A 57,671-nucleotide genomic window follows, 5' to 3' on the forward strand; every position below is an offset into this window, starting at 1 on the left:
TTGCCAATTGGTTCATCACCAGTCTGGTCCCCATAATCCCCAAATTGACTGTAGAGAAAAGACTCAAACAAAAGCCCCATCATCAAATACTTTACGACCTGTTCTATGCTTAAGTTAACGGATATGGATATTCTATCGGGGCTATCGGGGCATCCCAGTTTGTGACGATTCCGTCATGCTTGGTTTCTGTACAGAATAATAGTGGATTAGGGTAATTCCGGGGGAGAATCCGGTTTTTCCCTCACCCCCGGCCCCTCTCCCAAACCGGAGAGGAGTGACAATATGGGAACGCTCGGTTTCACCTGCTTTATAATCTGTTTTTTATCGGTCATAACCTGTCCTGCATCAGGCCGGCATAGCCTGCCCGCAATTCCCGGGGCTATCGGGACATCCCAGTGTGGGTTCCGCACACTGTCGCCATAGCTTTAGCGTAAGCACCGAGCTGGCAGCTCATGCTCGGTTTCAGCAATGCTTTTCCATTATTTTTTGTTACGCTGGGGACAACACTGCCTCAAATAAAAATATAATTATTTAGTTATTATTATAATAATCTTAAAACAAACATAAAATAACCAATTTTTTCATTTTTACACACAAAAAAAATTTATTTGTATTTTATCGATTTAATGTTTTAAAAAAAAAAATAATTATATTGCATGAACCGAAACATAACCCAACGAACCAACTATAACTATGTATAAATACGACCTGCCCTTTAAACATGCGGATAGAACGGCCCTCTTCTATCTTAAAACCAGGCCTCCTGTTTAGATTCAGTTTCACTTACATATATATATATGTAAACTTTGTACTTGCTCTCTGTTTCAGATCCTTATAGAGGAGGGGATCATCAATCTGGTTTAGAAGGAATGCTTTTCCCTTATTTATAGATGCATGCCTATTGCCGTAAATAATGAAATCGGCCATGAATCTTAGGGATAAAAATGCTCCTAAAATTATTTATAAAATATTCGGCAATCTACGAACCAAGTTTAGATGGCATGAAAATGCTCCAGGGCATTCCATTCATAAAAACCAGCTTCGGAGAATGGAATGCAAGACAAGATTTGTTTTGGCTATTCCCTACTGTCATCACAAATAACATCTGTCACTATGAAAGAAATATTGATTATTGATAAAGAGAAGTCGAGTGCTTTGGCGTTGGAAAAACTGCTGGTTAACAATCATTATACGGTTACTATGACATCCACAGCAAAAGACGCACTCCGCTTGATTGAAAATAAGTTTTTCCACGTTATTCTTTGCGACACCCGGCTAAATGATATACCGGAACACGATCTACTGGAACAAACACTTCATATAAGACCGGGTTCGGTAGTGATTTTTATTTCCAGGTATGTCAATTTGAGATTGGCAGTTGATCTGGTTAAAAAAGGCGCTTATCAGTATATGGAAAAACCTCTGAACCCCAATGAACTGCTGGAAGTACTCAGCAAGTCTCTGATGGAAAAGGAGACGAAGCCTTCTGATTCCGCTCCCCGTCAGAAAAAATCCAACAACCGTTCCTTTCACTCGACCGATTACCTGACCGGAAACAGTGCGGAGGCAAAAAAAATGATGAGCCAGGTTAAAAAAGTCGGGTCAACTAACTTCACGGTGATTATTCAGGGGGAAACGGGCACGGGAAAAGAATCGCTGGCCAGAATGATCCACGATGAAAGCCCCAGGAGAAACAAGCCTTTTATGGCCATAGACTGTGGCTGTCTTTCCAAAGATTTGGCAGCGAGTGAACTATTTGGCCATGAAAAAGGAGCTTTTACGGGAGCATTCTCCAACAAAACAGGAGTGTTTGAAATGGCGGATGGCGGTACCGTTTTTCTCGATGAAATCGCTAATCTTTCCCTGGAAACACAAATGGCGCTGCTAAGGTCATTGCAGGAAAAAGTCATACGGAAAATAGGGGGTGTGAAAGAAATTCCTGTGGATGTGAGAATCATCACCGCCACCAACGAAGATTTATTTCTGAAATCAAACAAGGGCTATTTCCGGGAAGATCTTTATTTCAGGTTAAGCGAATTTATATTACCCGTTCCGCCCCTAAGAGAGCGCAAAGTAGACTTACCGCTCTTCATCAATTTCTTCCTTGAAAAAACAGCGGAGGAACTGGGGGTGGCTACGCCTACCCTTTCTGAAGAGGTAACCGCATATCTCCGGGATTATCCCTGGCCCGGCAATATCCGGGAATTAAAGAACGTTATCCGCAGAGCTTGTCTGTTCATTTCGGATGACAACTACATCTATATTAACGGTCTTCCGGAGAATGTCATTAAATACGTGGACAATACCTTACAGACAAGGGCTGCTGCAGTGGAAGAACTGCCCGAAGCCCCGGAAGAAGAAGCCCCGGACAATATGGCTCTTAAAACAGCAGCTCTGCAGGCCGAAACAAAAAAAATAATGGAAGTCCTGCAAGAAGTTCATTTCAATAAGACCAAAGCTGCCCAAAAATTAAAAATCAACAGAAAGACCCTGTACACCAAATTAAAAATGTTAAACATCCCTTATTAATCTCCCATATAGAAAATCGCCGGATCATCCTGGCGGTTTTTTTTACCTCAATGTTCTAAAACCAAATTTATCAGCAGCTGCCCGCCTTTTTAGGTTCCTTGGGGTAGGTTTTTTATAAAAGGGTTTGGCAACCCGTCCCTATTTATAACTTGTAACCTGAGTTTCTCATAATCAGCGAAGATTTTAAACACGGATAGAATTATTTTTATCCCATACATCATTTTCGATACCCACCCCCTCCCAACCCTCCGTGTCCTCTGTGGTGTTATTTGTAACCACAGAGGAATGGAGGGCACGGAGGAGGCGCGAAGTTTTTCCGGATCTTCCGGGAGTTTTTGCGATATGGTTTCCATTTTTATTCCGCCAATCACGCTCGACACCAAGCCCTTCCATTCCTCTGTATCCTCTGTGGTATACCCAAGGATGAAAATCCCCGGACCCTACGGAACAGATTTTACTGGATTTTGAGCAAGCTCAGATGAGGTCAAAGCTTTGATTTCCAACGCTGGATGTGAGGCAAACATGGTATCCGGAAATCTATAGGAATTCATCTTAGGATCACGCAACCGCCTGTACAACACAAAAGAGAACAAAAGCGGGTTTTTCCGGTATATTTCCCTTAAAGGCTTCACTTCCCCCCTATCCAGGTACTTTAATTTTTGAAGCAGATTCAAAGAGATAAGAGAGTTGATGGCCGGAAGAGGATAATCACTTCCGTATAAAAGCCGGTGATGGTGCTCTTTTTTATCAAATGTGGTTTGAAGAGGCTCCCCGCAACGGTTCACCTGGACCATGGCGGATACATCCCCGTACAAATGATGCTCATACCGGGGTTCATCCATCAACCTGTAAAAAAGTTTATAATTATCCACCGGTTTACCTTTGTCATCCAGATCCTTCCCTTTCCCTTTCCCGGCGCAATGCGCCAAAACAAGTTTGACACCGATCTCCAAGGGCAAGCGGAAAAGTAGCGGATTATTGAGTTCCTGAAATCGCCGGACCGGAATATTTTCCTCTTTCCCGGCATGTGAAAGTAAAACCATGTCCAGTTCCCTGATTCTTTGGTAAAAAGGTGCGCAACGGGGATGGGACGGATCCATGCCCATAGTGGCAGGTATCCATTTGATCATCTTCACACCCAGTTTGGCCCATTTATCCAGCTCTTGCAGGGCATCAGCCCTGTAGGGGTGAATGGAAACCACCGGAATCAGCTTGCCTGGCATCTGCATACAAACCCGGTAGACATATTCATTGGAAATATAAACTTTTGTGTCGGGATAGCTTACCTCGCCGTCGAGGTCATAACACTTATCCCAGGCAAACAAACAGTATTTGCCGGGGAAGGGGATGTCTTGGATAAATTTGATCAGTTGATCCAGGTATTGTTCATCCGCATTTTTTTTGGTTCTCACTCCTGAAGCGTTCAGAAAAATCTTTGCTTTGATCCAGTCCATCGGATGGGTCAGTGAAAATACAGAAGGGTTTACCCAGGTTTCAGGCCGGTTTTTTCCCAGCCCCAGTAAATGCATATGGTAATCATAGAACCCGTCCAAACCCCTGAACGCTTCGGTTACCAACGCTTCTGCCGCAGTTCCCAGGATGACTTTTGATGGATTCCTTTCATATTTTCCACCTATTTGTGTTAAAATTGGGTTTCTCATTGGAGTGAATTTTGTTTACAATGCCCTACCGAAGAAAGCCATCATAATCCAAGAAACAGTTCCCCGGAAGCACGAAGGCTCCAGGGGAACATATTCAAATAAACAATATAGGCTATTACTCTTTCAGTGCTTCTTCATTGATTTCGCTTTCGGCCAGTTCCGTCAGCAGCGCATCTGTTTTCTTTTCTTCTTCCAGAATGGAATGAAGCTGATCTGCGATTTCATCCTGGCCCATTTTTTTTGCCAAAGCCACCAGGCTTCCGTATGAAGCGATCTCATAGTGCTCCACCTTCTGACAGGCGATGATGATCCCTGCATCCCGGACCATTGTATCGGCTTTTGTGTCTTCCACCATTTCGGTTCCCTCTTCCAGTAATCCTTCTATTGCCTCACATTTCTTTCCACGTGCGGCCGTATCAATGGATGAAAACACCTTTTCCAATCTTTCTACATGCCCCTCTGTTTCCTGCAAATGCTTTTCGATAGCCGCTCCCAATTTTTCAGAAGTGGTGGCCTTTTTCATTTTTTGTAAACCTGACACCAAATGCTTTTCCGCATAATAGATGTCCTTTAATTGGTCTTGAAAGAGTTTGAAGAATTTGGATTTCTTAAACCCTTGCTGATTACTGCTTTGATTTGCCATGATAGTTGACTTTTTAGTGGTTGTAATTTGTTGAAATAAAAAACCTCTCTTATCCAAAAAGGATTACATCGTTGAGGATCAAATAATATTTAATCAATAATTATTCCTAAAATAGGTCTGGCACCTATCAATCGGCATCTTTAAAAAAAAGTTTAATAAAGCGCGCGGGTTTTTCCGCTTTGGGACTTTTAATATACAGTTTGTTACGTTCTTGCCAAGAATTGAGGGGATTCCTTTTGAAATCCTTTTTCTGCCGTGTTTCCGGCCGACAACCTCGACCACAGCCTGAGGTAAATGGGCAACACAATGTATACCGGCGGTTTATACCTGTAATTTTCCGCTGATCTCCGGAAAGCCCTCCCTCATATCAGAATAGCGGAAGCAGACCATGTTGCGTAAATGGTCTCCTTTTTCCCGGTGGAATAAAATTTGAGACATCTTGATAAATAGATCTGGCACCTAGATTCTCTATGCATTACTATAAACCAACTTATGATGAAAGACAAAAAACTCGATGGTGATTTTCTCACTACCAACCACGGTCAAAAGGTCAACCATACCGATGACAGTTTAAAAGCCGGTCCCAGAGGTCCCATCATTATGGACGACCACCACTTCAGGGAAAAAATGATGCATTTTGATCATGAAAGAATACCCGAAAGAGTGGTTCATGCCAGGGGGGCTGGAGCTTATGGTTATTTTCAGGTATATGAAAGCCTGCATGATTACACCAGTGCGACTTTTCTACAGGATCCTTCAAAAGTCACCAAAGTATTTGTCAGGTTTTCCACTGTGGTAGGATCCAGGGGATCTGCGGATACGGTCAGGGATGTGAGGGGGTTTGCAACCAAATTTTACACAGATGAGGGAAATTTTGACCTGGTGGGCAATAATATGCCGGTATTCTTTATTCAGGACGCGATAAAATTTCCCGATCTTGTCCATGCCATTAAACCCGAACCGGACAGGGAAATACCCCAGGCCTCCGCTGCTCATGATGCTTTTTGGGATTTTGTATCTTTGATGCCCGAATCCATGCATATGATCATGTGGGTGCTTTCCGACAGGGCCCTTCCACGCAGTTATTCCATGATGGAAGGCTTTGGTGTACACACCTTCCGTTTCGTAAACAGCAACGGAAAGAGTCATTTTGTCAAGTTTCATTGGAAACCTATAGCCGGAATAAGTTCCCTGGTATGGGATGAGTGTCAAAAAATTGCAGGAAAGGAGCCCGATTTCAACAGGAAAGATTTGTGGGAAGCCATTGAAATGGGAAGCTATCCGGAATTTGAATTAGGCGTTCAAATCTTACCGGAAGAAGACGAATTCAAATACGGGTTTGACATCCTGGACGCCACTAAGATTTGGCCGGAAGAACTTATTCCGGTCAGATTGATCGGCAAGATGACCCTGAACGAAAATCCCACTGATTTTTTTGCAGAAACCGAGCAGATTGCTTTCCATCCCGGCCACTTGGTCACTGGAATCGATTTCAGTAATGACCCGCTTTTGCAGGGAAGGCTTTTTTCATACTTGGATACGCAACTTACCAGATTGGGCGGGCCTAATTTTCAGGAAATCCCCATCAACAAGCCCATCGTAGAAGTCAATAATAATCAGAGAGATGGTTTTATGAGACAAAAGGTCGCTAAAAGACCTGTAAATTATTTTCCCAATTCCCGCGGAAACGGCTGTCCGATGATGGCGGGAAGGGAGGATATGGGATATATCCATTATCCCCAGGAGATTTCGGGAAATAAAGTAAGGGAGCGGGCAGAGGGATTTAAGGACCATTATTCCCAAGCCACCTTGTTTTGGAACAGCATGTCCGATATAGAAAAACAACATATCATAGAGGCGGCGTGGTTTGAATGGGGAAAAGTTGAGGATACCGGCATTAAGGAAAGATTGGTTTACCATTTTGCCCATATCAATGACTCCCTGGCCACAAAAGTCGCTGAGGGCATAGGGGTAAGGGTTCCGAATGATGGGGAAATGGAGGAGATCCGTACAAACCTGGACCGTATTGACAAAATATGGAAAGACAAAAGAAGGGTTGGGGAATCCCCCGCCCTAAGTATTGAAAACAATAAAAAAACGGATTCGATCAAGGGAAGGAAAATCGCCATCCTGGCAGAAGACGGCGCAGATATACAAACGGTCATCAAGATAAAAGATTGGTCGAAAAAACAGGCAGCAAAGGGAGAAGTATTGTCTTCCAAAGGAGGAAAACTCTCGGACAAATCGGAAGCTGTCAAAATCGACAAGACCTATCTGACGACGGCTTCCGTCGTTTATGACAGCATCATCGTGGTAAACGGCAAAGACAGCGTGGATAAGCAGCTGGAAAATGGAGACAGTCTGCACTTTCTAAATGAAGCCTACAAACACTGCAAGCCAATCGCACTGATTGGGGATGCTTTGGAACTTTTGGGTAAAACGCCTATGAGCGAATTGCCCTTTAAAAGGACCAACGGAGACCATCCGAGAATCCAGGAAATCAATGGGGTTGTGTTTTCCGAAGAGTCGGATCAGGATTTCTGGAATATCTATTTCGACGTTGTAGCCCAACACCGACATTGGACCAGGCAATTAAAAGAAAGAGTACCTGCTTAAGTGAAGCATTTTCGTGCCGAATTTTTTAGTATAAGGGGGATAATGAGGGCAAGTCGTCCCCCTTTTTCTTTGATTTTAAGTTGTTGAAAGTGTTTTTCAAAAAAATCAACCCCAATAAAAAATGGCAGACCTGGATGTCCACAAGCTTGCCACAATTTTTTTAAAAACAAAGTCATGCTTCGATAGTGGGAGATTAATTTATTTTGTACACCGGATGCTCTCTCTTTGGCAAACGCCGGATAATCAACCCCTTTTTCATTCAAAAGCCGGATTTCATCCCCAGCTAAATCGCAGGTAAGGTGAAGGCATCAATTTTTTTCATGAACCATATCCTCATCCAGCTTTCTTACTTCTCTGCGGATATCCGGATCAATTTCATCCATTCCCTCCTCTTCCTCTATTTCCCGCAGGTCTTCATCATATTCGATTTCTTCTTCATCCGGAAAATCCGTCGGCTCCTCCTCGGGAGGCCCTATTTCAGGATCGTCTTCAAGAGGAGGGTTCTGTAAGGTGGGATAATACCTTCCGGTCTGGAAACTGTAGAGGTGGATGATCTCATCGTCTACTTCATCATATTCATGCGTCGGGATTTGTTTGAGCAACAAATAACACCTTCCCAAATGGTCATACGCGAGACGTTTTATGGTCTCATCCTTCCCTTCGGAAACAGGCATGCCATGGGAATTATTAGGATAATTGAACAGTATCATGATTTTAAGTTTTGGGTGTGGTAAATTTTCTAAAGGTTAGTATTTTCCTGTAATTGATTTTTTTTTCGAGCATCCTTTAAACCTATCTAAAATATATGTCAATATATCGTTTGACGGTTAAGCTACGCGGTATATGGTTTTTGAAATTGAGATTCCCATAGCAATGAGACAATACAGCTGTTTTATTATTGACTGTTGCGTAATGGGATTATCATATAATAGGTATAAAAACCAGTCCAATTGGTCAAGACATCTTCACCAAAGACACCGTTTCCCCCAAAACCATCCGGTTATTTCCGGATTTAGGATTAAACATCGCTTGCGGAAGCAACAAATCGTGCCTGCAACCAAGAACAGCTAACGTAATTGAATGGGAAATAATGGTTTTACGGAAAAAACAACCCCAGCCACACGCCGGTACATTTACCACACTGTATCTTGAAAGCCCCACAATGTCTCCTCTTTTATACATTAAACAAAGATGACAAAGAAGAAGGCCTCTTCTTCCAGCCAAAAGTCTACTGGCGCATATTTTGGACAAGGAATTAAAAAGAGAATTCTATGAAAACGATAAACATGGCTGCCGGCATACTTCAATGGATGCTGTTTCTTTTGGTATTATTAAGCTGCAATCCCAGAAATGAAAAAATAATAAGCGATGACACTGAAGTTGATTCAGCCCGGGACCAAAGATTTGTAGAGCATGAGGTAGGTCCGGATGATTATACAAACCACACCACTGAAAATCATTTGGATGATGCCGTAATCTTGCGTGTGGACACCGTGTTCTCCAGTTCGGAGGAATTTGAAAACGTTTTAAAGGGGGTAGAGGATAAACTGATAGACGGCCAGGTCCACCCCAACGAATGGCTTTCTGAATATAAGAAACTGAACGCATTGTACTCCTACCAAATTTCCTACCGGTTAAAAGACAATGACCTATGGATACAAGCTTATTACATAGCAGACCCTGAAAAGGATGAAACCAGAGACAAGAAGCTGGTCACGCACGCTACTAAGGAGGATGCCGACTTTGCCAAGGTATGGCATGAAATGGAAACCAAAGCGTCAGAGATGGCCAAAACCCTTCAGCATTGATTGAAAAGCCGCCGCCTCATGTCCTTCCATAAAGTTCATTCAGTTTCTTTAACATCGGGGGAAATACGCTTAAAAACTGCTCTTCGGTCATTCTCCAGCGCCAGTAGTTGCCTGTAGAATTTGGCCTGTTCATAAGGTGGCCTTCACCCAGCCCGAGAATGTCCTGCATGGGAATGACCGCAATATCGGCCACAGACATCAGGGCCAGCCTGTGCATAACCTGGTGAACGTTTTTTGGATTTACTTTTTTACCCACATAGGCCGATAATCTCCTTTTCTCCTCTTTCCCGCTTGCGTTAAACCACCCAATCGTGGTATTGTTATCATGGGTACCGGTATACACCACGCCGTGGGAAACATGCAGGTGCGGGGAGTGGACATTAATGCCGACGTTTTCATCAAAAGCAAATTGCAAAACCCTCATGCCCGGAAATCCCGTGGCCGCGATCAAGGCATAAACATCCTCATCCAATGAACCAAGGTCCTCGGCTATGAGCGGTAAATCGCCGAGCTTCCTCTCCAACTCCTGAAACAAAGCCATATCCGGACCCGGCATCCAACTACCTTTTACCGCCGTTTCCTCTGCGGCATCTACTTCCCAAAATGCAGAAAATGCCCTGAAATGGTCCAACCTGAGTATATCGAACATGTTTAGATTATGCGCTATACGCCGGACCCACCAATCAAAATTATTTCTGGAGAGCGCTGCCCAATTGTAGGTGGGAAACCCCCATAACTGCCCTGTCTCACTGAAATAATCCGGGGGAACCCCGGCAATCTTACGGGGAAGCTTTTTCGAATTCAATTTAAAATAGCCCGGCGATGTCCAGCAGTCCGCGCTGTCATGATTAACATAAAAGGGAATATCCCCTATGATCTGAATCTGACGGGATGCCGCATAACGATGAAGTTTTTCAAACTGCCTGAAAAAAACATATTGGATGAATTTCTGCTTTTCAAGATGAACGGAATAGGTTTTAAGCAAAGAACGGAAGGTAGGCAAGTGCCTGTCCCTTATGTCTTTCGGCCAGGATGACCAGGAGGTTTTATACTTGCTTTTCAATACCACGTACAATGCATAATCCTCCAACCACAAAACATTCGCTTGGCAAAACAGTTCAAATTCCCCCTTGTCGGCCACACCGTGTCTAAACCGCCGAAAGGCTTTTTCCAGCGCAAAAGCCTTGTATTTGGATACAAATGAAAAATCGGCTCTGCCCTCGTTGTCCTTTTTGAAAGGCGCAACATCCTCCTCATCCAATAGGCCATCCCGGTAAAGCTCTTCCGTACTGATCAACATGGGATTTCCGGCAAAAGCAGAATAACAACTATAAGGAGAATAACCTTGTGAGGCATCTGTCGGGTTTAAAGGCAAGACCTGCCAGTAAGCATGTCCCGATTCAGCCAAAAAATCAATGAAGCCAAACGCTTCAGGTCCCAAATCCCCTACACCATAGTGAGAATGAAGCGAACTTATATGTAATAAAATACCACTGCCCCTTTTGAATCCCATAGGCTTAAAACGTTTGATTAAAAGACGATTTAAGCAGCGCCACAGGAAAAGCCATCAACAAATCATCCAGGTCAAGCCCACCAGCCGTCGTTATTTCCTTTCCGGTAAACACATTCAACCATTCAGTAGGTACACTTCCGTCTGGAAGGTCTACAAAGCATTTACCCAATTCAAGGTTTTGTAGAGGATAAGACAATGATCTTTTCACAATTCCAGCAGGAAGCAAAACGACAATGAGATACCAGATGTCATTTGACCGACGCAAAAAAGCCAATACTTTATTTTTTAATCTTTCAGCCATATTTATCGGTACATAATCACCCTGCGTAAATAGTGCTTGCTGCCATGCCCTTTCTCTCAAGGCACGCCATAGCGTAAACATCTTTATTTTACCATCCTGATAATTTTTCATCAACCGGAGTAGATATCCACCTTCATCTTTTTCCACGGCCTTCATTTCAGTAAGGTATTCTTGCCTCTGTTCATAATCCACCGCCCGTCTGTTATCCGGGTCCACATAGGAAAGGTCCCACAACTCCGTGCCCTGATAAATATCGGGGATACCGGGCGCGGTAACTTTTATCAAGGATTGTCCTAAAGACAATATGCTTCCGTAAAAACTGATCCTATGGCAAAACGGATCAAACGACTCCCGAAACCCCCTGTGATTCACAATGGCCGAAACAAAATCCATTACGGCTTGCTCATACTGGACATCTGGAGAAGACCAGCTTGAATGCAGCTTGGCTTCCCTTAATGATTTTTGAACGTAGGCCCGGCTTCTCTCCACAAAGGCTGCGTCCGCATTTAAATCAAACGGCATGCTCCCCAATAAAGCCTGATAAATAAAATATTCCTCGTTCTTGTCCGGGATGTCTTTGTCCTCCCTGATTTTTTGATTCAGGGAATGCCATTCGTCTACTTTTTGAAACCATTCGGAAGGCATTTCACTGAGTACATTGAGCCGTGCTCTTGCATCTTCTCCCCTTTTTGTGTCGTGGGTGGCCGTCGCATTCAACGAATGGGAAAGATACCTCATCCTTTCCTGCATACTTTTATGAAAAGTACTGTCCTCCGTTCCAAAACCACACGGCGAATCACCCACTTCATTGAGGGATAACAGCATGTTGTAATTGTAAAAGAGGGTGTCTTCCAGCCCTTTTGCCGCCAGAGGGCCTGTCAGTTGCTGGGCTCTCCTCACAAAATACACCATATGGGACGGGTGTAAATTTCCCTGCCCCTTAAATAAAGTCTGGAGAAAATCCAGTTCCCGCTTAAGTTCGGGCTCATACCGGAGCGCAGTCTCATAAGCAACACCAAGCTGATGCGACTGCTCAGAGGATAAGGGAAATGAATCAGGATAAATCCGGTATACTGGAAAAGCAGCCAGAAAGGATGTCAAAGCCTGTTTGACTTTTTGATCTTCAAACCAAGCGATGTGGTTGACGGTAAGCAGGTCATTAAGAATACTCCACAAATTCTCCAGTTCTCCTTTCATCCTGTAGTTGAGGATATACAGCTTTTTTTCATAAGCCTCCTTTTCACAGTCCACCGACCGGGAAATAAACTTCTGATACCCCTGTTTAAACACGTCACGGTGGTCAGGAGATACAAATAAATGATTGAGCAAGGCCATAAAATCGTACCCGGAAGTTCCTTGGACAGCCCATTTTTCAGGAAGGGTCTCTCCTAAATGTAAAATTTTCTCTACCAGGATATACATTTCCTCACCCACCGATTTCCGGAGCTCCTGAAGATATTGCGAAGGGTGAAACAATCCGTCTATGTGATCCACCCTCAGTCCCGAAAAAATCCCGGCAGCACATAATTCTCTAATGACTTTATGATAGGTTTCAAAAACATTCTGGTCCTCCATCCTCAATCCGATCAACTCATTGATGGTGAAAAACCGCCTGTAATTAATCCTGCTTTCAGTTTCTTTCCAATAGGCCGGGATATAATATTGGATATCAATCAGTTCTTTCAATTCATCAAAGGAAGAATTGATCCTCTTCAACGATTTTTCCACCTCCCCCAGCAAATTGTTTTCATGAATATACCGAATGAAAGCTGATTTTAACTGAACCCATTTAAGATATACTCCCGGATAGTTTTTGAACCTCAGCTTCCAGCTATCATCACTGAATCCGTTTTCCCTATACAGGATAAAGGCATAGGTTTCTGAGCTTACCATAAATTGCTGATCAAAATACCGGAGCACAAAACCCTTGTCTCCAAAATCAACCTTTAATTTATGTTGGCTGACCGCCTCATCCAATGGCTCGCCAAGCACCGGTAACAAAACTTTTCCATGTGCCCCCCTTCCCCAGTCAATGTCAAAAAAGTGATAATACTCTGACTGCCTGCCCCTTTCCCATACATCATTCAGCCAGGGATTATTGGTATCCAAAGCCATATGGTTGGGAACGATGTCCTGCAGCCACATCATCCCCCTCTGCGTCATTTCTTCCCTTACTTCCTTCAGCCAATACATTCCTCCCAATTCTTCATTGATCTGATGGGGATTTACGATGTCATAACCGTGGCTACTTCCCTGCCTTGCCTGAAACACAGGAGAAGCGTAAACGGTATCCGTATTGAATGCCTGAAGGTAGTCCAGTATGGCCGCAAGGTTTTTAAAATTAAACGCCGAGGAAAATTGGATCCGGTATGTCGAAGACGGTATTTTCATAAGCTAGACGCTGATATTAAGTTTTTGGGACAGTTCATCATATCGCCGCAGTAACCTGCTGTTCTGGGTCAGGTGTGGCTCTCCGGAAGTAGATGGCAATAACCCCTCATTCTTTAAACGGAAGGCAATGTTCTGTGCCTCCCAGTATTCCGGCTGGATGGGACTCTTTTCAATGATGGCTAAGAATTCCACGAGATTTTCCAATTTCTCTGTCTCAAACGGATGATCTGCGAGCTCCCTCATCAGCCGGGTGACTTTGGCCGCGGTGAGGTAATTCAGAGAAACCAAATCCAGATCCGCGGCCAACGCGGTGGCGGATTCCAGCAATTCTTTGATTCTAACCATATCCATATGTTCCTCCTTGATCAAATGGCCCAACTTGGTGTTGAGTGCCAGATCCACCGGCACTTTTAATTGATGGGGAATGGTCAGATGGAGGGACTTTAAAGCCTTAAGTATGGGAACGTTGTCTTCATACATCCGGTAAACAACGCCTTCTGTATTTTCCAGCACGTCCTGCATCACCGTTGAAAGTATGGCATTCTGCTCATCCTTGAAGAGATGCCAAAATGAATAGGTATGTGAGCCAAAATAATAATCCATCAAACTGAATATCTCAGGGATGTCATTTTTGCGGAAACATTCCTTTATTTTTCTATGTAGCTGGTCCAAGGCTTCCAACCCCGAAAACTCCCGGACTCCCCCATACAGATTGAGTTCTCCCAGATGCAGCATGGCAAAAGATATTTCCACCTGTTCGAGGGTTATGTTGGACTGAAAAGCGGTATGGCCGATCACCATTTTATGCTTGCCTTCTCTGATAAAATCCCGGAAACGCGTAACGGCTTTGAAATTGAACAATTTCATTTCGCTCGGAAAATTCTCAAACAATGAAGCAATGGCATAATGTGCCCCCACCCTTATCAAATCCACCATCATAGGCCGCACAAACTTTTTATACACCCGGGCTGAATTTCCTATTTCCGGAAGGTTGCTTGGCGCGCCTTCGAGGCGTTGGAGAAAATGCTGTTCCAGTCTGTTTTCCGGGAATTCCTCCGCCAATTGAATAGCCCGTGCCGCATATAATATATCCTGAACGGTCTCCAAGCCGCTTACTTCATCAAAAAACCATCCGCAACTCGTATACATCAACAAGCTGTGGTATTGCATCTCAAGAAGACTTAAAATTTTTACTTTATCCCTATCATCTAATTTCTTTTCAAACCATTTAGCCAAAAAAATTTCGTTATTTTCCTTTGACCGGTTGGTTATCACATGTATGTAGTCATTTCTCAGTTCCCAAGGATCCGAATCATATTCCCCCATTTCTCTCTCAAATAAAAGGATCAATTCATCCCGTAACCAATCAAACGCTTCTCTTAGCGGGCCCCTCCAATCCTGCTTCCAGCCGGGATGGCCCCCTGTATTACACCCACAGTTGCTTTTCCACCGCTCCACCCCATGGTCACAACTCCATGATGAGCCTTCAGCAATCATAACCTCATATTCGGGGGGAAACCTTTCCAGATATTCCCCATAAATTGTCAATTCGATATCAGGCTCCTCCTCCAGCATGTACAAGCAATAAGAAAGGGCCATTTCCCCATATTGATGATGGTGTCCATAGCTCTCACCATCAGTGGCAATATGGACGAGCTGGGGCTTGTCCTCATCGGTAAAATCAATTTTGAGCCGATTTGCAAATCTTTCTCCACTATTCAGTAAACCGTCAAACGCCACTTCCTGAGAAACTGCCCCATTATAAAAAAACAAATTAATAGATCTACCAGAGGGCAATTGACATTTATAGACCTTTTTTGGATCTATGGAACCTGCAACTGCATCTTCCCAATCTGCATCACCGATCTTCCTAAAATGGCTGGCCTGAAAGGGGGATAAAATGGTGAATTTTATATCGTGAAAAGCCAATGTTTCCAATGTAGCCGTATCAACCGCGGTTTCGCTTAACCACATGCCTTCCGGATACCGGCCAAACCTTTTAATAAAATCCTCTATTCCCCACCTGACCTGCGTTTCTTTATCACGGTCGTTGGCCAAGGGCATGATAATGTGATTGTATACCTGAGCCATGGCTGACCCATGCCCTGAAAACCTCCGCTGGCTTACTTTGTCCGCCTCAATTATCATTTCGTAAGTTTGAGGTGACTCAAGCTCCATCCAGGATAAAAGCGTAGGTCCAAAATTAAAACTCATATAGGAATAGTTATTAAGTATATCCACAATCTGGCCTTCGCCGTTAATGATTCTGGAAGCACCGTTCCTGGCATAGCATTCTGCATTGATCCTGTGATTCCAATCATGATAAGGATAAGCTGAATCCTGAAGTTCAACTTTATTTAGCCAGGGGTTTTCCCGGGGCGGTTGATAAAAATGGCCATGTATACACAAGTGTTTTCTCTGCATCTCCATTTATATTTATAACGTTTTTTCATACAGTATAAGTGAACATGGCGGGATAAACAGGTCTCCTTGTCCTTTTATAAAATCAGGTGCTTCATAGGCTCCCAGCCATAAGGGAGCCGCTGAGGTAAGAATTTTTGACCAGCCTCCGGGACTGGCAGGCGCATGGATTTCCTGTCCATCGGAAGAAAAATTAAAAGCCACAAACAGCCTCTCACTCTCCCCGCCACAGAAAATCAATACTTCTTCTTGGGAAATCCCCGGCCGGAGATTTATTGTTTTTTTTCTAAAACTTTCAAAAACACCGGCTTTCCTTAAAAAAATCAAAGTTTTATAATAGTGGAGCAACGCCTTCCGCTGAGGGAAATCCTGAATATTCCAACTCAGTTTGGAAATGCCATATGTCGCATATGCCTGAGGATCAGGTGCCTCTCCCTCCCATCCAAAATCCTCAAATTCACCTTTTCTTCCCCTTTGAACCGCCTTGATGAGCGCTTCATCGCCATGACTGACAAAATATTGAAAAGGATGGGTTTCGCCATACTCCTCTCCCATGAAAAGAAGGGGCGTAAACCGGGAAAGCAATAAAATACCCGCCATAAGTTTGACTTCCTCAAAAGAAACCAGACTGACAAGACGTTCGCCAAGCATTCTGTTTCCGATCTGATCATGATTCTGTATACATACCAACAGCTGTGACGGATGGACATCCGCGGGACTACTGCCCACGGTCTTTTTCCGGTAATTGGAGTATATCCCGTCATACACCAGCCCCTGCTGAAACGCTTTCTTCATCTGATCTACCTCTCCATAATCCTTTAAATAGCCGTTTTTTTCCCCCGTCACCAGCGTATGTACCGAATGGTGAAAATCATCCGCCCACACCCCATCCAATCCATAACCGCCGTGTGTGGGCGGCTTAATCATTTTCATGTCATTGAGGTCGCTCTCCGCGATCAGGGTATATTTTTTTCCCGACTGTTGCTCCAGGTCGCGGATACGCATGGCAAGGGATTTTAAGAAATGGTCCGGCCGCTGATCATATATGGCATGTACCGCATCCAGCCGAAGTCCGTCAAAATGATAATCCCTCAACCACATCAGCGCATTTTGAATAAAATATTCCCGGACTTCATCACTGTACCGGTCGTCAAAGTTTACGGCATCTCCCCAGGGCGTTTTATATTTTGAAGTGAAATAAGGACCATATTTAGAAAGATAATTTCCCTCCGGCCCTAAGTGGTTATATACTACATCCAATAAAACAGCGACCCCATTTCGATGACATTCGTTCACTAATTGTTTCAATTTGGTGACACCGCCGTACCCTTCATGAACTGCATAAGGATATACCGCATCATATCCCCAATTTCTTTCTCCCGGAAATGAACAAACCGGCATTAATTCGATAGCGTTGATCCCTAAATCCACCAGATAGTCCAATTTCTCTACTACGCCATCAAATGTCCCCGCCTCCGAAAAGGTGCCCACATGAAGCTCATAGATGATCATCTTTTTGAGATCTGCCGGGCGCCAATCTCCATCGGTCCATTGAAAAGCGCTGTGGTCAATCACTTGAGACCAAGAATGTACTCCCTCCGGTTGGGAAAGTGAAGCCGGATCCGGATACGCCTCCTTTTCGTCTATAATGAATTTGTAGCAGTCTCCCGGCAACAAATCTTCCAGATGTCCATACCAGTATCCCTTCCTCCGTTTTTCAAGTGCAGTCAAAGAGGGCTTATCTTTTATCTTAATCTGTATTTTATCTGCAAAAGGCGCCCAAACGCCTACCTGGCAGCCATTCGAGGTATATCTCACCCCAATGGGTGGAGGGGTTTCTTGTTTTTCCGTAACAGTCTTTTGCATCGTCAATTATTTTAGCAGTAAATAAGCCACTTTTCATGCCAATAACTTTCGGAGCGGAAGATGAAGTTCAGATGGTTCAATATTTGCAAAACCTAGGTGGTCATCAATCCAAATTCATCATGACAAAAAACGAAATACCGTATAAGCCTTTATGGCCATCATGGAAAGAGGCCACAACCTTTCCTTCCTTGTCCAAAAATTTGCGCGTGGACGTAGCCGTCATCGGAGCCGGAATTACCGGACTTACGGCAGCTTATCACCTGGCCAAAGCCGGAATGAAGGTCGCCGTACTGGAGCAAAGTCAGATAGGAGCAGGCACCACCGGCCATTCCACCGGAAACCTATACGCACCGGTAGATGAAAGCACCCATTCAATGGATGACAAACACAACTTCCATATCCGGCAACTGGTTACGTTGTCACGGATAAAGGCTATTGATGCCATAGAGCAAAACATCAAACTGTTCGGAATGGATTGTGGTTTTAAAAGAGTCCCTTTTTACCTTTTTTCCACCCAAGAGGATAAAAATCATCAAAAGAAAATAGAGAGGGAAACGCGTGCATTGGACCATGCCGGACTGAAAATCCAAAATGAAGCCCCCAACTTCCCCTATCAATATACCTCCATGCTCGCACTGGAAAACCAGGCACAATTCAACCCCTTGCAATACCTACAGCAGTTCGCCTCCATCATCACCGATAACAATTGCAGCATTTATGAAAACACCCAGGTGCTGGATGTTGAAAAAGGTCAGAGCTCGGTCCTCAAAACCTCTAAAGAAATGATAAAGGCTGAAAAAGTGATCATGGCAACGCATACCCCTAAAGGGGTGTACGGGGCACATGCCAAAATGGAAACGTTTCGGGAATTCGCTCTGGCTGGAAAAGTAAAACAAAAATCCCCTGACCCTGGAATTTATTGGCATCTACAAGACAACAGAAAATTCTCCGTGAGATCTTATCATGGTGAAAACAAAGCTTATGTCATTGTCCTGGGAGATCCCTATCTTACAGGAAACACTTCCTCAAACTCCGATAGAATCAATAATTTACAGGTCTATCTCAAAAATCACTTTGACATTGATCAGTTTGAGTGTTTATGGGCAGGCCAAAATTACAAACCTGCCGACCACCTCCCCTATATAGGAACCAGCTTGACCGAAAGCAATATCTATATCGCCACCGGATTTTCGGCAGATGGCCTGGTATATGGAACGGTAGCTGGAACGCTGATAGCCGATATGATTATGGGGAACCCTAACCCATACATAGATATCTATAACCCCAGCAGATTAACCTTTTTTGCATCAGCAAAAAGAACCGCCAAGGAAAACGTGAGGGTCCTTTCCAACTTAGCAAAAACAGCTTTCGCGCCCGTGGACGAAAAAGCTTTCCATGATATAAAGCCCGGAGACGGAAAGATAACACATATCGACAGCAGAACGGTGGCTGCATACAGAGAACCTTCAGGAAACATGGTTGCCGTTTCCGCCATATGTCCGCATTTGGGCTGTCAGGTCAGATGGAACGGCGAAGAAAGAAGCTGGGACTGTCCCTGTCATGGGAGCAGGTTTTCGGCCTCAGGAGAAGTTTTAGAGGGACCGGCCTATCAGGGACTCCAACCCATCAAACTGACAACAAAAAAGAAAAATAAACCAAGCCCCGACAGGAAACCAGACCGTTAAAAGAAACACTATGTAACCAAAAAGAACCGGAATGTTTGTTGTTTTTCCTGCAGGACACTGAAAATAACTGAATCATCATTAAAAAAACAGTGATTTCTTCATCTTTAAACCACCTCCTATGTGTTTATCCAGCTTTTTGTGAAAAATGGTATGGCATTGGGTTTATATCAGGAAAATTTAACCAACTAAAATGTAAAATCATGAAAATAATTAGTCGAAAAGCACATGGTTATTTGGATTATTTGGTAGGTATTTTACTCATTGCCTCTCCCTGGCTTTTTAATTTTTATGCTGGCGGAGCCGAAAGTTGGCTACCTATTATACTAGGAGCCGGAACCATTCTTTACAGCCTTTTTACCAACTATGAATTGGGCATGATAAAACTTATGGATATGAGAACCCATTTGGTCATGGATTTTGCTGCAGGAGCATTTTTGGCATTGTCACCGTGGATATTTGGATTCGCAGATATGGTTTTCGTCCCACACCTTGTCATTGGCTTAGGTGAAATTCTGGTCGCAATCATGACAAACCCCAAACCCGTTTCCCAAGAGGATTTACTCCATTAAATACATTGGCCATTCAATATGGAATTTCAATCAACCATTTAGATTTGAATCTTCCACCCAAAAAATGGCCGACAAGACCTTGTAAAATGACTTCAAGCCCCCTGTGTAAGAGGAATAAAACCATAGTGGAATATGATCTTGATATGCAGAGTACTTCTGTTATTCCTCCTTCTTCAGGTACCATTACCGGTACCTGGGCAGGAAAATTTAAAAAACGAATACTGGCACACGCAGGCGGTTTTTTACAACCTGGAAATAGCTGTATTCTATGATTCGGACGGAGACGGCATCGGAGATTTTCAGGGCCTCATCCAAAAGCTCGATTATTTGGAAACTTTGGGGATTGATGCCATCTGGCTTTCGCCTTTTCAACCGTCTCCCGGCAGGGATGACGGCTATGATATTACCGATTTCTACGGGATCAATTCCGAATACGGCTCGCCCGGAGATTTTGCTGATTTTATCCATCAAGCCCAAATGCGGGGTTTAAAAGTTGTCATGGATCTGCCTCTGAATCATACTTCTATCGAACATCCTTGGTTTCAAAAAGCAAGATCAGATCAGGAATCTCCATACAGGGATTGGTACATCTGGTCCTCAACACTGCCTGAAAACTGGGATAAAGGTATGGTTTTTCCAGGAGTGGAGAATTCCACCTGGTCCTTCGACGAAGAGGCCCGGGAATATTACTTTCATAGGTTCTACAGCTTCCAACCGGATCTTAAGTACGCCAACCCCGAAGTACGGCTTGAAGCCAGAAAAATTATCGGCTACTGGTTAAATCAAAATATCGACGGGTTCAGACTGGACGCTGTTCCATTCATCCTGGAACAACATCTAAACGGACATGAAGAAAGTACTGAGGATTTTGACATCCTGTACAATATGAGAAAATACCTCCAGTGGAGAAAAGGAAACGCCATATTATTGGGAGAAGCCAATGTCCTTCCCGTAGAAAATCAAAAATACTTTGGTGAAAAAAGTGATGGTTTGCATATGATGTTCAACTTTTACCTTAACCAACACCTTTTTTTGGCACTTGCCAGTGAGGAATTCCAGGTGCTTTCAAACGCCCTGCAGGCTACGCGTGAAATCCCACCATCCGCCCAATGGGCCAATTTTTTACGGAATCACGACGAATTGGATTTGGGAAGGCTTTCAGAGCAACAACGGCAACTGGTTTTCAACAAATTTGGACCTGATAAAAACATGCAACTGTATGACAGGGGAATACGCCGGAGATTAGCACCTATGCTTGACAACAGAAACCACCTGGAACTCGCATATAGCCTTATGTTTTCGATGCCGGGTTCCCCGGTAATCAGGTATGGCGACGAAATAGGAATGGGGGATGATTTAAGTCTTGAGGAAAGGATAGCTGTCCGTACACCCATGCAATGGTCGAATGAAAAAAACGCGGGATTTACATCGGCAGAAGAACCTTTTAGACCTATCATTGAGGAGGGGCCTTTTAGCTTCCATCAGGTGAATGTCTCGGACCAATTAAGAGATGAAAATTCCTTTCTCAATTGGACCATCCAGATGATTAATTTGCGAAAAAAATGCGGGGAAATAGGGCTGGGAGACTGGGAAATACTGGATACGGGATCTGATCATGTATTGGCCATGAAATATTCCTTCAATGAAAAAACCACCATTACCATACATAATTTCGCGCCCGAAACACAGGAAGTGTCATTGAAAATGGAAGAAACCGAAAAACTCCTGGATTTAATCACCGACAAAATCACTGTTATCCCGGAAGATGGAAATCTTAGGATTTCCGTCAAACCTTACGGCTACCACTGGCTCCGCACCCACCATCCATAAAACCCATCCATCGATGACATAAAAGGGATATAGGGAACCCCTACTCAGGGAGTCCCTATATTCTATATAGACCCTATATCACACAATATGTCACTCAAATAGTAGGTGTTCCCCCTGTTACCTGGACCGTTGATCCCGTCATATAACTGGAGTCATCGCAGGCCAACAATACATATACAGCTGCCAGTTCAGCCGGTTGGCCAGCCCGTTTCATAGGGGTATTTTTTCCAAAGTTTTTTACTGCCTCACCTGGCATCGTTGCCGGTATCAAAGGCGTCCATACCGGGCCTGGAGCGACGCAGTTCACACGGATCCCGTCGTCGGCAAGCAATTGCCCCATCGAGGCCGTAAAATTCTGTATCGCCCCCTTGGTGGCTGCATAAGCTACCAAAATAGGTTTAGGGTCATAAGCGTTTACAGAAGTGGTATTGATGATGGCACTTCCGGGTGGCATATGAGGTTTAGCGGCCTTACACAAGTAAAACATGGCATATATGTTTGTCTTAAACGTATAATCCCACTCCTCACTGGATAATTCTTCCAGGGATTCCCTGGCCATCTGATAAGCAGCGTTGTTCACCAATATATCTATCCTTCCAAATTCATCCACTGCTTTTTGGATAATTGCCTTACAATGGGATTCCTCGCTTATATCCCCTTTGACGCTCACCGCTTTTCTTTCCGCCTCCTCGATATAGGAGAGCGTCTTCTTGGCATCTTCATCTTCACTCAAATAGGATATCATCACATCTGCGCCTTCACGGGCAAAAGCAATGGCAACGGCACGGCCTATTCCTGAGTCACCTCCCGTAATCACGGCTTTCTTTCCCGCCAGTTTCCCGGACCCTTTATAGGTCATTTCCCCGTGATCTGCTTTAGGCTGAAGTGCCTCCTCAGTGCCCGGAACCTCCTGCTCCTGTTCAGGATATGGCGGCTGTTCGTATTTTTCCTGCGGATTTTTTGCCGGATTGATATTTGACATTTTAATGGGATTTTAATTGAAAATCAGATCATTTGCCTTCAGCAAACCCCTAACCGTCAATGCCATGACCGCCAAAACATATTGCCGATCAGCTTATACGACTTGGATTTACCGAAAGGCAGAAGCCCAGAAATTAATCCGAGCCCTCTGTTTTGACGATTTTATTGTAGATACCCATCAGTAAAAAGGGCGCTGCCCATTGACCTACAAACAAAGACAATTTGTCTTTCCCTAATAATTTCAACGTCAGGGAAACACCCATTGAAGTCATGGAAGTCCATAAATAAACGTCAGATGGGATTTTGGCGGTCTGATGCTCTATAGTTTTCGCTACTTTGCCTTCTTTCTGTTGCTCATTCATAATAATTTGGTTTAGTGTTAATAATTATTTAAAAACAAGAATCAGATAATCCATTCCACAGACATTGTGAATGATTATCACTGAATGAATTTCCAAAAACTGTTCCAGCCGGAAGCCGACCGGAAAGTAATTCCATAAAAGCAGCCTAAAGCGTACATTCGCGGTTATTTAAACACCTGCTTACCCATGTGTCCGGGCAAACTGAAACGCCTGTAACATAATCTATACAATCTGTAACACAAAATATACATAATTGGATACAAATAATTATAAATTATCAAATCAAAATCATATATTGGTGAGGTTCTAAAAAAATAATAACCAATTGAATCGGATGTGGAAATACAATGAAGATAACCGCTTTAAATTCCGGCTGAATCTGCTTATATGAAATCGAGCATGACGCAAACGACACACACACTGGAATAATTATAAAACATATGAGGCAAGCTATCCCGACCTGAGGTGGGACAGGTTATGGCCGATGAAAAACAATTATAAACACATGAAAATTGGAGGACCTGAGGAAGGGGACGATTTTACTGTTTTGTGGTGGTTGTCTTTGTTGTCTTTGTTGTCGTGGTTGGGGAGTGGAATTTGGTTGTGTCTAAGCTATCCCGGCCCGGGTGTGGGACGTGTTGTGACCATTGAAAAGAAAATATAAACACATGAAAAAAGAAGAAATAGATATAACCGACATTGAACGGATACTGTTGGGAGAGGCACCGGCAGAATTTCTCATAGAAACACTTCTGCGTACGCTTATTATCTTTCTGGTTCTTTTGGTCTTTTTACGTCTGATTGGAAAGCGGATGGGCGGCATGTTAACCTTTACTGAATTGGCTGTGATGCTGACTTTAGGTGCGGTACTGGCTGTGCCCATGCAAACTCCGGACAGGGGGCTGTTACAAGGGATCATCATTTTATCAGGGATATTGTTCTTTCACCGCGGGCTCAACCTCTACGAATTCAAAAAACCAAAACTTGAATTCTGGACCCAGGGAAAAGCCACCATATTGGTCAAGGACGGCATCATTCAAAATAAAAATCTGAGATCAGCCAGAATATCGAAGCATCAACTGTATTCCGCATTGCGTAATAAAAATATTCTTAATTTAGGTAAAGTAAAAAGGGTGTACCTGGAATCATACGGTCTTTTCAGCATTTATGAGTTTGAAAAAAAGAGGGCCGGGCTTTCTATCCTGCCTTCTTCAGATGCAGATCTTATTGATTCCAAAAACAAAGAGGAAGTTGAATATATTGCTTGTCTGAATTGTGGGTATTCGGAAAAACCTGCCCAACCCAATCCGGTTTGTAAAATATGCAATAATCAACAGTGGAAAAAAGCTACATTCTAATCTACCTCAAGATTCCCTTATTTAAAAAACATATACTTTCTGTTTTGAGGCTCAGGGAGAATAACGGAACCACAAACAACCCCAACCGATATGGAGGAATACCCGATACATTTAGATGATATCCAAAGAATTATAATTGGAGAGGCCAACTTTGACTTTTACATAGAAATCATTTTCAGAATTGCCTTTATCTACTTTTTGCTTATGTCATCCATGCGCCTACTTGGCCAAAGGATGGCTTCCCAACTCAGCAGGATAGAAATGGCTGCTATGGTTTCTTTGGCCGCTGCCATCGGTGTCCCATTGCAGACCCCCGAAAGGGGCCTTTTACCCGCAGCCGTCATTGCTGTTGTGGTGGTTTCAGTGACCAGAATGATAACTTTATGGGCTGCAAAAAGCCAGAAATTTGAAACCTATAGCCAAGGTGACATGGCAATTTTGGTTGAGGACGGCGTTTTACGGTATAAAAGCATGAAAAAATCCAGGGTGACGCGGGAAAGATTGTTTGCCGAATTGCGATCACAGGGCCTCACTCACTTGGGAGAAGTGAAAAGGTTATATTTCGAGGCAAATGGATCATTCAGCCTTATCATCAACGACACACCCATGCCCGGCCTTTCCATCATCCCGGAATGGGATGAAGATTTCAAAAAGGAACAACAAACCACGGAGTTGATCATATGCGGAAACTGTGGTTACAAAGAAAATAACAGACATGCCCAACTTAAAAAATGTGTCCATTGTGGAGCCAACGCCTGGAATCAAGGTGTGTTGTGAACCATCATCCCCCATATCTGCTGAGATATCCCATTTTGGGATTTTCCCCACTCACCCTGTTGCCTGTCAGATACAACAATCCATCCGAATCCTTCCCCATCCCGTTCAGGACACCCACCAGACAAAAAGGGGCCATACCCGGAAACCAAGACATCTATGGGGTTTTGTTTTTATGATCCGGCCCTGATTGATCTCTTTCCTTCCTCTTTTTCCAACCTATATACCCCAGCCATATAAAGCCTGCCAATAACACTATCACAACAAACATGATGAGTTCTAATCCCATAACAAAGAAGGTTTATTCAATATGCATTTCACAAGTATTTATTAAAAGTTTAACTTCTAAGAGAACCATTATTGCCAAATCTATGCCAGATCAAAATGCATCTCCTTTTAAATGGAAGAAACCGGGCATGACAACTATAAAAACACCCGCCGGGAAAAAACGCTTCACGAACCAATGACTGCCCACAGTCCGGACTTAAAGCCCCCTGTCTGCCCGACTAGCGGCCGGCGTTTTTTAGCTTTCTAATCCTTGCATTAATTGAAGGTATATTTTCCCGTTCAACTTCCTGCAATATTAGCCTAAAGTCCTCTGTTAACTCTTTGTTACTTTGCAAAATATTATAAAGGCCCTGCAAAGCGTTTACTCTTACTATTTTACTTTCTTTTTTGTCGGTTACCCAATTTGTCAGCGTGTTCCAAACGTTGGCCGCTTCTTTTTTTGTCAAGTCAAGCCGGGATACCAATAATGCCAGGTGCCATTTTAACTCAATGTACTCTGCTCTGTGGCACAACATGAGGATATCATCTTTGTGTGTTTTCAGATAATCCGGTTTTCTCAGGGTTATTTTTTCGATGGCATCGGCAGCCCGCATGACAACCATTCGGTCGGTGTTGTAAAATTCCCTAAACAGTTCATCAAAGGTTTGTTGATCGTTTACGTGTTCAACAACTTGGTCAGCCATGCCGATTGAACGCCTGTCGTCACCTTTCAATATGTCTTTAAAATGGCTCATTTATAGGTTGTCTTAATATGAAAGCAGTTTCCAAAACCAATCCGAACGGGAAATAATCAAAAATACGGAAGGTATTGAGGAAAATTGACCCAAACCCAACCTTGCTGAAAGATACGCAATTTCTGTAAGTCCTGGCTACCTGAAATCCCTGGAAGGGAATAGTTCCCCCTGCACCGTTTTCTTGCCCAGCGGATTTTCCGCACCTGTTGTTCCTTTTTTTCCGGCATGTGCCGGGGCATGGACGGAACCTATATCTCGTCCTTTCGTGGCCAGTTGCACCAGACCTGTCAGGTTGTGGCAGGACCGGACCACCACATGGATAACCTCTCCCTCCACCTGTAGTTTACCCGTTACCATAAGGAGCCTGGATTGGAGGATCACCTTCCTGTATTTTTCGTATGTTTTGCTCCATACCACGAGGTTGGCAAATCCCGTTTCATCTTCTACCGTGATGAACAACACACCTTTCGCCGTGCCTGGACGTTGCCGCACGGTGATCAACCCACAGACCTTGACAAAGGCCCCGTTTGCCATCGAAGCCAACCCCGCCGTGGGCGTGACATGCAGTTGATCCAGCCTCTCCCGGACGAAGCTTACCGGATGGGCCTTCAGCGAAAGCGTGGTGGCCGCATAATCCTGTATAACATGCTCCATTGGGGCTATGGGTGGCAAAATGATTTTTTCCTCTGCAGCATCCTGCCATGACTGCCCTTTGAAAATCCCGATGGGACGGTCGTCCAGTGCCGATACCTCCCAGAGCGCCTGCCTGCGATCAAGGCCCATGGAACGGAATGCATCCGCATCCGCCAGTCTTTCCAGGGCAGCTTGGGAAATGCCTGCATTTGCCAGTTCTATGATGCGCCGATAGGGTTTTACCCTGCCGGAAACCAACAGTTGCACCTCTTCCTCGGGGATACCTTTCACCTGTCTGAAACCAAGACGCACAGCCCGGTAGTTCCCCCCCTGCTCCTCAAGGGTGTTATCCCAACAGGAATGATTCACATCCACGGCCCTCACTTCCACGCCGTGTCTTTGCGCATCGATCACAATCTGTGCGGGGCGGTAGAAGCCCATGGGCTGGCTGTTCAACAGGGAAGCGGCGAATATATCGGGGTAATAGCATTTGATCCATGAGGAAATATATACCAGCAGCGCAAAGCTGGCGGCATGGCTTTCGGGAAAGCCATAACTCCCGAAGCCCTCCAACTGCTTGAACACCCGCTTGGCGAACGCTTCAGTATAGCCATTGGCCTTCATCCCTTCCACCAACTTTTTTTCATATTGGCTGACCTGTCCCTTGGCTTTGAAGGTGGCCATGCTCCGGCGCAGCCCGTCCGCTTCGGCGGGGGTGAACCCTGCCGCCACAATGGCGATTTCCATGGCCTGCTCCTGGAACAAAGGCACCCCCAGCGTCCTGCCCAATATATCTTCGAGTTCCTTCGAGGGATATTCTATGGGCTCTTCCCCATTGCGTCTTTTCAGATAGGGATGCACCATATCGCCCTGGATGGGCCCGGGCCTCACAATGGCCACCTCAATCACCAGATCGTAAAAGTTCTTTGGCCTCAGTCTTGGGAGCATGGACATCTGTGCCCGGCTCTCAATCTGAAACACTCCTAAGGTATCGGCATGACTGATCATTTCGTAGACCTTCGGATCATCCTGAGGGACATTGGCCAGGGTAAGATCAAGTCCATAATGCGCTCTGGCCAATTCAAATGCCTTACGGATGCAGGTGAGCATGCCCAAGGCCAAAACATCCACCTTCAGGAAACCCAAGGCATCCACATCGTCCTTGTTCCATTCAATGCAGGTCCGGTCTTCCATGCGGGCGTTCAGGATGGGGCACAGATCGGAAAGCTTATCCTGCGTAATGACAAAGCCCCCGGTGTGCTGGCCAAGCTGCCGGGGAAAGCCCATATACTGCCGGGTAAGTTCCAACACTTTGAGCAGATGGGTGTCCCGGGGATCGAAACCTTGAGAGGAAGCGGCTTTGCCTTCCGCCCAAGCCTCCGTAAATTCATAACCGGATTTGGAAAGCCTGTCCACGGCATCTACGGAAAGCCCCATGGCTTTCCCCACATCCCGGACTGCTCCCTTCCAGTGCACCTGGGTGACGGTGGCCACGATGCCCGCACGGTCACGGCCGTATTTTTTATAAATATACTGCATCACCTCTTCCCGCCGCTCGTGTTCGAAATCAACATCGATATCAGGCGGCTCATCCCTGGCATCCGACATGAAACGGGCAAAAAGCAGCTTAAATTTGGAAGGATCCACAGAAGTGATGCCCAGACAGTAGCAGACAACCGAATTAGCGGCGGAACCGCGTCCCTGACAGAGAATGTTTCTTTGCCGGGCAAAGCGGACAAAATCGTAAACGGTGAGAAAATAGGAAGCGTAGTTTTTACGCTCCATGAATTCCAGTTCGTAATGGATGATTTTCCCGATATGGTCAGGTATGCTCTCCCCAAACCGCTCTCTGGCTCCCCGCCAGGTCAGATGGACCAGTTCTTCCTGCGGGGTACGCCCCTCGCTGGTGATCTCTTCGGGATAGACGTATTTCAACTGATCCAGCGAGAACCGGCAAGCTTCTGCGATTTCCCGGGTGCGGAGGATGGCATCGGGATATTCCCGGAACAGGCGTTGCATTTCATCCCCCGGCTTCAGGTAACGCTCGGCATTGGGGTGGAGCCGGAACCCGGCGCTTTGGACCGTGCATTTTTCACGGATGCAGGTGAGCACGTCCTGCAATTCCCTCCGTTCGGGCGAATGATAATGCACATCATTGGTGGCCACCATCGGAATGCCCAACCGGGTTGCCAGTTGCGAAATCCGGAACAGCCTTTTATGATCGTTACCGCCATAGGTAAACGAAGCACCTACGTACAGGCTGTCTTCCAAAGCCTCCCCGTATTCTTCCATGGCCTTAACAAAATCCTGATCGAAATGAAAATCCGCATTGAGTGTGGCAGGCGGTACCGCGATGAACTTTATCCCTTTGGCAGAGCTGTAAACATCTGCTTTATACAGGTGACATTCCCCTTTTTCCGCCCGCAGGTTCCCTGTGGTCAGTAAGGAGGAAAGTCTGCTGTAGCCATCCCTGTCTGTAGGGTAAGCCAGCAAGCTGGGGCCGTCCAGCAGGTCAAGGCGGCAAGCAGGGATAAAGCGGATGTCCCTGCCCCTTGCCGCCGCATGTGCCCGTACAATGCCTGCCAACGTATTGCGGTCAGTAACCGCAATATCCCTATGGCCAAGCCGTACCGCCTGGTGAATGATTTCCTCAGGGTGCGAACCGCCCCGGAGAAAAGAAAAATTCGTGGTCACCTGTAACTCCCTATAATTCATGATGCTTTGGTTTTGTCAAGCAAAAAACCCGTGTAAAAACCATTGGGGTTTTCCGTCACCATATAGTCCCAGCCGGAACAGCCAGTAACGGGCCCCGTTATCGTCTTCCACAGCATAATAATCCCTGGGTGGCCCTGTTTGGAGCCACCATTCCTGTTCTATCCTTTCCGGTCCATCCGCCCGGGCAATCCGGATAACCTTTCCTTTGTGCCGGAAATGCAGAGGCGGGTAATCCGGCAGAGGCACCATCACTTCTATGGGCTCGGGTTCGGGCAGGAGGTGCAGTGGCCTGGGTAGCCCGGATTGCCATTCCGTGTCCGGTTGGATGTCCAGGGAAGATACTGCCTTTACCGAGCGTTCCGGCCAGTGGTGTTCCTGTGGCAGGTAGCGGTGGATACACTGCATCCCTGTCTTGCCCGCCACCCTGTCCAGCAGTTCCGCTATGGCCGTACGGTTGTTGCCGGGAGTATGCCAGATTGCCTCCTGGACTTCGGGTACAGGTTCTACTATGGGGGCTTCCAAGGTGAATAGCTCTATTCCCAAGCCAGGCTCTATAGAAGGTATTTTCAGCTCAAACAATCTGAAAAGGTGGGTGCCGCTATGGGATGCCCTGCTGGTACCGATGCTGATCTCTTCGGTTTTGCCATCAACACGATGTCCTCTGAAAATCCCCGTACGCATGCCCATACCCTCCTTCGACAGCCTTTTGCACAGGGATTTCAACAAACGTTCCAGCGCTATCCGTATCCCTGTTGCCGTGCGGATAGGTTCCAGGCAGGGAAGCTCTTCCCGGTAAGGAGGGAGAGGCTGTATGGGCTGCAACGGTTCATGTCCGGTGCCCAATGCCTGGTCGAGCCTGTGGGATAAAGCTTCCCCAAAACGTCTGCGCAGGGTCTGATAAGGGATATCGATAAATTGGCCGATATGATGAAAACCGAGCTTTTCCAGACGTTGGAGGATACCTGGCTCTAGGCGAAGGGCCGTGGGAGGAAGGGGCAGCAGGGCTTCCCGTTGCTCTCCCGGTTCCACGATCAATCCGGACTTTCCGTACCTCGCTATCGCCCATGCCGTGCCGATGGTGTCGGCGATGGCAGCCCGGACATGATATCCTTTGCTTTTAAGGGTGGCAGTAATGTTTTCCAGATAAGGTTGTTCTCCTCCCCAAAGGTGGGGGCAGCCCGTAATATCAAGGATAAGACCGTCGGGAGCATCGGTTGCCGCCACGGGTGTATAGCGCAGACACCATTCGGCAAGGGCCTTCAACAGCCTGTCTTTCAACCCCGGGTCATCTGTAAACACCCTAAGGGCGGGAAGTATAGCCCGGGCATCAGCCACCACCATGCCTGTATATATCCCTTCGGATGTTGCTTCCGGGCTGGAAGCCTTGACCATCATTCTGCCCCGCTCGGGGGCAGCCAACACAAAAGGCTCGCCTTTTAGCTCCGGCCGCTTGATCGCCCACCTGTCCGTGGTCAGGTGACGGAACCATATGGACAGAAAACGGCTATGCATATCGCTGTTTCTTTTTCGCTTCGCCCGATCCCTTGCTGAATGGGATATACCGGAAAGCCCCCTCCTTCCACTCCAGTTGCCATACGCCGGGCCTTCCGTTCCGCACCTTTACCAGTTCCACCCTCCATCTGGGAAAACCCACGCCGGGTATCCCTTCTTCCGTTTTGCTGGACATGGACATGATCTTCCATCGGGTGGCACAGGCCAGGGTACCTTCATTCCGGGGCTGATGGCGGTGGAGGAACCCTGTGACCCTGCTGCTTTCCACCGCAAGCTGCAGCCGCCGGGATTCGGCAAAGCTGATTTCCTTCAATTCACCTACCACCGCAGCCAATGCCTCGCACCTTAACCCCTGTTCCACCGTCCAGAGGACATCCTTTTCTTTCTTCGCATCAATGAAAATAAATCTGTCAGGCTCGACCCCGAATTGTTTCAGACCGGGCGGGAATAGGGTGCGTCGGTTGCTGACCCATAAGCAGAAGCCGCCTTTTTGCATGAGCACGCTCAGGAGTCCCGCGATGAACCCGTTTGTAGAAGCGGTCTCTGCCATTCCCGGACTGATAAACTCATGTATGGCACCCATGGGGAATATACCTCTGGGAAATGCGGATTCAAGTGGCCCGAGTCCAAAAGGGAGACGATGTCCCTCGGAAGGGGTATAGAATCCCTCAAGCTCCATGATTTTCTCCTTCAACTGCCGTATCCTCTCATTTTTTTCCATGGATTATTTCCTAGTGTTCATTAAATTCTTATATTTGACACTAATCATGTCATATCAGTGACTATAATAATATCAAATAAAAATGGAAAAGTCAAAGCTTTTTTTTGCGGGCAACCTGAAATTTCTCCGGGAGCGCCGCCAATTAACCCAGCAGGAACTGGCTGGAAAGCTTTCCCTCACACGGTCGAAAGTAAATGCTCTGGAATCGGGGCAGACGAAGGCCCCTTCTCCGGAGGATTTTGTCCGCATCTCCGAATTTTTCGGGATAAGCATTGACAGCCTGATCAAGGTGGATCTATCCCGCTTAGGAGAGTTGAAGCTGCGGGAACTGGAAGCGGGCAATGATGTCTATCTCAAAGGCGGCAACCTCCGTGTGCTGGCCATCAGTGTGGACAGGGACAACAACGAGAACGTGGAGTATGTACCGGTAAAAGCCAAAGCAGGTTATATGGCCGGCTACAACGATCCCGAGTTTATTGCGGGCCTACCCAAATTTTCCCTGCCAAACCTGCCCCCACAGGGAACCTACCGCATCTTTCCCACAAGTGGGGATTCCATGCTTCCCGTGCCGGAGCATGCCGATATCATTGCACAGTATGTGGCGGATTGGACGGTAATCAGTCCAGGCACTCCCTGTGTGGTCATTCTGAAAGGAGAGCAGGATTTTGTGTTCAAGCTGGTGACCGTAAACACCGACGGCACGGTACTGCTGAGGTCCCTGAACCCTTTGTTTGAACCCTATACCGTATCCACGGCGGAGGTGCTGGAAATATGGAGGTTTTATGCCTATACCAGCCGGGAGATCCCCGAACCGGAAACGGACCTGCAGCAGTTGATGCGGATGGTAAGGGAAATGCAGACAGAGATCAGGGGGTTGAAAGACAGATAGGACAATCAGGGTTTATCCTTTATTAAGATGCAAAAAAAATAGCTATTCCCTTCATTAGGATAAGCACATGTATATGGAAGAGGCAGAAAATATTCTCATAAAGGAGCTGAGGGTATGGTCAGAAACTATTTGTTCCAAATTATTAAACCGATATTGGTTGAATTTTAGTATTATTATGCCCCCGATAGGGCAGATGATTTGTCGCACTGCCCTATCCTATTTTGGATGATATCCTGTTGTCAAAAGACGGCAGCCTATTCAACACTGCATAACAGATGGAGAACATGAAACCAAGCATGACGCAAGCGACACACAGATTATAAGACATGCGAGATTCCATATGGCCTATTGAGAAAAAATTATAATCATATGAAACCAAGCATGACGATGACGTCACACACAGAGATGATTATAATAGGCTTGGTTCCATATGGCCGCTGAAAAACAAAATATAATCATATGAAAAAAATAATCTTCAGTATCGTATTTATTCCTTTATCGGCTCTTTTGGTGGGCTGCGGACAATCCCCCGATGGACAGGCGGATCTTCCCCGCATTGCCATTGCAGGATTAGGCATAGAGTCAAGCACATTTTCGCCGGCACTCACCCATGAGGAAGCTTTTCATGCCAAAACGGGGGATGAAATTTATTCATTATACCCGTTTTTATCTCCTGACTCGCTGAACCGGAAGCGTGCGCGTTGGGTTCCAACGTTAAGGGGGCAGGCATTACCGGGAGGCATTGTTACCAGAGAAGCATATGAATCACTGGTAGCAAAAACACTTGATCTGCTGGAAAAAAACGGCCCGTATGATGGTCTTTTTTTTGATATCCATGGTGCCATGAGTGTAGTAGGCATGGATGATCCGGAAGGTGATTTTATCATCAGGGTGCGTGAAGTCGTGGGTAAAAATACCATTATTTCTACCTGCATGGATCTGCATGGAAATGTCTCGTGGCGATTGGCGCAGAACACAGACCTGATCACCTGTTACCGGATGGCACCCCATGAAGATGCTTTGGAATCAAAAAAGCGGGCAGTGGACAACCTGCTGTCCAGAATAGAAAGCGGCAAAGGCAAACCTGCTTTTAAAGCCTGGATCCCGGTGCCGATTCTTTTACCCGGAGAAAAAACAAGTACAAGGGTGGATCCCGGAAAAAGCCTGTATGCCAAAGTTTATCCGGCTGCAGATCAGGAGGGTATCGTCGATGCTGCGATCTGGGTAGGATATGCATGGGCTGACGAACCCCGTAACCATGCCGTGGTGATGGTCACCGGAGATGATCAAGAGAAGGTAACCCATACTGCTGAGGACCTGGCAAGCAGTTTTTGGGAAGTCCGATCGGAATTTGAATTCATTGCCCCCACTGCTACGTTGGCCGAAAGTCTTGATAAGGCAATTGCTTCCGATAATAAGCCCTTCATGATCAGTGATATGGGGGATAATCCTACAGCCGGAGGAGCAGGAGATGTAACCTGGACTTTAAAAGAAATCCTCGCCCGTCCCGAATTTAAATCCGAAAACGGCCCTTCTCTTATTTATGCCTCTATACCGGGGCCGGAATTGGTAGAAAAAGCCATGGAAGCAGGTATAGGGGGGAAAATTGACGCGCATGCAGGCGCGGCAGTAGACGACCGTTTTGCCCCTCCGATACGGTTGTCAGGTACAGTGGAAGCCATTGAACACGGGGACCGGCATGCAGAAACCGAAGTGGTGGTGAAGATAGGGAGCGTGTCCGTGATCGTTACCAAGAAACGTAAACCCTATCACAGAGAAGTTGATTTTACGAGGCTGGGCCTGAACCCCAGGAAAACCGACATCGTGGTTGTAAAAATCGGCTATTTGGTACCGGAACTTTATGATATGAGGGCAGACTGGGTAATGGCCTTAACTCCCGGCGGCGTTGATCAGGACCTGGAAAACCTTCCTTTTAAAAGGATCAACAGACCCATGTTTCCCTTCGACAAAGATATGGAGGATCCGGATCTTAAAGCCAGACTGGTCCCCTCTTCCGAGGATATATAAATGACATGGGGCAACTTATGGTACTTGTATCCCCCGCCGGTGGGTTCACGGATTTCCCTCCGGATGCGGAGGGAATCCAAACCCCACTACCCTACCGGAGACGGGTCCTTTTTTGGAAACCGCGCTGAGGTATTAGCAAATACCTGTCGAATTATTGGAAGACGGCACTTGGGTTGAAGAGATTATAAGGGGCCTTCTTTAAGGCCTTTTATCTTCTTGTATTTTTTAATCAGGACAGGAATCTCCCGTTTCAGGAAGCACATGAAATCCTGGAGCTCCCTGAGGACATCGTTGAATTCCGGCACCTCGTTGCCGCGTACCGCTATGATTTCATTGATCAACTCCTCAAATCCAAGGGCTGCATCGAATTTGCATCTCATGTCCTCTTCCCAATTGGATATATTGATCCTGAAGTACCGTTTCCTCTGACCGGGTTTTGTTTTGTATACGATTTTGTTCAAACTCAGTAGGATATTGATGCCGTAGCTCACCGCACTTTTGCTAAGGGACAGGTTTTCCTGTATCTCCTCAAATGTCGCTTCGGCATCGGGAACTACCATTAACATACCCATGATTCTGCCTAGGGCGGGCTGCATACCCTGAGAATCAAGCAACACGCCTATCTTTTCGATAATTTCCTTCTGTTTTTCGTTCAGTGTCATCTGTTGCATATCGTTCATCGGCCAATTTAGCCATTATTTTTCACTCAATCCCCATCTGTTCATCATTGACGCGATCCCTTTTTGATGGCCTTTTGATCACAAAACCAGCTTTGTTAAAAAAAGTTCAGTAATTACTGAACAAACAGAAATAGTTTTCCGTTAGTTGCTGCATAGTACTTTCTACACCAGCCCGAAAAACCTATGCCGATTCACTTCGGTATTTTATTATTTCTATAAGTTCAAATAAAACTGAACTATTTAAACTAAATGTCTGATATATAATAGTCACATGAGAAAAAACATCTTAAGCATTTTGGCCTTTTGCTTTTTTGGCATAAGCACGCTACCCGCTCAGAACCTTCCTGACGGCGGAGCGGGTGAGGTACTTACCTTGGAGATCTGTGTCAAGACTGCATTGGAAAACAACGCATCTATAAAGAAAGCCCGGCTGGATGAAAGATCGGCCCGTTTTCAGAAAAAGGAAATCATAGGTTCCGGTTTGCCCCAGTTGAAAGCCTATGGCAACTACAACAACTTCCTGGACATCTATCCCCAAGGTATTCCGGGAGGGCTTTTTGATCCGGACGCTGATCCCAACCAGATTAACGTAATTGCTTTTGGCGTCCCCCAAAGTGTAAGAGGGGGATTGGAACTGACCCAATTGGTATATAGCCAATCTTATCTGGTAGGATTAAAAGCGGCCCATACGGCGGAGGAATTCTATCACTTTCTTTCCTTACAAACCGAAGACGATGTCATTTATGATGTGGTCATGAACTATTACAATGTCATGGCGGCGGAGCTTCAGATGGAAAGCCTGAAAGCAAACCATGACAAGCTTTCCCGCCTTAAAACCATCATCCAATCCCAGGTGGACAACGATCTGGCCAGAAGAATTGACCTGAACCGGATTATAGTGAACATGACCACGCTGGAAACCGAGATGGACAACCTCGAAATCGGTGTTGAGCAGAGGACCAACTATCTCAAAATCCTGATGGGCATTCCTGTAGACCTTCCCGTGAAACTGGCCCCTGAGGGACTGGATCTTAACAGCAAGGTTTACCAATCCATCACCCTTGATGCGGACATATCCAACAGGTATGACCTGAAGGTGATGGACAAAAGAAAGGAACTGAACAAGCTGGATATCAAAAACACCATGGCGGGTTATTACCCCACATTGGCAGCGTTTATGGACCTGAACTACAATGCTTTTTCCAACCGTTTTGACTTCCTGGCTGCAAGCCATACATGGTACAGGGGAACGCTTTTGGGGGTTCAACTCAATATTCCTGTGTTTGACGGTTTCCAAAGAAAGAACAAAATAGCCCAGGCTAAAGTCACCTCCGAGCAACTGGAGTGGGATGAAAGGGTCATGAGAGAAACCGTTAACGCAGAATACCTCAACGCTACCAAAAAAATGAACAATTCCCTGAAGGGCCTTCTGGCCCAGAAGGACAACCTCGCACTCTCCGAGCAGGTGTTTGCACAAACGGAAGGCCTATATAAGGAGGGGATGGCCCCTCTTACGGACCTTTTGGATTCCGAGCTGGCACTGAGAGAAGCCCGTTCTGCCTATTACAGACAAGCCGTCAATGTGAAAACCGCTCAAGCGGATCTGCTGAAATCCACGGGCAATATCAAGAACCTTATCAACTGAGAACTTTTAAAAATCCATAAAATGAAGGCCTCAAGCCTAAAAAAAACAGACAAGACATGAAAAAACTCATCACACCTGCACTGCTGGCTTTACTTGCCGTTTGGATAGGTTACACCCTCTTTTCCAACAAAAAGGAAATGAGTGCCAAGGCCGAATCAGCCATGCAGACCAGCAAATATATCCCTGTTAAAACGGAAACCGTGGGCAAATCCCCCTATAGCATAACCTTCACCGCAAACGGGACTTTCCAGCCCAACCAGGAACTTAACCTCCAGTCTGAAGCGAGTGGAAAAGTAGTCAGCATATACAAAAGGAAGGGAGACTTTGTCAGTAAAGGGGACCTCATCGCCAAACTTGACGATGAACTCATTCATGCGGAATGGACGGTTTCTGAGATAAAAACAGCGCAGGCCGAAAAAGATCTCGCCAGGTACCAAAACCTGTCTGGGACGGATGCCATCACAAAAAAACAATTGGAGGAAGCCGAAAATGGATTGGAGATGGCCAAAGCGGAGCTTAAGATGATCCAAAAAAGACTCTCAAATACCGCCATTACTGCACCGATATCGGGAATTATCAACCAGGATTATTTGGAGATAGGCGCGCTTCTTAGCCCGGGTATGCCCATTGCAGACATTGTCAATACAGATTTTATCAAGCTGGTGATAAAAGTGTCCGAAGCGGAAGTAATCAACATCTCCAAAGGGGACCAGGTGAAGGTAGGTGTCGGCACTCTTCCTGACCTAGAACTTGCCGGAGAGGTGGTATTTATCGCCTCAAAAGGTGATGCCACCATGCATTATGAAGTAGAAATCATACTGAAAGACAAACACCAAAATATTCGGCCAGGGATGTATGGCTATGCCGGTTTTTTCTACGGTAAGGACGAAGCCCTGCTCATTGACAGGAAAGCACTTGCTGGAGGGCTGAAAAACCCCGAAGTATTCGTGGTGGAAGACGGCATCGCCATTCGAAAAAAAATCAAAGTGTCCCAACTGGGAGAGGAGAAACTTCTGGTACTCGAAGGGCTTAATGAGGGGGAAAAACTGATCACATCGGGACTTATCAACCTCAAAGACCAGGTGGCTGTAATAGAACGCTAAGGCAAGGACCGGAGATAGCTAAGATATATGGAAGAAATCAGAGGAAAAAAAGTCACAGGCAAGCATCCCTCTTCGTCCGATGATTTTTAGCTATTCCATTTTACCAAAATATATATGAAAATAACAAAGATATCCATCAAGAGACCTACACTGGTGGTAGTGGTCTTTACTGTGCTGACTTTGCTTGGGATATTCTCCTATAGCCAGATGTCATATGAACTGCTACCCAAATTTTCAGTGAATGTGGTAACTGTTTCAACCCTGTATCCAGGCGCCGCGCCATCGGAGGTGGAGAGTTCCCTGACCAGAAAGCTGGAGGACGCCCTTTCTTCGCTGGAAGGGATCGATATGATGAAATCAACCTCCTTGGAAAGCTTTTCCATTATCACCATTGAGCTTGCTGATGGTACGGATGTCGATATGGCATTACAGGATGCCCAGAGAAAAATAAACGCCATCCTCGGAGACCTGCCCGATGATGCCGATCCACCTTCTTTGGGCAAGTTCAGCCTGGATGACATGCCCATCATACAAATGGGGGTTTCTTCTTCCCTGGACCCGGCGGCTTTCTTTGACCTTATCGACAAAAAAATCCAGCCGGCACTTGCCCAGGTCGAAGGTGTGGCCCAGGTCAATATGCTCGGCGGTGCGGAAAGGGAAATAAAAGTAAATCTCAGCAGCAGCAAAATGGATGCGTACGGCGTTTCCCCTTTACAGGTGAACAGGGCAATCGCTTCGGCAAACCTTGACTTTCCAACCGGAAAAATCAAAAACCCGAATGAGCAGTTACTTATAAGACTTGCAGGGAAATTCAATGATGTGGCCGAAATCAGTCAGTTGGTCGTGTCCACTGCCAATGATTCGCCGGTAAAGATAAAAGACATTGCGGAAATACAGGATAGCTTCAAGGACGAGGAGATCGTTACACGGGTAAACGGAAAACCAGCCATAGGGCTTTCCATACAGAAGCAATCCGATGCCAATGCGGTGGCTGTTTCCGAAAAGGTGGAAAAGCTTCTCCACGAACTCGAACAGACCTATGCGGAAACCCATCTGCAGTTTGATGTATCGCAGGATTCGTCGGAATTCACGCTGGAAGCAGCCAATGATGTCATCAAAGACCTTATCATTGCCGTTATCCTGGTGGCGGTCATCATGTTGCTCTTCCTTCACAGCATCAGAAATGCCATCATTGTCATGCTGGCTGTACCGCTGTCCATCATCGCCACTTTTACGGTCATGTATCTGGCGGGCTTTACCCTAAACCTGATGAGTCTTCTGGCTTTGTCCCTGGTAGTGGGAATTCTTGTGGATGATGCCATTGTGGTTATCGAAAACATCTACCGCCATATAGAAAAAGGCAAGGCAGTGACACAAGCTTCCTATGATGGCATCAAGGAAATCGGTGGCACCGTGACTTCTATCACCTTGGTAATCGTGGTGGTATTTGTACCCCTTTCCATGACGGGGGGATTGATAGCGGGTATCCTTACGCAGTTCAGCATCACGGTAGCCGTGGCCACTTTGATGAGCTTATTGGTTGCCTTTACCCTCATCCCCTTGATGACCTCCCGCTTTTCCAGATTGGAACATCTCCGTTCTGAAAGTCTCTTCGGAAGACTCATTTTGGGATTTGAAGGACTGCTGACAAGGTTTGTGGCTTGGCTTAAAGGCATACTTACCTGGTCTTTTGACCATAAGGCCATCACCCTGGCGCTCACCTTTGTCCTTTTTGTTTCCTCCTTTTTCCTCGTGGGCAAAGGCTTTATAGGGTCCGAGTTTATCAGCGAAGGAGACAAGGGGGAATTCATCATCAGGCTGGAAATGCCCAAAGAAAGCACCTTGGAGCAGACCAACTTCAAAACAATGGAAGTGGAAAGTTATTTGGCCGGCTTTCCGGAAGTGAAAGAGCTGTTTACTACGGTAGGCATGACTACGGGATCCATGTCCGGATCGCAAGCCACACCCTATGCCTCGGAAATATTGGTCTCCATGGTGCCTGCCGATAAACGGAACATTAGGGCACCTGAATTTTCGAGAAAGGTGGAGATCCAACTGGAGGAAAACATACTCGGAGCGGAATTCACCGCCGTTCCCGTGAGCATTACAGGTACCGCCAATGATGCCCCCATACAGATCATCGTTTCCGGCCCCGATCTCGACAGATTAGTAGATGTCTCCGACCGGATAATGACTGAAATGGAAAAGGTACCCGGAACCAGAAAGATCAAGACCACAATGGAAACCGGCAACCCGGAGATCAAGGTGGAAGTGGACCGGGCCAAAATGGCCGAGCTGGGGTTGAGCATGGATATCGTAGGCGGCACTTTGCAGGTGGCCTTCAACGGCAATACTGATTCTAAGTTCAGGGATGGGGAATATGAATACGACATCAATATCCGTCTGGATGAATTTGATAGGAAATCCACTGCGGACATAAGCAACATCAGCTTTCTCAACGACAAAGGTGAAGTCATAGGTCTTAAACAATTCGCATCCGTGATTGCCTCAGAAGGTCCCAGCCAACTGGAAAGAAAAAACAGGATCAGTTCTATCACTATACAATCACAGGTGGCAGGGAGAACCACCGGAATGGTAGGTGCCGAAATTCAGGAACATATAGCTGCCTTGGACATACCCCGGGAGGTAAGCATCAGCTATGAAGGGGATATGAAAATGCAGGAAGACGGTTTTGGGAGCCTGGGTATAGCACTGATGGCCTCTATCCTGCTCATCTATTTCATCATGGTGGCATTATACGATAGTTATGTGTATCCGCTTGTGGTGATGTTTTCACTTCCACTGGCCATCATTGGGTCGCTTTTGGCGCTTGCCATGACTTCCTCCTCTTTGAGCATTTTCAGCATCCTTGGTTTGATCATGCTTATGGGACTGGTGGCCAAGAATGCCATTCTTTTGGTGGATTTCACCAACCAACTCAAAGCTGCGGGAATGCAGGTACGGGAAGCCCTGCTCAAGTCGGTGGAAATCAGGTTCCGGCCTATTCTCATGACCACGCTGGCCATGGTCATCGGAATGCTTCCTATTGCCCTGGCATCCGGAGCCGGCGCGGAGTGGAAAAACGGGTTGGCCTGGGCCATTATAGGCGGGCTCATCTCTTCCATGTTCCTGACCATGGTGGTCGTGCCGGTGATCTATTACATCTTTGACCGCATCTTGGCCCAATTCAATATGAATAGGAAAAAGGAAATCCACCTGGAAGAAACAGACCTATCGGAAATGGAATCAGAAGCTGCCGCATATGTCTGAAAGCCCTTGTCCAGCCGGGAGGAGGTACTTCCTCCCGGTGGCAAGGCACCAATGATACAGAAACAAAGTTAAACCTCACCATTCAACATATCATGAAACAGTATCGTCAAATAAAAAAAATGATAGAAGTATTTCGTCTTTACGGAATACAGACCATAGGGAAAAAAAAATTCGCCAGTTTTTATAGCGACCTGAAAATGGACAAAATATACGTACAGGGCCTGATTTACGAACTCGAACTCACGGTCAACAGACAGATATCAGATACGCAGGCAGCTACCGTGGAATCCCCTGCCCAATTGATAGAGATTTTGGTACCCATGAACTAGTGGATACTTGGAATTAAAAGGTCTTTTTACTGGATTTAGTTATGCCCCGTAATCATTTAAGGGATATTATCGGGAAGGTCACGGGATCGGGATCAAGTTATGCATGCCTGGCTTTGATTCTTTCCTTGTGCCTCCGTGCTGATGTTTATGCCCAAAACCCCAGTCTGGTCAAAAGATACATTGCCTCGGTGACCCGGGACACTGCCGATGTCTCCAGGCCACAGGCCCTGGTATATCCTACATTCGGGTATTCTCCGGAAACGGGGATAGAGGTAGGCCTGAGTGGATTGCTGCTCTTTTACCACCACAAGGATACTTCCAACAGGTTGAGTGAGGTTACTGCCCGGGCCTTTTATACGCTCGAAAACCAATATGGTGCCTTCTCGGAACATGCACTTTATGCCGACCAAGACCGCTGGTTTTTCCTGGGAGAAGTCAGGTTCCAGGACTTTCCGCTTGCGTTTTACGGGATTGGGCCGGACACCGAAAAGGACAGGGAACAGTTGGTGGAATCCAGGCAGCTAATGGTCAAAGAGCGGGTGCTTAGGAAAATACACAGGAATATTTTCTTTGGGGTGGAGGCGGAATACAGCAAAACATCTGACGTTACGTTCCTGCCACCGAAGCATCCGTCACAGCTACCGGAGGAGATAGCCGGCCAGAACGGGTTCAGTAACTTTGCCCTTGGCTTGGGACTGGTTCTGGACAGCAGGCACAATGTGCTCAATGTCAGAGATGGATATTTTTCGGAACTGGCAGTGTTGCAATCCATAAGAAACTTTGGCAGTACCTATGATTATGGTTATCTGTCATTGGACAACAGGTATTTCAAATCCTTCCATAAAGACCGGGTGTTGGCCTTACAAGGGTTTTATCAACGGAATTGGGGAGATACCCCTTTCAACCAACTGCCACAGCTCGGAGGGCCGAACCTGCTCAGGGGCTACTATTTGGGAAGATTCAGGGACAAAGAACTACTCGCCATACAGGCCGAGTACAGGTACCTGCCCCTACCGCTGGGTTTCACCGAGAGGATAGGTGCCGCGGGTTTTGCGTCGGCCGGTACGGTAGGGCCCGGTGAAGGAGTCCCCATCCTCACCGGCAAGTGGAAAACCTCTGCGGGTATGGGACTCAGGGTACTTCTGTTCCCCAAAAAAGACATCTACGTCCGTTGGGATTTTGCTTTTACCAATGAAGGCCAGGGGATGTATATTTATATTGGCGAGGCCTATTGACAGAACGTGCCGTAAAACTCATTCATAATGTAATGGTAAACAGCTTCCCTCCCGTTCTACATCTGTAAGTACTTGGAGAAATACAGCCGTCAGTCCGGGCGGCGCTTTATCAATGGTTCGTTATTTGATTTAGGTAATATAAATAATAAACAATACCATTGCTACGACAAATAGCATCAACATCCAATCCACACTTTTAAATTGGAGAAATTTTTTATATTTCTTCATGCCGTTTAATGTTTAGGTCAAAGTTGACAAAGACAGGCCTTTTTTGCGGGGAATAATAGTTCTAAGTTTGGTTAAAAAGTGTTCCATAACTGATTAAATAGATTGACAAGGGAATTTATTCGGATTGGTTTTTCTCTTTTCCCGGGTAGAATATCTTTCAGGTTGCCAGGGAGTTATTTTTAGCCGCCCCGCTCTCCGCAGCAAAATCCCGGGGGGATTTTCCAAAAAAAGCTTTAAATGACTTGCTGAAGTATTTAGGGTCACTGAAACCCACTTTGTACGCCACATCGCTTATGGTAGCCCCCTCTTCCAGTACTAATTGGGCGGCTTTTTTTAACCTGATATGGTTGATAAGTTCGATGACACTCAGGTCAGTAAGTTGCTTTAGCTTACGGTAAAGTACGGGCCTGCTAAGACCTAGCTGAAAAGCAAGGGTGGTCACATTGAAATCGTTTTGTCCGATGTTTTCCTCAATGATTTTTACAACGGACTTCAAGAATGTGTCCTCAGGGGAAACGGTATCTTCCTTTTTGGGATTTAACAGGTATTCCCTCACAAATTTTTTTCTGAATGACTCCCTATTTTTTAGGATGTTGGTGACCTTAAGCTTTAATACGTCTATTTGGAATGGTTTTGTGATATAATCATCGCTTCCGGTTTTAAGTCCCGTCAACATGCTTTCCATAGAGGTTCTGGCGGTAAGCAGTATGACGGGAATATGGCTGGTTTGAAGGTCTCCTTTAATTAGGCTAAGCAGTGCGATACCATCACATTTTGGCATCATGATGTCACTGATCACCAAATCCGGCAAATGCTTTTGTGCAATCTTCCAACCTATTTCACCATCCCGGGCCTCAAGTACCTTATAGGAATCTCTCAAACTCTCCGCCATCAACATTCTAAGCTCTTCATTATCTTCTACAATCAGCAAGGTCCCCTGGTTTTCGGGTTTTGAAACCGCCAATGATTTTCTGTTTTTTGATAAATAATGATCATTGACCGGTTCGAGATCAGTTAGCCAAGTTTCGGTATTCCAGAACGTATGGTCTCCCTCAGGGCCGGAGACATCAAGCTGGTTTTCCTCAAAGTGGGCTTTTCCTAGAGGGAGTAAAACCACGAAGGTGGTTTCATTAGCAGCCTCAGTCTGAATATCACTGGAGGCATAAATTTCGCCACCGTGGGCTTTTACAATGGATTTTGCCAGTGCCAGCCCCAAACCTGAGCTGTTTGCGGGATTTTGACAGCTGTTATGGTGATCATTTACCTGGTAGAAACTGTTAAAAATCGTTTTCAGATCTTCTTCAGGAATACCTATCCCGTTGTCCCTAACCGAAAATTTTGCAGCACCTTTGGGATAAAGGTTGTCTGGTGCCAATTTGTCGATGCTTACTACTATTTCACCATTTTCGGGAGTATACTTAAACGCATTTGAAAGCAGGTTTACGATCACCTTTTCGATCATATCGAGATCCACATATACATGCATCCCGTCGATATTCCTTTCAAATTTTAACGATATGTTCTTCTCTTGGGCATAAAGACCAAACGTCAGCAATACTTCCTGAAGAAATTTAACCAAATCCTGGGGAGCGATTTTAGGTTGATTCATCCCACTTTCCTGTTTGCGGAAATCCAGCAGCTGGTTGACCAATTTAAGCAGTTTGTTGGTATTTCTTTTGATGATTTGAAGCATGTATCTGCTGTCTTCCGGTATTTTGCTCTCCTTCAACAGCTGTTCTATCGGAGTGATGATAAGGGTCAAAGGCGTCCTGAATTCATGTGAAATATTGGTGAAAAAATTCAGTTTGATTTCATGGATCTCCTCTTGCCTGACCTTCTCCAAATGTTCCAACTGAAGATCATGCTGAAGCTTCGCCCTCACCTGAATAAAGTTTACCAAAAGCAATACTGACCCCATCACCATACAGCCATAAAGGGTATATGCCCACCATGTCTTCCAGGGTGGAGGCAGAATTTTTATTTCCAAAGTTGCAGGCAAATGATTCCATAAACCATCATTATTGGCTCCTTTAACCAGAAAAGTATAATTCCCCGCATTGAGATTGGTATAAGTAGCCGAAGGGTTGTTCACGTAATTCCAAGCCTCCTCGAAGCCGTCCAATTTATAAGCAAATTGATTCTTTTTGGGAAAAAGATAATTCAAGACAGCAAATTCTATAGTAAAGATGTTCTGATCGTGTTTAAGGGTTATTTTACTGGTCGCCGATATGTGTTTTTTTAAAACTTGCTTTTCGCCGGGTTCCACGGATTTATTAAAAAGTTTTAAGTCCGTTAATACCACAGGGGGGACATAAGTGTTTTGTTTCAGACTGTCTGGATGAAAAACCGTTAGGCCCTGCGAGCTTCCGAACGCTATTTCACCATTTTTCAGTTTGGTGTAGGCGCCAAGAACAAATTCGTTTCCACTGATTCCGTCATCTTTATCAAAGTTTTTGGCCGAACGCTGTTCAGGATTGAATTTGGATATCCCGTTGTTGGTGCTTAACCATAAATTTCCCTGATCATCTTCCGAAATACCAAATATATTATTTCCAGCCAAGCCATCTTGGGTAGTAAAATGTATGAAACCTTTGGTTTCAGGATCGAAAAGATTCAGTCCATGACTATATGTACCTGCCCATATCCTTCCTTTTTTATCTTCGAACAAGCTGACCACCATTTCTCCGCTTATAGAGCTGGAATCGTGCAACGAATAATTAAAAATCTCGAATTCCTTTCTGCCTTTCCATTTCACGTTCAGTCCATTTTCTGTGCCCACCCACAGATTGTCTTCAGAATCAACCATCAGCGTCCGGATATAATCCGAGCTCAAATGGTATTGTCCTGTCTTGAATTCACTGTATAAATCAAAAGCATGGACCGTTGGTTCAGGCATATGGTTCAATCCGCCGCCATGAGTTCCAAACCACATACCTCCCTGTCTATCTTCTGCTATGGCATACACACTGTTATCGGAAAGCGAATTTGAGACGGCCGGATCATTTTTGATATGCTCAAACCCGTCAGATCCTTTTCTCAATAAATTTACCCCTCCTAAATAAGTTCCTATCCACAAGTGCCCTTTTTTATCAATATGAAGTACTTTGATGCTGTTGTGGCTTATACTATGAGGATCGGAGGGGTCATGTAGATACGATTTGATGTTTCCGCTTTTTCTATTTAAAAAGTTAATGCCCCCGCCGTCAGTTCCAATCCATATCTCATCACTTCCCGTTTCCACTATGCTGCTCACTACATGATGGCTTAAACTATTGGTATAAGGGGAGTAGGTATAATTGTCAAACACGGGAATATCTCTAAAAAGAATATTTACCCCGCCCAAATAAGTTCCTACCCAAATATCGCCTTTTTGGTCCTGGAAAATGGGTCTTATGGAATTATGGGACAGTGAATACGGGTCTTTCTGATCGGCCACAAACCGTGACCATTCGCCCTCTTCTGAAAAATAATTTAATCCCTTAAAAGTACCGACCCAGTACCCTCCTTTTCTATCCTTCAGAATGGACCTGATTTCATTATCAGCCAATCCACCTACAACGTGGTTCTGATGGGTAATGTAGGTGAATTCATTCTTTATCTTATTGTACACATTGATCCCGCCGGTCTTTGTGCCTATCCAGAATACCCCCTCGTTTATTTCAAGGATAGTAGTTACATTGTCGTCATTTAAGCCCTGCCCATTTTTGCCGGAGAAATATTTTCCTAAAAGGGTGAGCTTTGTCCCCTGTTGGGGGGCATGGGTAGGCTCGGTTAAATAGAGACCATTTTCAGTACACAACCAGATATTTCCCTCCTTATCCTCATAAAGGTCCTGGATAGCACTACTGCCAACTTCGCCATCTGCAAACAAATCCTGATGAAAAACCAATGTTGGCGAATCGGTATTTTTCTCCAACACATATAATCCTACACTGCTGGCCACCCATACCCTTCCGTTTCGATCTTCCCTGATGGAAAAGATAAGCGGTTGTTTTTCAACCTTATTTCCACCGGGGCCCGTTAAAATTACCCGATGAAATTTTTCCAAATCCGAATCGTATAAATTCAGCCCAGAATAGGTTCCAACCCACAGCCTTTGATACCGGTCTTCAAAAAGTGAAATGACGTAGTTGTCAGAAAGCGACAAGGAGTCTCCCTGTTGGTTCCTATAGACGGTAAATTTCCGCGTATCAAATTTGTTGAGACCATCCCGGGTTCCTAACCAAATTAAACCCTTGTGGTCTTGATAGATAGAAAAGACACCCCCTTGAGATAAACCGTCCTCAACCGTCAGATGGCTGAATTTGAAAGCGTTGGTTTGGGAAACCCCTTTTTGACCACATAGCAGTACATGCAACAATAGAATCGGCAAAAAAACGATGAGGGTTGCTTTAGGCTTTTTCACTGAATGAAATTAACGAATTATCATTTCCGGTTCAAATAAAGTTGATGTCCTGCGTTGTTTTATTTGATAAACGGGGTGTTATTGGGGTATTAAACAGCTTTGCTCCGGTTTTTTAAAATAAAATTGCTGATATTTTAAAGGACTCATTCCCACGATCCTGTTGAAGCATTTATAGAAATAGGTGAAATTATTATAGCCGCTCTCAGAGGCAACTATTTGAATGTTGGTTTGATTTTTCACCAACAGATGACAGGCGTGCCCAATTCTTATTTCATTTAAAAGTTCCGTATAGGTTATCCCGAGGTTTAGTTTAATAAAGCGACAAAAATAATGCGGGCACAGGTTGGCTATTTCCGCTATTTCATCCAGCTCCACTTTTCTCCTGAAATTTTTGAGCAGGTAATCATACACAGCCTGAATTCTGGGATCCGTCATATCCCATGAAAAGTGCCTCGCATATCCCAAGGTAGCCAAAATCCTCACCTCGTCACAATCGGAAATGACTGTTAAAATCTCAAGCAGGAGGATTATTCTTTCCGTACCTTCCGACTTTTCAGCCAGGTCCATTAATTCCCCTACCCTGTCTTTGGTCTTTCCCGAAATCTCCAAGCCCCTTTTTGCTTTGGAAAGCGTGGATTTGATTTGTTTATTTTCGGGGAGATTAAGAAAATCATCTCCCCAAAAATTTTCTTTAAAATGAAAGACCTGGACTGTGGACTTATTTTTGGAATGACCAGGCCGTACGCATCTTTCATCAAATCTCCAAAAATGAGAGAGACCGGCTCCGATTAAAACCATTTTATCGCTTTGAAAATAATTGATCTTATTACCGATAACCTGAAGTCCTTTAGCTTTTTTGATATGGATGAGTTCCACTTCCCTATGATAATGCAAAAGGCTATTGTTTTGAGGTAGCTGACTCTTCTTTATGACAAAAGATTGGGAATGGTCATTAATGACATTGGTTAACCGAGGTTCCATGTTTTATCCGGGTTAAATTTCAGTACCTGATCGGATTAGCCGATATGTTATTTTGACATAAACCGCCAAGTAATCTGATCGATGTTATTGGGTTTGTTTTTTTCATTTTCTGAAATGCTTCCTTTGAATTTCCCATCTTTTTGTTTTTCGACTTTAATTTCCCTCCACGAGAAAATCCCCTGCTCATAATCGAATGTTTCCCCATCATCATCATATAATTGATAGGTTCCTTGTTGGTCTCCATAATGCCTGATTTCCAGATTTATCTTTTCTCCTTTTTTTGGAGCATGGAGCTTGGGGTCAGTCATAGGGATGATACCGCCATTCTTGACAAATACAGGGATCTTATCCAAACCTGGCGTGACCGTGATTATCTCTCCTTCCCCCACATAGTCTCCTGTATAGAAATCAAACCACTTTCCTTTCGGTAAAATCACCTCTCTTGAAGATTGTCCCGTAAACATAGGTGCCACGAGGAGAAATTCCCCCGCCATAAACTGGTCCTTGACTTCCTTTCTGACGGCTTCGGCATAAGGGTTGGCTTCCAGATCTGCCTGATCATCGGATATGGTGGCCTGTTCCTGATCCATCGAAAAGCCCTCTTCCAGATTCATGGCCCTGATAGGGGGAATACCCATAAAATGATATTTGGCAAATTCAGAGTACCAATAGGGCATCATCCGCATTCTTAAAAGTGCCATTTTTTTGACTTCATCTGCGACTTCGGGGTAAGACCAGGGTTTGGTGCCGCTGGACCAGGCATTGATCATTGCCATAGGAGAAAAAACAACCGACTGCATCCTTCTCAGCCATTCTTCTGCGGTTTTGGAAGCCCGCGCTTCAGGAGTCCAAAGCACGCCGGAAAAACTGCTGTTGATCAAGGCGGTAATAAAATCCTGATGGTTATAATAATCATTGTAAATCACATAGGGAAAAGATGTTCCGCCCGCATTGGAGGCCCTTATCAGGCCATAGGTACGTTGGTTTCGCTTTTTAAAAAGCGCTGCACTTTGCTTCTGAACCAACAGGCCATAGGTTTGGCGAATCTGCTCAGCGCTGAGTGCTGAGGGGAATTTGGCAACATCAGGCCATAAATAACGGTCATAACCATCCACTTCATCAATCTTGTACCCACTCACCCCGATTTCCAGGTGTTGTTTTTCAAACTGGTTCCAAAAAATCTCTTTGGTTTCCTGAAGCGTAAAATCAGGAACGATGCCCGCCCATACCGTATGCGTTCCGGTATAAGGCAAAATCTTGTCATAAATCGGCGATTCCGGAGACACATATGGGTTTACCCAAAGGTTAACCCTGACACCCATTTGTTTCAGTTCTTTGATAAATGACTCCGGGTCGGGAAACCGGCCTTTATCCCAAATAAAGGTATTGGGATACGATTTGCTTTGCCAGCCGGGCTCAAGACCAATGAAGTCCAGAGGGTAGCCTTTCTCCTCAAATGCTTTGGCTTCTTCAATTACTTCGTCAGAGGTAAATAGCTTATGAACCCTTTGCGTAAATCCCAAACCCCATCTGGGCGGCAAAGGCCCGCCCCCAGTAAATAAATTGTACCTTTTTACCGCATCAAGTGGTGTGGGGCCTGCAAAAACATACACCTCCACGCCTTCGGATGGGACCAATATCTCTACCGCATCTGAATACGGTCTTGAGGTCCACCTTCTGTCTGTATTCCTGTCCCTGGCTTCAGGTGCATTTTCGCTGTCCTTTCTGGCGGCCGACCCTGCATAGACATCTATGTACCGGGCTGAATTTATAAAAACACCGTACCCTTTTGATGAAACATAGAAAGGTACAGGCGCATGTGTCCTGCCATTATCCCTTCCTCCGTAGTGGTCGACATGCAAACGGAGAATCTGTCCCCTCTGGTGTACGGTTTTGAAATTGAGTCCGAACCCGAATATTTGTTCCTCCTTTTCCAGCGGGAATAAAAGATGGGTCTGACGATGAACAGTATCCGCCTTTATCATGGATGTCTCAAAAGGAAATACGCCTTCATCAAGCCTTTTAATCGCTTCAAGTCTTGGTGGAACATCAGCCGCCTTGAGCAAATCAAACGCGTCCGGAGAACCGACTACCGCCTTCCACACTCCCGGAGCCACTTCCTCCCAAGCCGTTTTTTGAGCATATAAGATACATGAGGTTAAAAATAAAGCTAAGGTTAAGATTCTTTTTTTAGCGCTAAATAATTGTGTCATTATAGTATTTTAGATAATGGTCTGCTTTCCGATAGCGTATACTGCTGGTTTCAAATAGTAGATAAGGTTGAAAAAGCATCCAGTAAGGAATGATGCAAACTTCCTTACTGGATGGGCTTCTTTATTGGAGAGGATCGAAAGTCCCACCCGGCCAGCCGGCCGTTTGTTCCAGATTGCTGTTGAGCTGCAAATGGGTCATGGGTATCGCATAAAAATAGTATTCCGGTTGCCAGTTTATGTCAAACTGAAAATCCACTTCAATGACCTCATGGACAAAATAGTTTTCATATTCTTCTTCCAGGTCGGCATTTTCCATCTCCTCTTTGGTGACCCCTTCTTTCAGATCAATTCTCAGGCCATGCCTCCTGCTACCATTAAGTTCACTCTCAAACAACCTGTTTCTTCTCAGATCCCAATGTCTTTTGGACTCAAACGCCAACTCGATTCTTCTTTCATGGAGAATGGCCTCATGCATCGCTTGCTGATCCATATTCGGGGCAAGTCCGTATAGGCTGTTGCTTCCGCTTTCAATTCCCGCTCGTTCCCGGATGGCGGTAAGTGCTTCGTAGGCTTCATCCCGCCGGCCAACAGCATTGGCACTTTCCGCGAGGTTGAGGAGCAGTTCGGCATATCTTAATTCAATCCACATTGTCGTTCCCTGGTGGGCTGCAAATGGATCATCTGCTTCATTGATCGCTTTTCTACAATAAAACCCGGTTTGGGTAGGATTATTGGCTTCGCCGCCGGCATAGGTCCATTGGCGTCTTCCTGATTTCCCACTCAATTCCCATAAAGTCCCATTATAGGCAATAGTGGCTTTGAACCTTGGATCCCGGTTTTGCCAAAAATACATTTCATCATAATCCGGATGGTCGTCCACAGGTCTCCCATCTTGCATAGGGAAGGCTTTGACCATTTCCCAGGTGGGCCAGTTTCCGCCAGTGGCATTTTGTGACTCATCCAGTGGTCTTGTTGCTGCTGCCCATTGATGGGTGTTGAGCGGAAATTCGTACCTTTGAACAAATATGGCCTCTCTGTTCATTTCATCGAACCACATATTTTCAAAATTATCGTATAGACCAAATCCCCTTTCGTCTAAATATGTTTTTGCTGCCAGATTGGCCTCATAGGCCTCTTGCCAGCGGCCGAGATCATTTTCGGGATTAAATTGAGGGCTTGCATAAAAAAGCAAAAACCTCCCTTTGACCGCCAGAGCCGTTCCTTTATGGACATGTCCGTCATTATCACCTGAACCTGCCGAAATCTCAGGTAACAAGGCGATCGCCTGATCAAGATCTGATATGATCTGTCCCATGGCCTCCGAAGTAGCATTTCTTTCTACCAGTAAATTATCATCCAATTCCTGGGGAACGAGGACCAACGGTACTCCCCCATATCGGTTGACCATTCCAAAATACCTCCAGGCCCTGAAGAAAAGGGCCTCCCCTTTGAGCCTGTTTTTAAGCCCCTCGTCAATATCCCCCCCGTCAATATTCTGCAAGAGGATGTTGATGTTTCTTATCTGGGTATAGGGCCAATGGTTGACTGAGTTTTCTGTCAGTTGGCCATACATATGGCCTCCGCCCCCATTGGATTCATCAGACATATTTGCTTCGCCGGTGGACCAGCCGGGCAAATTGTCCGCATAGATCTTATTCACGTAGGCCTCGGCCAATAAAGCGTCACTCCACACATCGGTTTCATTCACCGCACTTAAATCTTCCAGATCCAGAATTTCGTGACAGTTCGTCATCAATATCCCGAATATCAATATCAATATGGATTGTATTTTTCTCATGTGTATTTCATTTTATTTATTCAGCGAATTACATCGTGATGTTCAGTCCCAAAGAATAAGTCTTCATGTTGGGATATGACCTGATGTTGTTTACTTCGGGATCAAACCCCCAGTCTCCGATATTGTCATGAAGCAAAAACAAATTGGTGCCGGTAAAGAATACACGGATATTATCTACCCCTACGGTATTGAGAAGAGGCTTTGGAAGGCCGTATGAGATATTAAGGTTCTTAAGTCTCAGAAAAGAACCATCCCTTAGCCAAAAAGAGGAAGGGTCAAACCTCGTCCTGTAATGGGTACCCCGATAACCGGGATACGCACCATCGGGGTTGTCAGGAGTCCAGCTGTCTGCCCAGTAGGCATAGGAAGATTCCTCAGCCCTTCGCTGAAAATCCCGGCCATTCACATGCATCATGACATGGTGTCCGGCCACCCCTTGAAAAAGCGCATCGATACTGAATGACCTGTAAGAGGCTCCCAGCGATAATCCGAAATTCATAGGGGGAACGCTATATCTGGCCAGCCATTCCTGGTCATCAGCGGTAATCCTCCCATCAGGTTCATCCGACACCGGACCCCGGTTATCCTGATAGTTCAACATGCCCAACATGGGGTCTACCCCCAATATGTTATAACCCGCAGGCAGCGCGTCCAAATCCTCTTGCGTACGTATAATCCCGGTGGCGACATACCCGAAATGGCCCCCGACCGGTCTCCCGATTTGTGATTGGTGTGGCCGGAGGTTTTCAGGCTCATCTATTTTGATGATTTTATTGGTGGCATAACCAAAATTTCCTCTGATCCTGTAACTGAATTGATTGGCCCCGGTGCCAAAACTCCTATTATATCCCAACTCCACTTCGAACCCTTTGGAGTCAATTTCCTGATAATTCTCATCGGGCATTACCGCACCAAATGTGCTCGGTATACTCGTCTGTCTGGATCCTAAAATATCGAAGGTATTCCTGTGAAATACATCCACCACCAGGTTGAGGCTATTATTCCAGAATGTGGTGTTCAAACCCACATTATAAGACCTTGATTTTTCCCAAGTAATATCCCTATTGACCAGACGCCCTGGCGCCAATCCCTGCGAGGCGGTATTGAAAATGGCTCCGTTGTTGATGGTGTAGGACTGAAGCCACTGAAAAGTCCCCACTTGATCGTTTCCTAAAATCCCATATGATGCCCTCAGCATCATGTTGTCAAAGAAGTTGCTGTCAAAAAAGGACTCATTGGAGAGCCTCCAACCCCCTGAAATGGAAGGGAAAAAGCCCCACCGGTTCTCCGGAGCAAAAACGACAGAACCATCATATCGAAAAGAACCTTCCAGCATATAGCGGTCTTGATAATTGTAGCCCATCAAACCCACATAGGATATCCTCGCGGTTTGAAGCTGGCTTCCGTTGACTTGGGAATGCTCCGGAGCGGCACTTCCTCCCACGAACTGGTCCATGGTAGGGGAAATGAAATTATCCCTTCTACCGTGAAACCATTCATGGTCCGTTTCCGCCTGTTCATATACAAAAAGAGCATCTATTGTATGGTCACCAAAAGACCTTTGATAGTTTAATTGACCGTTTAACTGGTAGCGCTGTCTTTGATCATTCCTTCGAAGCAGGAATTCCTGCGCAGCCCTGGGTCTGATGCCAACAGGTTCTGTCCCTACAATATGGTTATGCTCCCCTAAAGTATTGAAAAGGGTCATGTTGTAAGGTAAATTGAACTGCTTTCTCTGCTCGTCCCTTCTGTATAGATTATAGGTGACTTTAGCCGTTAAACCTTCTATGAAAGGAACATCGTACTTCATGCTGAACCGTGTTTCATAGGCTCTCCAGTCTCTTCTGTCATATCCACCCATACCATCAATTACAGCTCCTGGATGCCATTCTACCCAATTGCCCACAGGCAGCCCGTCAATGTAGGGGGGCACCATATTTGGCCTCAGTACCAAGGCCTTATATAAATCCTCGTGTCCCCAATCATTTCCTCCCCAACTTGGTCCCTTGGTTAACCTTGTATCGGTATTCATATCCATCGAAACCGTAAGGTCATCGGTGATTTTCACATCCACATTGGCTCTCAAATTCAGTTTTTGAAAATCCAGATTTTCAAAGGAGCCGCTGCTATAGGTATAGGCTCCTCCCAAAAAATAACTGACCCTGTCTGTTCCGCCGCTCACGTTCAGGGCATGCTGCGTAGTCACCGGATTCACCCATAATTCATCGACCCAGTCCCAGGAATTGTTTCTGAAATATTCCAGTTCATCTTCCGTATAATAATTCACATTATTGGGTGGAGTGCCTATATAATCAAAGGCATTGTTGATCCCGAGCGCGTGTTGGTATGCATTGAGGCTTCGGGGAAGTCTCGTGGGTGTCTGGACACCGACAGTGCCGTTATAGTTAAATTTCGGTTTGCCTTCTTTACCTCTTTTGGTAGTAACGAGCACAACCCCATTCGCTGCCCTTGACCCATAGATAGCGGCAGAAGCACCGTCCTTCAAAATAGTGATGCTTTCCACTTCGCTCGGATGGAGGCCGTCAAAAGCAAAGTTGTCATTGATCATCCCATCAATGACATACAGCGGCGCTGTGTTGTTAAAGGTACCCTGAGATCTAATCCTTACGTTGGATTCCCGGCCGGGGGTACCTGCATTTTGGGTAATGGTGGTACCCGCCAACCTACCTGCCAAGGCATTGGAAAGATTGTCGGTGGGTATGTCTTCAAACTCAGCGGCACTCACACTGGCGACAGAGCCCGTCACCATCCCTCTCGCCTGGGTACGGTATCCGGTCACAATAACTTCCTCTAATTGCCCCACATCGGGTTCCAAAGAAAGATCGATCTCGCTCTGATTGCCTATGACAACCTCTGTGGTCTGATAACCAATAAAGCTGAAAACCAGCACAGCATCATTGCCAACATTGATGGCATACCGTCCGTCAATGTCAGTCACGGTTCCGTTAGAAGTCCCTTTTTCTACAATGGTGACTCCGGGTAAAGTCAAATCATTTTCATCGGTAACTATACCACTTACCTGCTGGCCTGCTGCGATCAAGGCAGAAGCAAAAAACAGCGCCATAAATGGTAATAACTTCCGTGAAAACCTCACTGAATGAATGAGTAAGTTTTCCTTCATAATTTTTGGATTTATGTTAATGAAAATATTCAGTCCGCCTGCTTCAAAGTAGGAGGTCTCCCCGCACTTTCACTTGCAGGCAACTCTCAAAAATAATTTGATTTCCAAAATTTTATTGGGCAATAATCGTTCAAAAAGTGGGTAAAAACCGTTCAACAAGATTAAATTAAAAATATTATACTAAAAAATTCCGGAAACCGAACAAAGCCAAGCTGTATTCTACACGCGCCATGTTAATTAAAGGTATAATTTCGGTTCCCTGGTTGCCGCCAACTGATCCACGGCGGACAGGTTTTCGTTGACCGACACGAGTGAGCACAGTCTGCCGGCTCTTTAAAAATATTGGGGTCAAGACGGTGAAGCCTATTTTTCGTGTTAATCCATGAACACCTGTCCCGAGCTTGTTTGGAGATTCGTGGATAGGCTATGGCTTTTTATTCCGAAAATTTAGCGACGAAACCGCCGCCTGCGTTCAAATCTATTTTCAAAATGTCTTGGGGTCCCAGTTCCCGCTCCTCCAGTATAACTGCCGCGTCATTTTCAGGATCATCCTTTACCAAAAGGCTTTGATAGGTTTTGTTGTCCAAAAAAGACAAAGGCACCTCAATCCTCCCGGCTTTGGTTCCGTTCATTATGGCCAAAAACCAAGTATCACCCGACCGTCTGGCAAAAACCGCAATTTCTCCTATCTCAGAAGGTGGCAGAACAACCGTTTCATCCCATATCGCCGGTATGCTTTTGATCATCTCCACGGCAGGATTGGCGAGTATGGCTTCAGGATTGGCGGCATAGGTAAGCAAGGGTGTATTCATGATCGCCCCACTCGCTATTTGATGAGCCCATGTTGTATTTCTTCTGCGTTCCCCGAAGTGCAGTGGGGTATATTCCGCATGTCCCGCCAAAAATCTCGTGAAGGGCACGGTAGTATTATGGGTAGCCCTGTCTTCCAGTTTGCTTGCTTCCATTCCCCTAATGGCTTCCCGGGTAAGTTCATTTGGCCAGGTTCTTGCCTCACCAGCGGGCTTATTTGCGCCATGAAAATTAACCAAAAGTTTCAGCTCGGCAGTCTCCCTGAGGATATTTTGGTATAAATCGATCACTTCTTTGGCTTCATGGTCAAAAAAATCAAGTTTTACACCTGTAATTCCCAAGTCACTGCAGTGTTTGAAAAACGCCAGTCTCTCCTGCTCATCCTGGATGGTCTTGGAATGCTTCCACAACCATATACCCACGCCTCTTTCATTTCCGTACGCCACCAGTTCCCTGAGTTCATCATCTGACCAGTTTCTCCAGAACCCCTCCAAAATATTATGTTCAAAACCCAATTCCGCTGCTTGATCTGTGAATTTCTTCATGGTTTCTAAAGATCCATCCCCTCCCCCATCCAGGTACTTCCATACGGCCCTCCCCGGCTTGATCCAGGAAGTGTTGATGCCTTCCGGAAACAGGTCACTGTCCGGTGCAGGACTTAAATGATGAACGGCATCGTTGTTTACCATGGCATTTAAATCCTCACCTATAAGAATCACCCGCCAAGGCGTAATGATGGTGCCCCTTACTTTAGCAGGCTGTGCCAACCTTTCCACATCTTCTTCCGAATAGCGCAATTCATACGGGTAGGACGTGGGCTGGTGGTGGGCAAGGCGCATTTTCATCTGACCGCCGGCTTCCATCTGGAAAGCCATTCCGCTATAGTTTTTGAGGTCGGCTTCTGTAATGGCGGCATATCCTGCATCATCAGGCAGTTTGTAAGTCACCGGAGGCGCCATCCAGTCACCCTCCGGGATTTCGGAAACAAGGGCTTTTTCATGGAC

38 protein-coding genes (1 of these 38 running past the window's edge) are annotated in these 57,671 nt (G+C 45.6%); 15 read left to right on the forward strand and 23 right to left on the reverse strand.

Annotated features, from left to right (window positions below; translation table 11 throughout):
* Window positions 1-1,113: 1,113 nt before the first annotated feature.
* On the forward strand, window positions 1,114-2,529 hold the full coding sequence (locus ACFPFU_RS15640) for a sigma-54-dependent transcriptional regulator (RefSeq protein WP_377065717.1): 1,416 nt from the start codon (window positions 1,114-1,116) through the stop codon (window positions 2,527-2,529).
* Window positions 2,530-2,618: 89 nt separating this feature from the next.
* Here ACFPFU_RS15640 and ACFPFU_RS15645 read toward each other — a convergent pair whose 3' ends face one another.
* From ACFPFU_RS15645 to ACFPFU_RS15655, 3 genes are all read right to left on the reverse strand, one after another.
* Window positions 2,619-2,882, reverse strand: a complete 264-nt coding sequence (locus ACFPFU_RS15645; RefSeq protein WP_377065718.1) for a hypothetical protein — start codon at window positions 2,880-2,882, stop codon at window positions 2,619-2,621.
* Window positions 2,883-2,969: 87 nt separating this feature from the next.
* Window positions 2,970-4,190 (reverse strand): amidohydrolase family protein, encoded by a 1,221-nt coding sequence (locus ACFPFU_RS15650; protein WP_377065719.1) that lies wholly within the window; start codon window positions 4,188-4,190, stop codon window positions 2,970-2,972.
* Between the two features lie 115 nt (window positions 4,191-4,305).
* Window positions 4,306-4,833: a YciE/YciF ferroxidase family protein gene (locus ACFPFU_RS15655; protein WP_377065720.1), complete on the reverse strand. Its 528-nt coding sequence runs from the start codon at window positions 4,831-4,833 to the stop codon at window positions 4,306-4,308.
* Between the two features lie 492 nt (window positions 4,834-5,325).
* Here ACFPFU_RS15655 and ACFPFU_RS15660 point away from each other — a divergent pair, with 492 nt between their 5' ends.
* Window positions 5,326-7,449, forward strand: coding sequence for a catalase (locus ACFPFU_RS15660; protein WP_377065721.1), 2,124 nt, complete (start codon window positions 5,326-5,328; stop codon window positions 7,447-7,449).
* Here ACFPFU_RS15660 and ACFPFU_RS15665 read toward each other — a convergent pair.
* Both ACFPFU_RS15665 and ACFPFU_RS15670 read right to left on the reverse strand, forming a co-directional pair.
* Window positions 7,446-7,712, reverse strand: coding sequence for a hypothetical protein (locus ACFPFU_RS15665; RefSeq protein WP_377065722.1), 267 nt, complete (start codon window positions 7,710-7,712; stop codon window positions 7,446-7,448). The genes ACFPFU_RS15660 and ACFPFU_RS15665 overlap by 4 nt on opposite strands.
* 45 nt (window positions 7,713-7,757) lie before the next feature.
* Window positions 7,758-8,159, reverse strand: a complete 402-nt coding sequence (locus tag ACFPFU_RS15670) for a hypothetical protein (protein WP_377065723.1) — start codon at window positions 8,157-8,159, stop codon at window positions 7,758-7,760.
* A gap of 561 nt (window positions 8,160-8,720) precedes the next feature.
* Between ACFPFU_RS15670 and ACFPFU_RS15675 the strand changes: the two genes are divergently transcribed.
* Window positions 8,721-9,257, forward strand: a complete 537-nt coding sequence (locus tag ACFPFU_RS15675) for a hypothetical protein (RefSeq protein WP_377065724.1) — start codon at window positions 8,721-8,723, stop codon at window positions 9,255-9,257.
* A gap of 16 nt (window positions 9,258-9,273) precedes the next feature.
* On the opposite strand, the gene malQ is transcribed toward ACFPFU_RS15675, so the two are convergent.
* Genes malQ through treZ form a run of 4 tightly spaced genes read right to left on the reverse strand, consistent with a single transcriptional unit; the run spans window position 9,274 to window position 17,749 of the window.
* Entirely contained in the window at window positions 9,274-10,770 is a 1,497-nt protein-coding gene (gene malQ / locus ACFPFU_RS15680) for a 4-alpha-glucanotransferase (protein ID WP_377065725.1), read from the reverse strand.
* Window positions 10,771-10,774: 4 nt separating this feature from the next.
* Window positions 10,775-13,462 carry a malto-oligosyltrehalose synthase gene (treY, locus tag ACFPFU_RS15685; protein ID WP_377065726.1) on the reverse strand — a complete coding sequence of 896 codons (2,688 nt, stop codon included), beginning with the start codon at window positions 13,460-13,462 and terminating at the stop codon, window positions 10,775-10,777.
* A gap of 3 nt (window positions 13,463-13,465) precedes the next feature.
* Window positions 13,466-15,886, reverse strand: a complete 2,421-nt coding sequence (locus tag ACFPFU_RS15690; RefSeq protein ID WP_377065727.1) for a DUF3536 domain-containing protein — start codon at window positions 15,884-15,886, stop codon at window positions 13,466-13,468.
* A 12-nt stretch (window positions 15,887-15,898) separates the two neighbouring features.
* Entirely contained in the window at window positions 15,899-17,749 is a 1,851-nt protein-coding gene (gene treZ, locus ACFPFU_RS15695; RefSeq protein ID WP_377065728.1) for a malto-oligosyltrehalose trehalohydrolase, read from the reverse strand.
* 119 nt (window positions 17,750-17,868) lie between these two features.
* On the opposite strand from treZ, the gene ACFPFU_RS15700 reads away from it, so the two are divergent.
* The 3 genes from ACFPFU_RS15700 to ACFPFU_RS15710 all read left to right on the forward strand — a co-directional run bounded on the left by ACFPFU_RS15700 (window position 17,869) and on the right by ACFPFU_RS15710 (window position 21,833).
* Window positions 17,869-19,434: an FAD-dependent oxidoreductase gene (locus ACFPFU_RS15700; RefSeq protein ID WP_377065729.1), complete on the forward strand. Its 1,566-nt coding sequence runs from the start codon at window positions 17,869-17,871 to the stop codon at window positions 19,432-19,434.
* 89 nt (window positions 19,435-19,523) lie between these two features.
* Window positions 19,524-20,003, forward strand: coding sequence for an SPW repeat domain-containing protein (locus ACFPFU_RS15705; protein WP_377065730.1), 480 nt, complete (start codon window positions 19,524-19,526; stop codon window positions 20,001-20,003).
* A gap of 132 nt (window positions 20,004-20,135) precedes the next feature.
* The gene (locus ACFPFU_RS15710; protein WP_377065731.1) at window positions 20,136-21,833 is read left to right on the forward strand and encodes an alpha-amylase family protein; all 1,698 of its coding nucleotides are present in this window, start codon (window positions 20,136-20,138) and stop codon (window positions 21,831-21,833) included.
* 94 nt (window positions 21,834-21,927) lie between these two features.
* Here the strand turns inward: ACFPFU_RS15710 and ACFPFU_RS15715 are convergent, their stop codons facing one another.
* Both ACFPFU_RS15715 and ACFPFU_RS15720 read right to left on the reverse strand, forming a co-directional pair.
* The gene (locus ACFPFU_RS15715; RefSeq protein WP_377065732.1) at window positions 21,928-22,815 is read right to left on the reverse strand and encodes a glucose 1-dehydrogenase; all 888 of its coding nucleotides are present in this window, start codon (window positions 22,813-22,815) and stop codon (window positions 21,928-21,930) included.
* A 133-nt stretch (window positions 22,816-22,948) separates the two neighbouring features.
* Window positions 22,949-23,176: a hypothetical protein gene (locus ACFPFU_RS15720; protein ID WP_377065733.1), complete on the reverse strand. Its 228-nt coding sequence runs from the start codon at window positions 23,174-23,176 to the stop codon at window positions 22,949-22,951.
* A gap of 668 nt (window positions 23,177-23,844) precedes the next feature.
* Between ACFPFU_RS15720 and ACFPFU_RS15725 the strand changes: the two genes are divergently transcribed.
* Complete coding sequence (locus tag ACFPFU_RS15725) at window positions 23,845-24,534, forward strand: DUF421 domain-containing protein (protein ID WP_377065734.1); 690 nt, start codon at window positions 23,845-23,847, stop codon at window positions 24,532-24,534.
* Window positions 24,535-24,624: 90 nt separating this feature from the next.
* The gene (locus ACFPFU_RS15730) at window positions 24,625-25,311 is read left to right on the forward strand and encodes a DUF421 domain-containing protein (RefSeq protein ID WP_377065735.1); all 687 of its coding nucleotides are present in this window, start codon (window positions 24,625-24,627) and stop codon (window positions 25,309-25,311) included.
* Between the two features lie 4 nt (window positions 25,312-25,315).
* Here the strand turns inward: ACFPFU_RS15730 and ACFPFU_RS15735 are convergent, their stop codons facing one another.
* The 5 genes from ACFPFU_RS15735 to ACFPFU_RS15755 form a co-directional block, all read right to left on the reverse strand.
* Complete coding sequence (locus ACFPFU_RS15735; protein ID WP_377065736.1) at window positions 25,316-25,465, reverse strand: hypothetical protein; 150 nt, start codon at window positions 25,463-25,465, stop codon at window positions 25,316-25,318.
* Between the two features lie 349 nt (window positions 25,466-25,814).
* Complete coding sequence (locus ACFPFU_RS15740; protein ID WP_377065737.1) at window positions 25,815-26,330, reverse strand: hypothetical protein; 516 nt, start codon at window positions 26,328-26,330, stop codon at window positions 25,815-25,817.
* 135 nt (window positions 26,331-26,465) lie between these two features.
* Window positions 26,466-29,678, reverse strand: coding sequence for an error-prone DNA polymerase (locus ACFPFU_RS15745; protein ID WP_377065738.1), 3,213 nt, complete (start codon window positions 29,676-29,678; stop codon window positions 26,466-26,468).
* Window positions 29,679-29,693: 15 nt separating this feature from the next.
* Window positions 29,694-31,190 carry a Y-family DNA polymerase gene (locus tag ACFPFU_RS15750; RefSeq protein WP_377065739.1) on the reverse strand — a complete coding sequence of 499 codons (1,497 nt, stop codon included), beginning with the start codon at window positions 31,188-31,190 and terminating at the stop codon, window positions 29,694-29,696.
* Window positions 31,183-31,911 (reverse strand): ImuA family protein, encoded by a 729-nt coding sequence (locus ACFPFU_RS15755; RefSeq protein ID WP_377065740.1) that lies wholly within the window; start codon window positions 31,909-31,911, stop codon window positions 31,183-31,185. Before ACFPFU_RS15755 ends, ACFPFU_RS15750 begins: the two co-directional genes overlap by 8 nt.
* Before the next feature lie 82 nt (window positions 31,912-31,993).
* Here ACFPFU_RS15755 and ACFPFU_RS15760 point away from each other — a divergent pair, with 82 nt between their 5' ends.
* Window positions 31,994-32,800, forward strand: a complete 807-nt coding sequence (locus ACFPFU_RS15760; protein ID WP_377065741.1) for an XRE family transcriptional regulator — start codon at window positions 31,994-31,996, stop codon at window positions 32,798-32,800.
* Between the two features lie 459 nt (window positions 32,801-33,259).
* Window positions 33,260-34,828: a M81 family metallopeptidase gene (locus ACFPFU_RS15765; RefSeq protein WP_377065742.1), complete on the forward strand. Its 1,569-nt coding sequence runs from the start codon at window positions 33,260-33,262 to the stop codon at window positions 34,826-34,828.
* Between the two features lie 182 nt (window positions 34,829-35,010).
* Here the strand turns inward: ACFPFU_RS15765 and ACFPFU_RS15770 are convergent, their stop codons facing one another.
* Window positions 35,011-35,499, reverse strand: a complete 489-nt coding sequence (locus ACFPFU_RS15770; protein WP_377065743.1) for a GbsR/MarR family transcriptional regulator — start codon at window positions 35,497-35,499, stop codon at window positions 35,011-35,013.
* 280 nt (window positions 35,500-35,779) lie between these two features.
* Between ACFPFU_RS15770 and ACFPFU_RS15775 the strand changes: the two genes are divergently transcribed.
* From ACFPFU_RS15775 to ACFPFU_RS15795, 5 genes are all read left to right on the forward strand, one after another.
* Window positions 35,780-37,153: a TolC family protein gene (locus ACFPFU_RS15775; RefSeq protein ID WP_377065744.1), complete on the forward strand. Its 1,374-nt coding sequence runs from the start codon at window positions 35,780-35,782 to the stop codon at window positions 37,151-37,153.
* A 56-nt stretch (window positions 37,154-37,209) separates the two neighbouring features.
* Window positions 37,210-38,256, forward strand: a complete 1,047-nt coding sequence (locus ACFPFU_RS15780; RefSeq protein ID WP_377065745.1) for an efflux RND transporter periplasmic adaptor subunit — start codon at window positions 37,210-37,212, stop codon at window positions 38,254-38,256.
* A gap of 114 nt (window positions 38,257-38,370) precedes the next feature.
* Complete coding sequence (locus tag ACFPFU_RS15785; RefSeq protein ID WP_377065746.1) at window positions 38,371-41,526, forward strand: efflux RND transporter permease subunit; 3,156 nt, start codon at window positions 38,371-38,373, stop codon at window positions 41,524-41,526.
* Window positions 41,527-41,645: 119 nt separating this feature from the next.
* On the forward strand, window positions 41,646-41,855 hold the full coding sequence (locus ACFPFU_RS15790) for an acyl carrier protein (protein ID WP_377065747.1): 210 nt from the start codon (window positions 41,646-41,648) through the stop codon (window positions 41,853-41,855).
* 41 nt (window positions 41,856-41,896) lie between these two features.
* Window positions 41,897-43,090 (forward strand): BamA/TamA family outer membrane protein, encoded by a 1,194-nt coding sequence (locus ACFPFU_RS15795; protein WP_377065748.1) that lies wholly within the window; start codon window positions 41,897-41,899, stop codon window positions 43,088-43,090.
* 385 nt (window positions 43,091-43,475) lie between these two features.
* Here ACFPFU_RS15795 and ACFPFU_RS15800 read toward each other — a convergent pair whose 3' ends face one another.
* The 6 genes from ACFPFU_RS15800 to ACFPFU_RS15825 form a co-directional block, all read right to left on the reverse strand.
* Window positions 43,476-47,723, reverse strand: a complete 4,248-nt coding sequence (locus tag ACFPFU_RS15800; RefSeq protein WP_377065750.1) for a hybrid sensor histidine kinase/response regulator transcription factor — start codon at window positions 47,721-47,723, stop codon at window positions 43,476-43,478.
* 78 nt (window positions 47,724-47,801) lie between these two features.
* A complete protein-coding gene (locus ACFPFU_RS15805) occupies window positions 47,802-48,704 on the reverse strand; it encodes an AraC family transcriptional regulator (protein ID WP_377065752.1) in 903 nt (300 codons plus the stop codon).
* 47 nt (window positions 48,705-48,751) lie between these two features.
* On the reverse strand, window positions 48,752-50,917 hold the full coding sequence (locus ACFPFU_RS15810) for a glycoside hydrolase family 31 protein (protein ID WP_377065754.1): 2,166 nt from the start codon (window positions 50,915-50,917) through the stop codon (window positions 48,752-48,754).
* Between the two features lie 121 nt (window positions 50,918-51,038).
* Window positions 51,039-52,715 (reverse strand): RagB/SusD family nutrient uptake outer membrane protein, encoded by a 1,677-nt coding sequence (locus ACFPFU_RS15815; protein WP_377065756.1) that lies wholly within the window; start codon window positions 52,713-52,715, stop codon window positions 51,039-51,041.
* A 28-nt stretch (window positions 52,716-52,743) separates the two neighbouring features.
* On the reverse strand, window positions 52,744-55,857 hold the full coding sequence (locus tag ACFPFU_RS15820) for a SusC/RagA family TonB-linked outer membrane protein (protein ID WP_377065758.1): 3,114 nt from the start codon (window positions 55,855-55,857) through the stop codon (window positions 52,744-52,746).
* A gap of 434 nt (window positions 55,858-56,291) precedes the next feature.
* On the reverse strand, window positions 56,292-57,671 hold the 3' portion of the coding sequence (locus tag ACFPFU_RS15825; protein WP_377065760.1) for a glycoside hydrolase family 97 protein. Its footprint extends 513 nt past the window's final position; the window shows 1,380 of its 1,893 coding nt (coding positions 514-1,893); its start codon lies off the right edge, out of view; its stop codon occupies window positions 56,292-56,294.

This window comes from Negadavirga shengliensis (assembly GCF_042652345.1).
GTDB lineage: Bacteria > Bacteroidota > Bacteroidia > Cytophagales > Cyclobacteriaceae > Negadavirga > Negadavirga shengliensis.

Excerpts from the sequence above, each read along its gene's own strand:
- ACFPFU_RS15640 (WP_377065717.1), top strand. The coding sequence starts at position 1,114 with ATGAAAGAAATATTGATTATTGATAAAGAGAAGTCGAGTGCTTTGGCG.
- ACFPFU_RS15645 (WP_377065718.1), bottom strand. The coding sequence starts at position 2,882 with ATGGAAACCATATCGCAAAAACTCCCGGAAGATCCGGAAAAACTTCGC.
- ACFPFU_RS15650 (WP_377065719.1), bottom strand. The coding sequence starts at position 4,190 with ATGAGAAACCCAATTTTAACACAAATAGGTGGAAAATATGAAAGGAAT.
- ACFPFU_RS15655 (WP_377065720.1), bottom strand. The coding sequence starts at position 4,833 with ATGGCAAATCAAAGCAGTAATCAGCAAGGGTTTAAGAAATCCAAATTC.
- ACFPFU_RS15660 (WP_377065721.1), top strand. The coding sequence starts at position 5,326 with ATGATGAAAGACAAAAAACTCGATGGTGATTTTCTCACTACCAACCAC.
- ACFPFU_RS15670 (WP_377065723.1), bottom strand. The coding sequence starts at position 8,159 with ATGATACTGTTCAATTATCCTAATAATTCCCATGGCATGCCTGTTTCC.
- ACFPFU_RS15675 (WP_377065724.1), top strand. The coding sequence starts at position 8,721 with ATGAAAACGATAAACATGGCTGCCGGCATACTTCAATGGATGCTGTTT.
- malQ (WP_377065725.1), bottom strand. The coding sequence starts at position 10,770 with ATGGGATTCAAAAGGGGCAGTGGTATTTTATTACATATAAGTTCGCTT.
- treY (WP_377065726.1), bottom strand. The coding sequence starts at position 13,462 with ATGAAAATACCGTCTTCGACATACCGGATCCAATTTTCCTCGGCGTTT.
- ACFPFU_RS15690 (WP_377065727.1), bottom strand. The coding sequence starts at position 15,886 with ATGCAGAGAAAACACTTGTGTATACATGGCCATTTTTATCAACCGCCC.
- treZ (WP_377065728.1), bottom strand. The coding sequence starts at position 17,749 with ATGCAAAAGACTGTTACGGAAAAACAAGAAACCCCTCCACCCATTGGG.
- ACFPFU_RS15700 (WP_377065729.1), top strand. The coding sequence starts at position 17,869 with ATGACAAAAAACGAAATACCGTATAAGCCTTTATGGCCATCATGGAAA.
- ACFPFU_RS15710 (WP_377065731.1), top strand. The coding sequence starts at position 20,136 with ATGATCTTGATATGCAGAGTACTTCTGTTATTCCTCCTTCTTCAGGTA.
- ACFPFU_RS15715 (WP_377065732.1), bottom strand. The coding sequence starts at position 22,815 with ATGTCAAATATCAATCCGGCAAAAAATCCGCAGGAAAAATACGAACAG.
- ACFPFU_RS15720 (WP_377065733.1), bottom strand. The coding sequence starts at position 23,176 with ATGAATGAGCAACAGAAAGAAGGCAAAGTAGCGAAAACTATAGAGCAT.
- ACFPFU_RS15725 (WP_377065734.1), top strand. The coding sequence starts at position 23,845 with ATGAAAAAAGAAGAAATAGATATAACCGACATTGAACGGATACTGTTG.
- ACFPFU_RS15730 (WP_377065735.1), top strand. The coding sequence starts at position 24,625 with ATGGAGGAATACCCGATACATTTAGATGATATCCAAAGAATTATAATT.
- ACFPFU_RS15735 (WP_377065736.1), bottom strand. The coding sequence starts at position 25,465 with ATGTCTTGGTTTCCGGGTATGGCCCCTTTTTGTCTGGTGGGTGTCCTG.
- ACFPFU_RS15740 (WP_377065737.1), bottom strand. The coding sequence starts at position 26,330 with ATGAGCCATTTTAAAGACATATTGAAAGGTGACGACAGGCGTTCAATC.
- ACFPFU_RS15745 (WP_377065738.1), bottom strand. The coding sequence starts at position 29,678 with ATGAATTATAGGGAGTTACAGGTGACCACGAATTTTTCTTTTCTCCGG.
- ACFPFU_RS15750 (WP_377065739.1), bottom strand. The coding sequence starts at position 31,190 with ATGCATAGCCGTTTTCTGTCCATATGGTTCCGTCACCTGACCACGGAC.
- ACFPFU_RS15755 (WP_377065740.1), bottom strand. The coding sequence starts at position 31,911 with ATGGAAAAAAATGAGAGGATACGGCAGTTGAAGGAGAAAATCATGGAG.
- ACFPFU_RS15760 (WP_377065741.1), top strand. The coding sequence starts at position 31,994 with ATGGAAAAGTCAAAGCTTTTTTTTGCGGGCAACCTGAAATTTCTCCGG.
- ACFPFU_RS15765 (WP_377065742.1), top strand. The coding sequence starts at position 33,260 with ATGAAAAAAATAATCTTCAGTATCGTATTTATTCCTTTATCGGCTCTT.
- ACFPFU_RS15770 (WP_377065743.1), bottom strand. The coding sequence starts at position 35,499 with ATGCAACAGATGACACTGAACGAAAAACAGAAGGAAATTATCGAAAAG.
- ACFPFU_RS15775 (WP_377065744.1), top strand. The coding sequence starts at position 35,780 with ATGAGAAAAAACATCTTAAGCATTTTGGCCTTTTGCTTTTTTGGCATA.
- ACFPFU_RS15780 (WP_377065745.1), top strand. The coding sequence starts at position 37,210 with ATGAAAAAACTCATCACACCTGCACTGCTGGCTTTACTTGCCGTTTGG.
- ACFPFU_RS15785 (WP_377065746.1), top strand. The coding sequence starts at position 38,371 with ATGAAAATAACAAAGATATCCATCAAGAGACCTACACTGGTGGTAGTG.
- ACFPFU_RS15790 (WP_377065747.1), top strand. The coding sequence starts at position 41,646 with ATGATAGAAGTATTTCGTCTTTACGGAATACAGACCATAGGGAAAAAA.
- ACFPFU_RS15795 (WP_377065748.1), top strand. The coding sequence starts at position 41,897 with ATGCCCCGTAATCATTTAAGGGATATTATCGGGAAGGTCACGGGATCG.
- ACFPFU_RS15805 (WP_377065752.1), bottom strand. The coding sequence starts at position 48,704 with ATGGAACCTCGGTTAACCAATGTCATTAATGACCATTCCCAATCTTTT.
- ACFPFU_RS15810 (WP_377065754.1), bottom strand. The coding sequence starts at position 50,917 with ATGACACAATTATTTAGCGCTAAAAAAAGAATCTTAACCTTAGCTTTA.
- ACFPFU_RS15815 (WP_377065756.1), bottom strand. The coding sequence starts at position 52,715 with ATGAGAAAAATACAATCCATATTGATATTGATATTCGGGATATTGATG.
- ACFPFU_RS15820 (WP_377065758.1), bottom strand. The coding sequence starts at position 55,857 with ATGAAGGAAAACTTACTCATTCATTCAGTGAGGTTTTCACGGAAGTTA.